A 57,671-nucleotide genomic window follows, 5' to 3' on the forward strand; every position below is an offset into this window, starting at 1 on the left:
GTCTGGAAAAGGAGCGTCTTGAGCAAGAGCGTTTAGAGAAAGAACGTCTGGAGAAGGAGCGTCTGGAGCAAGAGCGTCTGGAGCAAGAGCGTTTAGAGAAAGAACGTCTGGAGAAGGAGCGCCTTGAGCAAGAGCGTTTAGAGAACGAACGTCTGGAGAAGGAGCGCCTTGCGCAAGAGCGTTTAGAGAAAGAACGTCTGGAGAAGGAGCGCCTTGAGCAAGAGCGTTTAGAGAAAGAGCGTCTGGAGAAGGAGCGTCTTGAGCAAGAGCGTTTAGAGAAAGAGCGTCTGGAGAAGGAGCGCCTTGAGCAAGAGCGTTTAGAGAAAGAACGTCTGGAGAAGGAGCGCCTTGAGCAAGAGCGTTTAGAGAAAGAGCGTCTGGAGAAGGAGCGTCTTGAGCAAGAGCGTTTAGAGAAAGAACGTCTGGAGCAAGAGCGTTTAGAGAACGAACGTCTGGAGAAGGAGCGTCTTGCGCAAGAGCGTTTGGAGAAAGAACGTCTGGAGAAGGAGCGTCTTGAGCAAGAGCGTTTGGAAGAGCAGCATCAAATCGACCTGAAAGCTGACCAGGAGTTTTGGGCTGCGATGAAGGAAGAGGCTCGTATCGAGTTGCAAAAGCTGAAAGAGCAAGAAGCTAAAGAGCAGGAGGCTAAAGAGCAGGAAGCTAAAAAGCAGCCCAACGCCTCTCATGACGACGATGACGATGATGGCGTCGGCAATATAAACAGGCGTCGTGAAGACTCTACTGGCGATGCTCCGGAAGAAGATCCTGAATCAAAGGAGGATGATTCTTCTTCATCCCCAGAGATTCCTCCTCAGGGTGACGGCAACAATAACTTTGCCAGTCATGATGATGACGAAGAGGACCCTTCACAGGATCAGGGAGCAGACAGTGATGACGAACAGCCAGAAGAAGAGCCTGAAGCTGATTCTGAAGATGAAGAAGAGTCTGAGGATGACGGTGACGCTCAAGAAACCGAAAATGAAGATGAGCCTCAGGCGCAACCTCAGCCAGCGGCACCGGTTGTGAATGAGCCAGTCTTTGATAGTGCCCTGGTGGCGGCATTGCCTGCTACTGCTGCTGAAGTGTCAAACAATGCGGCAATGCAGATGTTCTCGGGGCATCACAGAGTTATCTCTGATTTCCGTAAAGGGCGTGCAACAAGTGCTGATTCTGCCATTGAGCGTATTGATGCCGGTGCGGTTGAAGCCTCTGTAAAGGGTGGTTTGAAAGATTCCCTGCAGCCTGGCGGTGTATACAGCTACGTGCGTGCCTACGGTAATCGCGGCACAGCCAAGATGAGTTCTGGTCTGCCTGGATACAAAAACCGTGGTTATGGTTTTGAAATGGGAGCGTTTAAAGCTCTGGATACCGAACTGCTGGTTGGTGTGATGTTCTCGGCGGAGAATAACAATACTTCTCTGAAGGGAATGAGTGGCAGCACCGATATGACCAGTCTGCGGGTTGGCCCATTCTTCTCCTGGAAGCGTGATAACTTCCATATCGACGGTGCCCTGACAGTTGGTCATCACGATGTGAAAGCGAAAGGCAAAGATAAGATCAGTGGCGATAGCTACAAGGGTAACTTCACCATGAATGACTGGGCTGCCTGGATTGGCACCGGCTATGACATCCATCTGGATGCGTTTGTACCGGGCCTGACTCTGACGCCTATTGCTGAGTTTATGTATATCGATAGCCGTCAGTCTGGTTTTGATCTGAAGAGTCAGCACAAAGATAAAGTGAAGGTAAAAGGTAGCAGCCGTCATGATCGTATAGACCGTTATGGCTTGATGATGGATTACCAGGTGCCAGGTTTCAGGTATCTGACCAGTATCCACGGTGGTGCCGGTGTTCAGATGAACCACTTCGCTGATCACAAGACGACGATGACTCATCTTGAGAGTGGTAACAGTGTAACGGAGAAGCGTAAGCAGCGTGATCGCAAGCTTCAGTGGTACAATCTGGGTGTGAACTCCCAGTTTGATGACAACAGAAGTTTGTCTTTTGACATGGAAGGAACCCGTGGTCGCAAGAGCCGCAGCTACGGTGCTTCACTGACCTTTGAGCAGAAGTTCTAATAGCTCGATAAGGTAAAAACACAAACGGGGCCGCATTATGCGGCCCCGTTTGTTTATAGGAAAAATAGCGGTTATCAGATAACCCGTGAAAACTTCTGCTGTTCCTGGGCAGCAGCCAGATACAGATCGAAGGTCATGCAGATGTTGCGAATAAGCAGACGGCCGCGGGGAAGAACCTTGATGGATTCTCCGTCCATTAGCAGCAGTTCGTCTTTCGCCATAACGGATAATGCTTCCAGTTCTGGTTTGAAATGCTTGGTGAAGTGGATACCAAACTCAGATTCCACATCATGGAAGTTCAGTTGGAAGTCACAGAGCAAACGACGAATAACATGGGAGCGCAGCTGATCTTCGGCAGAGCTTTGCAGGCCTTTATTAATAGCAAGGCGGCCCGCATTAATAGCTTCGCTATAACTCGCCATATCGGTAAAGTTCTGAGCGTAAGTGTTGCCAACCTGGCTGATGGATGAAACACCCATACCTATCAGGTCGCAGTGACCGTGAGTGGTATAGCCCTGGAAGTTACGGTGCAGAACGCCATCTTCCTGTGCTGCAGCCAGGTCATCATCTGGTAGGGCAAAGTGATCCATGCCGATGTAAACATAGCCAGCTTCAGTCAGACGCTCAGTAGTTGCTTCCATAATGCGCAGCTTTTCTTCCGGAGAGGGAAGGTCTTCGTTGCGTATTCGGCGCTGAGGCATAAATCTGTGAGGCAAGTGGGCGTAGTTAAAGACAGATAATCTCTCTGGCGCAAGCTCGATCACCCGGTCAACAGTTTTCAGAAAGCTTTCACAGTTTTGCAGTGGTAAACCATAAATCAGGTCGACATTGATAGAGTCAAAATGCATGGCGCGCGCGGCGTCTATTACGCTTTCGGTGACGGCTCTTGGCTGAATGCGGTTAACAGCTTTTTGCACAGCAGGGTCAAAGTCCTGAACGCCAAGGCTGATGCGGTTAAAACCAAGATTCCGCAATAATCCCATCATGCCCCAGTCTGCTTCACGGGGATCAATTTCAATGGAGTAATCGGAGAATTCACTGAAATCCAGATGGAAATACTTGTGAGCGGTTTCCATTAACTGGGTCAGCTGCTCCTTGCTAAGAAATGTGGGTGTTCCTCCACCCAGATGCAATTGTTCAACCGTAGCTTTGTAACCAAGATTTTTGGCGTGCATGGCCATTTCCTGGCACATCAGATCCAGATAGGGCTGAGCTTGTTCGCGGCGCTTGGTAACTATTTTGTTGCAGCCGCAGTAGTAACAGACGGTATCGCAGAAGGGGATATGAAAATACAGAGAGAGAGGCTTTCTTTGATGCCCGCTGTCCTGTTCTGCCTGAATAAAAGTGTCTGTTTCAAACTCACTGGTGAACTGAACCGCAGTTGGATATGAGGTGTAACGAGGTCCCGGACGATCGTATCGCTTTAGTAGACTGGAATCCCAGATCAGTGAGTTGTTCATCTCTGTTTCCTGCAATCGAAGAATGCATATTATTTTTTTCGCAAAATGGCAAATTAATACGATTGCCTGCACTAAATACTGATTGACAGTTTATAGTCTGATGGTTCTAGCGCCTTGATGTGTATCAATAGAGACTCAACTTCTGTTGTCAGACTACTTGGCAGGTTTACGAAAAATTGATGAGGCTGTAGAGATTGAAGCTAAAGAGCTACATTCTTCTGCAAATTTTACAGAAGAATGTAGTAAAAAGAATCGGGGTCAATGGCCCATCTTTGAGTGATCTACGGATGGAGAGTCCATATCTGAATGGTTCATTTGGGAATGATCCATATTTCCATGGTTCATGCTTTCGTGGTTCATGTTTTCATGACTCATACTGCCATGGTTCATCTGGTGAGGCTGGCCACTGAAGTCCAGTTTCATCATCACCCACATCTGGTGAGGGCCAGGAACTGTCCATAAACCAAACAGAATGACTAAGATGCCGGCCGCAGAGCGGAACAGTTTATTTTGCAACAGGTTACGCATCTGTTCTGCCAGAAGCCCGGTCAGGAGTAATACGGGAAGAGTGCCTAGCCCAAAAGCCAGCATGAGTGAGGCGGACTCAATAGCGCTATTGCTGGCAGCTGCCCAGATTAATGTGCTGTAAATCAGGCCGCAGGGCAGCCATCCCCAGAGTGCACCAACGCCAATCGCTTTTATGGGGCTGTTCACCGGTAACATGGCGGACGCTGTAGGCTGAATGCGACGCCAGAGTGTGTGACCAGCTTTTTCCAGTACGGTAATGCCTGTCCACCATCCGGCCAGATAGAGCCCCATACCAACCAGCATAATGCCGGCAAAGATACGCAAGGCGACACTGGTTTCTTTACTGAATCCACCAATAAACCAGCCCAGCCAGCCCATCAGGAAACCAATAACGGTATAGCTGAAAATGCGTCCCAGATTGTATCCCAGAAGGATATTGAAACTCTTTAGTGAGCGGGGTGGCGCGCCACTGCCAACGCTCAATGCCGACATAATGCCCCCGCACATGCCAACACAGTGTCCGCCCCCCAGCAGGCCCAGCAGAAATGCTGCTGTCAGGCTTAATTGGTCAGTCATTACTACTCCTGGATCTTGCTTTTATCTTTATTCGGTTTTGCATCAGGCTCATCGAACAAAATGCTGTGTGCAGGACCTTCCAGATCATCAAACTGGTTGTTGTCCACAGCCCAGAAGAAAATAGCGACCGCTACTGCAACAAAAACCACAGCAATGGGAATAAGTATGAAAAGACTGTCCATTAGTTATCCTCCATGTACTGCATGACTTTGTCTTTTTGTGGTTTTGAAAGTCTCAGTGCATTACCAACAACAACCAGAGAGCTTGCAGACATGCCAATGGCAGCCATCCAGGGAGCCAGCCAGCCAGATGCCGCCAAAGGCAGTACCAGCAGGTTATACCCCAAGGCCCAAACCATGTTCTGTCGGATAATCCGGCGGGTATCGCAGGCTTTGTCTATGCTGGCCGGGAGTTGGTTCAAGTCCCCTGAAAGTAGCAGAGCATCAGCGTGTGTACGAGCCAGGTCTGAAGCAGTGTTCATAGCGACAGATAAATCTGCTGCAGCCAGCACCGGAATGTCATTTACCCCATCTCCAACCATCAGAACACGATGGCCCTGTTGCTGAAGCTGTTGCACGTGATTGAGTTTGTCATCCGGGGTGGCCTGTCCATAACACTCTTCAATGCCAAGCTCCTGGCCTACACGGTTAACAACACCCTGATTGTCACCGCTCAACAATCCGACATTAAGGCCTCTGGTTTTCAGTTCATTGATGACCTGTTTTGCCTCAGGGCGCAGGGTATCATCGAGGCCAAACCAGGCCAGTGGCATTTTGTCGCAGCTCAGCAACAACCAGGTGAGGTGGTTGTCTGGAGGACTTGCTTCCATGGCCGGGCTGGCAAAGGAGGGTTTTCCTATACGCCAGGTGTGGCCAGCAATTCTGCCCAGCAGTCCCTGAGCGGTTATGTTTTCTACATCTTTTACCTCTGTGGTTGATGCGGGAAAAGCATGGGCAATAGGGTGTTCAGAATGGCTTTCCAGAGCAGCAGCTATATCCAGTAATTCACTTCTGTTATAGGTCTTGTCGCGTATTTTTACATCAGCAAGGCTGAGATCACCGCGAGTCAATGTACCGGTTTTATCGAATATCACATGAGTGATTTGCGGTAAGCCTTCTAGCACACGACTGCGGCTAACTAATAAGCCTTTTGATTGAAGATACCCAGTCACAGCGGTTAATGCTGTTGGTGTTGCCAGAGAAAGTGCACAGGGGCAGGTGGCAACAAGTACAGAAAGAACAATCCAGAAGGCATCATCCGGTTCATGCTGGAGCCAGTAGAAGTAAACACCAACAGCTGCTAACAACACTGAACAGACAAACCATCCTGCGACGCGGTCAGCCTGTCGGGCAATAGCAGGTTTGTCCCCTTGGGCTTGTTCAAGCAAACGGGCAATAGCGGACAGGCGGGTATTCTGCCCAACGTGGGTTACTTCTACCTCAATTGCATTCTCTGTATTGATAGTCCCGGCAGCGACCTGGTCACCTTTATGTTTGGCAACCGGAAGGTACTCACCAGTAAGTGCAGATTCATTCACAGAGCTTTGGCCACTGAAAATAACGCCATCAGCTGGAATGTTTTCTCCGGGGAGAATACGAATGTTGTCGCCTACCTGTAGATCGGAGGGGCTGACCCGTTCCGCTTCACCATCTTTATTAACGCGTAAACAGCTTTCCGGTAGAAGTAAGTGCAGGCTGCGGGATGTCTGGCTGGTGCGGTGGCGTGCCCGCATTTCCAGAAAGCGGCCACTCAGCAGAAACAGGGTGAACATGCTGACAGAGTCAAAATACACTTCGCCTGTTCCCTGAAAAGTTCCCCAGAGGCTGGCCAGGTAAGCACCACCAATAGCAATGGATACGGGAACATCCATGCCGGGATTGCGATTCTTGATATCCCTCCAGGCCGCAGAAAAGAATGGGCGGGCAGAATAAAGCACAACCGGTGTTGCAATCAGGGCACTGACCCAACGCATCAAGGTGTGAAACTCAGCTTCCATCCCTTGTGCTGCGCCAGCGTACATGGCAATGGCATACATCATTACCTGCATGGTGCCGATACCGGCAACGGCGAGGCGGCGGATAAACTGTTTGTGTTCTTTTTCCAACAGGGCGTCCTGCTGTTCCTGTCGCCAGGGGTGAGCGCGATAACCAACCGCAAGAACAGCGAGCATCACTTCACTGATTTTTACGGTCTCTGAATTGAAGGTGACCGTTGCCGTATGTTGGCTGAGATTTACAGTGACGGACTCAACGCCCTCTATGGACGACAGGTGATGTTCAAGAAGCCAGACGCAGGCTGAACAGGTAATGCCTTCTATTAACAGGCGGGCTTCAAGTTTTTGTGAAGCACTTTCCGGGGTGAGGCTACGGATAAAACTCTGCTGAAGATCTTCCCGGTCGTAGAGTTCATACTCTGCTTTTAAGGCCTGACTCAGGTCTGCCTGTTGGGCAGGTTCAGTGCGATAGCGGTAGTAGTTATCGAGTCCGCCGGAAACAATGGCTGTAGCAACAGCCTGACATCCGGGGCAACACATAGGGCGGTCTTCGCCATCAATGGTCGCAGTAAACTGAACAGGACCATTGATGGGCAGGTGGCAGTGAAAACAACTTTTTTCACTCATTCACTTTCACTTAATAAGAAACACATAGCAGTGGTATGGAAACAAATGGATCACTCATAAGCGGCCAGTTCAACCGGCGTGTTATCTTCAATCCAGATTTCACGGTTCAAGCGCCAACCGGTCAGGTAACCCTGTTCCGGAGTGATTTCGTCAAGGGTTTCCAACTGTACGTAGTAACGCCCGGCAGGAATACCCTGGGACTGGCCTCTATAAAGAGTGTCTTGAGCCGGCGTTTGCAGTAAGGGAATAATTTGCTTTTCTACCCCCTTGGCTGCAGGCAGAAGGCGAAGGCGCAATTGCTGGGGCCAGTTATCTGTCGAGCCGGACATAGCCACCTTCAAAGAACCTGACGCTTCATCAAAATTGATATTGGCCGCGATATTCTGCTCGTGGGCGCGACGGTCACGGCTCAAATCCTGGTTAATGGCCTTACCGACTTTGTAGTAGTCATCCACTACAACTTCGTCAGCGTTTTTAAATGACACTATGACCTGGAATGTACCCCAGGTAATAGTGACAAGGATTACACCAACAATGTACCAGGCCCATGGTTCCTGGTACCAATGTGTAAATGGCTCTTTTTCTGCGTTAGGCGTCATGGCGTTGTCCTTGGAGACAGGAAGCGGCTCTCAGCTGTCGTGGCTGGGCCATCTGCACTGTCACTGTTCGCATGGAACTCAATAGTGGTATTGGTTCCGGTTAATACTTCAGGCGGAACTGCCAATCGCACAGGAAGGCTTGTTACCGAACCCGGCTCGATAGTTACACGGGTATTGCCGCGGATAATAACATCTTTCAAGCCGGAAACGCTTATGTTCAGCGTCTGGGGTTGCTGGGACTTGTTTACCAGTTTCAGTGTGTAGATATTTTCAATCTGGCCAGCATTGTTGGTGCTGTACAAACTCTGACGATCCCGCAGAGCTTCAAACTCCAGAACTGTGCGCTGGGTAAGAGTGAACAGGAATAAACCGGTGATAATGCAAAGCGCTATGAAGTAACCAATCAGGCGTGGGCGCAGCAGATGGGGCTTGTTGCCTTCCAGCTCACTTTCGCTGCTGTAGCGAATCAGCCCTCTGTCGTAGTTCATTTTGTCCATAATGCCGTTACAGGCATCTACGCAGGCACCGCAGCTTATGCACTCGTATTGCAGACCGTCACGGATATCAATGCCGGTAGGGCAAACATGTACACACAGATTACAGTCAATGCAGTCGCCGATGCCCAGCTCTTTTGGATCAGCATTACGCTTACGTGGGCCACGGCTTTCACCGCGGGTTGCATCGTAATGAACAGTCAGGGTGTCTTTGTCATACATTACACTCTGGAAACGAGCATAGGGGCACATATAAATGCACACCTGCTCACGTAACCAGCCAGCGTTGCCGTAGGTGGCGAGTGTGAAGAAGCCAATCCAGAATACCGCCCATGCGGAGGCTTCTGCGGTAAGCAGGTTACCAATCAGTTCTCGTATTGGAGTGAAATAACCAACGAAAGTGATGCCAACAGCCAGGGATATCAGTAACCAGAGCAGGTGTTTGGCAAATTTACGGGCAAACTTTTCGGCACTCATGGGGGCTTTGTCGAGGCGCATACGCTTGTTGCGGTCACCTTCAGTGACTTTCTCAACCCACATAAATACCCAGGTGAAAACACTTTGCGGGCAGGTGTAACCGCACCATACCCGGCCGGCCAGTACAGTAATAAAGAACAGGCCGAAGGCGCAAATGATCAGCATCCAGGACAGCAGAATAAAGTCCTGAGGCAGAAAGGTTTCGCTAAAGATATGAAACTGGCGAGTGCCGAGATCCCAGAGTACAGCCTGACGGTCGCCCCATGTCAGCCAGACGGTTCCGAAATAGAGAAGAAAAAGAAGTGCGCCACCGTAGTTTCGCAGGTTGCGGTAGAAACCCTCAAAGGCGCGGGTGTAAATCTTTTCCCTTCGCTCATAGAGGTTAATCGTTTCTATTATTTCCGGTTCATTCTGCTGGTTTTCAGGCTTGATCACGGGGGACATTCCTCAACCGTTATTATTCAGGCTCTCGACGCTTTGATTTCGTTATTATTCTGGGGCTGGGGAGAGTTGTTCTTAGACTTAAAAAGATAAGCAGGCAGCTGACTAAGCTGCCTGCTGTTACGCAGTTTACTGTGTTGCTTTGTCTTTATTAGACAGGCTGTAAACATAGGCAGAAACGAGGTGAACCTTCTGAGGGCCAAGAATATCTTTCCAGGCCGGCATCACACCGTTACGACCCTTACGGATGGTGTATTCCACCTGAGTCTGGCTGCTACCAAAGAGCCAAACGTCGTCAGTCAGGTTAGGTGCACCAAACAGCTTGTTACCTTTACCATCGGCTCCGTGACACACCGCACAGGTAGTTGCATACGCAGCTTTACCCGCTGCCAGATCCTGTTCGCTGGCCTTGGTTTTCAGGCCGCTCAGGTCACGTACATACGACGCAACGTTGCGAACACCTTTCTCACCAAGAACTGGGCCCCAGGCAGGCATCTGGCCATTACGGCCATTCAGTACAGTGGCTTCAATTTCAGCAGCCGAACCACCCCATAACCAATCGTGGTCGTTCAGCTGAGGGAAACCAAAGGTACCGCCAGCATCACTGCCATGACACAGGGCGCAGTTGTTCAGGAAGATACGCTTACCCATGGACAACGCCTTAGGGTTGCTCTGCAGCTCTTCAATACTCTTGGCAGCATACTGATCAAACAGTGGCTGGTATTGACGGGCGTGCTTTTCCTGGTCAGCTTTCAGTTCGCCACGAGAGGTCCAACCCAGAATACCATCGAACTTGCCTGGCCAGATACCGGGGTATAGAACCAGATAAACAGCACTGAAAATCATGGTTCCCAGGAATAAGCCAATCCACCACATAGGCATGGGGTTGTCGTATTCGGTAATACCATCAAATTCATGGCCGACAGTTTCTTCCGTGGCCTTTTTGCGCTGCACTTTCCAGGTGGAAAACAGCACAAAACTGATGAATGCCAGGCATCCCAGGGTCAGAACCAGAACCCACGCGCTCCAGAAATCAGACATGTGGAGCCTCCTTCTTATTCTTGTGTATGCTGCCCGTCAGCCCTTCATCCTGAAAGGGCAGGTTGGCAGCTTCTTCAAAATCCTTATGCTTACGGTCGCTGTAAGCCCAGAGTACAACTGCGATAAAGGCCCCCATGCAGAACACTGTTGCCAGGCCTCGCAGGGTATTAATGTCGATATCCATTGCACTATCCCCCGCTTAACGCTTCTGGGTAATCACGGTGCCGAGGTTTTGCAGGTAAGCAACCAGAGCATCCATTTCAGTCTTACCCTGCACAGCCTCGGAAGCACCGGCGATATCTTCGTCGGTATAAGGAACACCCAGAGTTCTCAGGGCTTCCAGCTTCTTCGGTGTAACAGCACTGTCAATCAGGTTTTCATTCAGGTGTGGGTAAGCCGGCATAATGGATGCTGGCACTACGTCACGAGGGTTAACCAGGTGTGCGCGATGCCATTCATCGGAGTAACGCTCACCAACACGGGCCAGGTCAGGACCGGTGCGCTTGGAACCCCACAGGAACGGGTAGTCGTAAACAGACTCACCAGCGACAGAGTAATGACCGTAACGTTCTACCTCAGCCCGCAGTGGGCGAATCATCTGGGAGTGGCAGCCTACGCAACCCTCTTTGATGTATACGTCACGACCTTCCAGTTGGAGTGCGGTGTATGGCTTGAGGCCTTCAACGGGCTCTGTGGTTTCCTTCAGGTTGAACAGAGGAACAATTTCCACGAGGCCGCCGAAGCTGATGGCGAAGATCACGCCAATAACCATCAGGCCAATATTTTTTTCTATAATTTCGTGCTTGAGCATGTCCTTACTCCCCCTTACGCCATAGCCGCAGCGGCTTCAGACTCTTCAGGCTTGGAAGCGCGAATTGTCAGCCAGACGTTGTAAAGCATGACGAACATGCCGATCACAAAGAACCCACCACCGATCAGACGAACAACATAACCGGGCATGCTGGCTTCAACGGATTCAATAAAGCTGTACTGCAGGGTGCCGTCTACGTTAACTGCCTGCCACATCAGGCCCTGGGTAATACCGTTCACCCACAGGGCAACGATATACAGTACGGTGCCAATAGTTGCCAGCCAGAAGTGAGCATTGATCAGGCTTGTACTGTGCATGCCGTCACGACCAAACACTTTTGGAATCAGGTGATACAGGGCACCGATAGATACCATGGCAACCCAGCCAAGAGCACCGGAGTGTACGTGGCCGATAGTCCAGTCAGTGTAGTGAGACAGGGCGTTTACAGTCTTGATCGCCATCATCGGACCTTCAAAGGTCGACATGCCATAGAAAGACAGGGATACCACCAGGAAGCGCAGAATTGGATCAGTACGCAGCTTGTGCCATGCGCCGGAGAGAGTCATCACACCGTTGATCATACCACCCCAGGAAGGAGCCAGCAGGATCAGGGACATCACCATACCCAGGCTCTGTGCCCAGTCAGGCAGAGCGGTGTAGTGCAGGTGGTGAGGGCCCGCCCAGATGTAGATAGCTACCAGTGCCCAGAAGTGCACGATGGACAGGCGGTAGGAATATACCGGACGCTCAGCCTGCTTCGGTACGAAGTAGTACATGATGCCCAGGAAACCGGCGGTCAGGAAGAAGCCTACTGCGTTGTGTCCGTACCACCACTGGATGGTTGCATCCATGGCGCCGGAGTATGCGGAGTAAGACTTGAATAGGGTGACCGGCATCTCCATGTTGTTCACAATGTGCAGAACAGCCACGGTGACGATGAACGCGCCAAAGAACCAGTTAGCTACATAAATGTGCTTGGCCTTGCGCTTCATAATGGTGCCGAAGAAGACAATCGCATACACCACCCATACGATAGTGATCAGGATGTCGATCGGCCATTCCAGTTCAGCGTATTCCTTGGAGGAAGTCATACCCAGAGGCAGGGTAATGGCCGCCAGTACGATAACCAGGTTCCAGCCCCAGAAGGTGAAGGACGCCAGGGCATCGGAAATCAGGCGAGCCTGACAGGTACGCTGTACGACGTAGTAAGAGGTTGCGAACAGAGCTGATCCACCAAACGCAAAAATCACCGCATTGGTATGCAGTGGTCTGAGTCGCCCAAAGGTCAGATAAGGTTCGAAGTTAAGTTCAGGCCAAACCAGCTGCGCAGCGATAAAGAGCCCGACGGTCATGCCGACGATCCCCCATATCACCGTCATTACTGCAAACTGGCGAACCACTTTGTAATTGTAATGTGTGTCCGTTGCGTTGCTCATATCGCGATCCACGATTGCGGTTGTACGTATAAACCGAGATAAGTATGAAAAAGCTCGCTGCACTCAACAATGACATAGATCAATTGCTGGTTATTTAGCAGGCGATTTTAACCTTTTCACACAGTTCTTCAGGCTTATGGTGTAGTGGAGCGTACTACCTTATTGCTTTTTTTAGGGTGGTATGCGGTGGGCGAATGCGGAAAATGCTACGCCACCGGCTCCTTTTGGCGGCGCAATCATAACAGAATCTAGGTGTAAATACGCAAGCTCGGTTGTAATAACCGGATAAAAAATATGGTCTTTGTCTGTCGTTTAACCAATGGGCAGAACTGTGCGTCCATATTGTTCATTTATAACTTCGGCCATTGAGAGGTACATGGCCGATGCACCACAGATTATTCCCTCAAAACCGGCAAAGGTTCCGATGCTGGCGGAACCGGTAAAATCTCTGGCTGCCAGCAGAAAAAACAATAGTGCGAGAGAGGCAAAAACAAATTGCAGAACTCTGGGGCTGCGCAGGGTACCGAAAAACATAAACAGTGTGAAAATACCCCAGAGCCCGAGGTACCAGCCCATAAACGCAGGAGGTGTGGACTGGGCAACAGAAGAATCCAAACCGGGAAACAGCAGTAAAGCCACAAGACTTATCCAGAATAAACCGTAGGATGTGAAGGCCGTGGTGCCAAAGGTATTGCCTTTGCGAAATTCCAGAATGCCAGCAATAACCTGTGCTGCGCCCCCGTAACAAAGACCCATGGCGAGGATCATCCCGGTTATCGGAAAGAACCCGGCATTATGAATATTGAGCAGAACGGTGGTCATACCGAAACCCATTAGTCCGAGTGGCGCTGGGTTAGAAAAGCCGTCTGTTTGCATGGGATTGCTCCAGTTGTGAAATGGTTCATGCGGTGCCAGGCGGAGTAGGTATAGACCAAAGGCCGGGAGTGTAAGATGTGTTGTTGAGTTCTTTTAATAAAAAGGAAAGCCTCCGCAAAAGCAGAGGCTGGATGTTTGTTATCGATAAAGCTTTACGATTTTGTAAGAAGCTCCGGATAATTCTGCAAACTGTTGTAAGGTTCCTTCTGCCAGAAGGCTGATGCCACGATAGAAATCTGTCGTTGCATTCTGTTCCATGTTTTCCAGAAAACGGGGGGGCCAGGTGAGTACGTGCTCTGTTAAGAAACTACTGCAGGCATCTAACCAGGGTTGAACTTGTTCACCTTGTTCATGAGCTTCCAAAGCTTTGTTAGTGAGATGCGCCAGAAAAGCAAACATAAAGCCAATATGATCTTCTGGTTCCCGGGTAGGCGTATCAATAACAATGCCGTACTCGTGGTAAAAAGCTTTAGCCGCCATTGTTGGTGAACCGCAGTTCAGTTGTTCTTCCGTGAGGTAAACCGAAGCCCATGGTGCTGCTTTAAGAATATCCGGCCCCAGAAACAAATCCGCATAATCTTTACTTAATGTCTTGAAGTCTTCCTGGTCTGCTTTTCTTAAGAAGCACAGGCCGTTTTCTACTTTCTTGTTATTGTTGATAAGAGGCCAGCGATCAACAAGTTGTTCACCGATCAAAGTGTTAAGAAAAGCCTGTGTGGGTGGAATGTGGAAACTTTGATAAAAAAACTGGCTGGCGATGTTTAAACCGGCCATCAGTTCTAGCTGTGTGTCATTCATGGCTTTTAAGAAATCAGTGATTTAAATCAAGTGGTTAATTGCTTCGCTAATGTACTCATGTCAATAACGATTATAGAAGCCTTTGTTTCACGTAAATAAAACGTATTTTTCCTTATAAATAAACGGGTTAGCTATTGAAAATAGTGTGTAAAATGCCTGTCAGCAGAAACCCTTCTTAATGTGTGGTTATTGAGAACTGTTCGCGTTTTAAAAAGGGTAGGAATTATTTTTTCTGGTTGATTCCAGCCAGAAATCTCTCTGCAGTTTCGACTCGTTCTGAATGTTTACCTCTGGAACCATTATGAAAAACTGGCTTGATCAGATAGTTCTGCCGCCTATTAAGCGACGGAGCTTTATGAAATGGACGACTGCTATTGGTGGTGCCGCTGCTGTCACCGGTAGTGGATTGCCCCTGAAGTCCATTGCCAAAGAAACTTCTGAAACGCCAGCCAAGACTGAAACCAAATGGTCTGCCTGTATGGTGAACTGTGGTAGCCGTTGTGCGCTGCAGGTTCATACCAAGGATGGCGTGATTACCCACGTTGAATCTGATAACCGTGGTAATGACAGCGAATTTGGCAAGCACCAGATGCGCGCCTGCTTGCGTGGTCGCTCTATCCGTCGCCGTGTTTACAACCCGGATCGTCTGAAGTACCCCATGAAGCGTGTGGGTACCCGTGGTGAAGGCCGCTTTGAACGCATCAGCTGGGATGAAGCCCTGGACTTGATGGCAGACAAGATGAAATACACCATCAACGAATATGGCAACGATGCTATGTTCATGGTGTATTCCACCGGTACCCAGGGTTACAAGACAGACGGCAAGGAATCCTTCAAGCGTCTGTTTAACCAGGTGGGTGGTTTCCTGAATTACTACGGTAACTACAGCTGGGGCCAGATTCAGTTCGCCCTGCCATTCACCTACGGTTCTAACAAACCATCCGCTTACGGCAGCTTCACTTCTGAAATGAAGAATGCCGATCTGGTGGTTGAATTTGGTTACAACCCAGCTGAAACCCGTATGAGTGGTGGTGGTGAAATCTATGAATACACCACAGCTCTGCGTAAGAGTGGTGTACGCACCATCGTTATTGATCCTCGCTACACCGACACCATGCTGGGTAAAGAAGATGAGTGGATTCCCATTCGTCCAGGTACCGATGCCGCGCTGGTTGAAGGTATTGCCCACGTTCTGATTACGGAAGGTCTGGTTGATCAGCCATTCCTGGATAAGTACTGCCAGGGCTACGATGAAAAATCCCTGCCAGAAAGCGCTCCAAAGAACGGCCACTACAAAGCTCACATTCTGGGTAACGGCTCAGATGGTATTGCTAAAACTCCTGAATGGGCTGCCAGTGTTACCGGCATTCCGGCCAAGAAGATTATTCAGCTGGCCCGTGAAATTGGTAACGCCAAGCCTGCGTTTATTTCTCAGGGTACTGGTATCCAGCGTCAGGCGAACGGTGAACAAACGTCCCGTGCTATCTGCATGCTGCCAATCCTGACCGGTAATATTGGTCTGCCAGGCACCACCACTGGTGACATGCCAGGTAACTGGGGTTACAAGGTTGCCAAGCTGCCAAGTGGTACCAACCCGGTTAAAGCCAGCATTCCATTCTTTGGATGGAGTGAAGCGATTATGCGTGGCCCTGAGATGACCGACATTACTGACGGTGTTCAGGGTGTTAAGCAGCTGAAAAATCCGATCAAGTTCATCCTGAACTACGCCGGTAATATTCTGGGTAACCAGCACGCAGATATTAACAAGACTGCTGAAATCCTCCGTGATGACAGCAAGTGTGAGTTTATTGTGGTTGTTGAAAACCACATGACCCCAACCGCGCGTTTTGCTGACCTGCTGCTGCCAGACGTAACTACTCTGGAAAACACTGACATCAGTAGTGATGGCTACTCTTCCGGTTCCATGGGCGGCGTGTTCCCGCTGACTCAGACTATCAAGCCACTGTATGAGTGCCGCAGCGCCTATGAAATGTGCATTGGTCTGGCAGAGCGTTTTGGTATTAAAGATCAGTACACCGAAGGTCGTACCCACGAAGAGTGGATTCAGCACCTTTACGCTGGCCTGATGAAGAAAGATCCAAACCTGCCATCCCTGGAAGAGTTGCGTGAGACAGGCCCTTACATGGTAGAGATGCCAAAAGAAGGCCGTATTGCACTGGAAGACTTCCGTAAGGATCCTGTTAAGCATGCACTGGGAACGCCATCCGGCAAGATTGAAATCTACTCCACCAAGCTGGAAAAGATTGTTGAAGAGTGGACCCTGCCAGAAGGTGATGTGATTACTCCGCTGCCCCAGTATGTGACGACCTGGGAAAGCCATCTTGACCCACTGTCCGAAAAGTATCCTCTGCAGCTGGTCGGCTTCCATACCAAAGGCCGTACTCACTCCACTTATCACAACATTCCTCAGCTGCGTGAAGCGGTTATGGATGGTGTGTGGATGAACCCTATGGATGCTGACAAGCGTGGCATCAGCAATGGTGACACTGTACGCATCTGGAACGACCGTGGTGAAGTTCACGTGCTGGCAAAAGTGACTCCACGCATCATGCCGGGCGTAACCGCTCTGGGTGAAGGCGCATGGCGTCGACTGGACCGTAACGGAGTCGACAAAGGTGGTTGTATCAATACGTTGACCCGCCTGAAGACTACACCGCTGTCCAAGGGTAACCCTCAGCACACCAATCTGGTTGAAATCGCCAAGGTCTAAAGGAGTAAGGATTTATGACTCAATACGGATTTCATGTCGATACCAGTAAGTGTACCGGCTGTAAAACCTGTCAGCTGTCCTGTAAGGACGAGAATGACTTGCCAGTAGGCGTTACCTGGCGTCGTGTGTATGAATACGGCGGTGGCGACTGGGTGCAGCATGAAGATGGCACCTTCTCAAACGATGTGTTCGCTTACTATGTGTCTGTAAGCTGTAACCATTGCACCAAACCTGCCTGTACCAAAGCCTGCCCAACTGGCGCTATGCACAAGCGTGAAGAAGATGGTCTGGTTGTTGTGGATGGTGACGTGTGCGTTGGCTGTCGTTACTGTGAAATGGCCTGCCCTTACGGCGCACCTCAGTACAACCCAGAGAAGAAGCACATGACCAAGTGTGATGGTTGCTTCGACCGTGTTGCCGTTGGCAAAAAGCCTATCTGCATCGAGTCCTGCCCATTGCGAGCACTGGACTTCGGGCCAATTGATGAGCTGCGCGCCAAGTATGGTGACCGCGCTGATATCGCGCCTCTGCCAGATCCCAAGCTGACTGAGCCAAACCTGATTGTCAGCACTGGTCGTAACTCCCGTTTAACCGGTGACACCACCGGCCAGATTCTGAATCCAACGGAGTGGTAATCATGAGTCAGTTGTCTTTGGTGATCTTTACCGTTCTGGCGCAAAGCGCGGTCGGTATGTTCATTGCTCTGGGTATGGTCGAGCTGTTGGGCCGCCCCAGCGGTAAAGCGATGAACAAAGCTTTTATTGCCGTGTGGGGCATCATGGGTGTGGCAGCCATTGCTTCCATCACTCACCTGGGCCAGCCATTCCGCATGTTCAACGTGATTCTGGGCCTCGAGCATTTCTCTGCTCTGAGTCTGGAAATTGTTGGCCTGAGCCTGTTTGGCGGTGCCGGTGTTGCATTTACAGCTTTGAAGTTGTTTGACCTGCTGCCAGGCTTGCGCAATCTGGTGTTGTTGGCGGCGATGGTTCTGGGCGTGGTGTTTATTCTGGCTATTGCCAATGTTTACACTCTGGACACTGTTCCAACCTGGAACACTGGCTGGACTCGCTTCCAGTTCCTGATGACTGCCGCTGTTGCGGGCCCAGTTCTAGCCGCTGCCGCTCTGCGTCTGCTGTCTTCTGAGTTGGGTTTTGTTCAGTCCTTGGCTGACAAAGGTCTGGCAACCTGCAGCTGGATGGCTCTTGTTGTAGTAATGACTGGTTATGCCGGTTACCTTTTCTGGCTGGGGCAGCTGACTATCGTTGGCAATCCATTTGCTATGGCTGATTACCACCTGACTCTGGTAATGGCACGCGTTGCCCTGCTGATGACTGGTGTACTGATGACTGTTGTGTCTGCCCTGCGTGGTAATAACAGTGCTGTGGCCGTGACCTCTGTTGGCGCTCTGATGGTTGTCCTTTCTGAACTGGCCGGTCGTGTTTTCTTCTACGACATCTATATCAGTGCCAGCGCTGGCATGTAATTCGGATTTAAAACCTCTTTAAATCTGATCAAAAGCCCGGGTTTGATTGTTGCAATCAGGCCCGGGCTTTTTCTTTTGCAGAAAGTCAGCTGAAAAAAGAATATGACATGAGCTTGTGATGTGGTTGGATTGCCTCATTAATCTTCAGGGTGCACGAGTATGAGTGAATATTTGTGGAATAAAGCGAAAGGTGAGGAAAAAGCTGTTTTGGTTCTGGCTCACGGGGCTGGAGCGCCTATGGATAGCACCTTTATGGAAGATATCGCCAATCTTCTCTCTGAACAGGGCATAACCGTTGTGCGTTTTGAATTCCCTTATATGGTTGAACGACGAGTAAACGGTAAAAAGCGCCCACCTGATAGAGCTCCTAAATTACTGGACAGCTGGCGTACAACAATTGCCGATATTCACAAGCAAGTTTCAGATGTTCCTTTATATATAGGTGGCAAATCCATGGGCGGCCGGATGGCGACCCTTGTGGTGGATGAAGGTGAGGGTATTGAGGGTGTGGCTGGTGTCGTATGTTTGGGGTATCCCTTTTACGCAACAGGTAAACCAGAAAAGCCTCGCATAGATCACTTAAAGGATATTTCCTTGCCAGTGCTGGTTGCTCAGGGAGAGCGCGATGCTATGGGTAATCAGGAAACTGTGGTGGGTTATGAGTTGTCTGAACAAATAGAGATTTGCTGGCTTGCGGATGGCAATCATGATCTGAAACCGCGCAAGGCTTCTGGTTTAACCCATGAGCAGCATATGGCCACCGCGGTAGAAAAAGTTGAGTCCTGGGTTATGGAGTTGCAGGCCTCTCTTTAAGAGATGCTTCCAGTTGTTTGATTTGTGTTTCGACTTCTTTTGCTGTTTGAATCCTGCTTTCCGGAAAAATGCACATGCAGTCGTCTACCAGATCAAGGGTTTTAGTTAAAACATCTATATCGTCTTCTGATCTCGACCAGCCCAGTGAATGAATAGGCATTTGCTGGGGATAGCTATACAGTGAATGAACTTCTTTAGCCGGCCAGTTCCAATGCTGGCAGTCGTCCTGACAGGTGCCGAACCCGCAATTGGGGTTGTTTGTCCAAGCTATGTCTAAAGGTCGCCCTTCCAATAGATTAAGCAGAATAAAGCCAAGGTTAAATAAGTCGCTGCTGGGTTGGGTGTCGCTTCCGAAATACAGCTCTGGAGCCAGGTGCAGGTCTGCGAACGTGAGATCCCGCTTCATGTTTCGACCATTAAAAATAGCGCAGGGCACAAGTGGGCTATCTTCTCGAACAGGGTTAGGGGAACCTATTGGTAACGCTCTACCGAAGTCGGAAATTTGTGGTTGCTCTGTGCTATTAAGAAGGATGTTGGATGTTGATAAGTCCCTGTGCACATAGCCCTGATCGTGAAGATAAGATAAGCCACAAGCAATTTCTCGAGTAAGTGCAAGGCATTCTTGTAGTGGAATAGTGATGATTTGTTCCTCGGCTACGTTGAGCTTCGTACTAAGGGATGAATGCAGTTGAGGGAGTAGCAGGATAGCCCTTTGGGCTCTGGGTATAGTGGCGTATCCAAGGCAGGGAGTGATGGCTTTGTGCTGTAATCCAATTTGAAGCTCTGCTTCCTCAAGGGTGTTGTTATACCCGCTCTGGGTTTTATTGACCTTGAAAACCAGTTTGGCTTTTGTGTCTGTACCGGATGTGTTGGCCGTACGAACTTCACCAAAGGTACCACTCCCTAGGAGTGGGCTTTTGTCATTATTCCAAGTATATGTGACGGAGCGTTTTAAGATTTCCTGCAGCTGTACCGCTCTCAGTGTTTGGTCAACCCGACACATTATATGGGTGAGAACAAGACGTCGTTTGCAGACTCTGCCTTTAAAAGATCTGTTTGATGTATAGGGCAGAGTGGCGCGCAGATAGGCTTCTGCCTTGGATGGTGACTTCCCGCTGCTGCGCAGACCCGCTTTGTGGCTTGTAGTTGCAAGCATAACCCTTGTTCCAAATGTTCAGATTTTGCTGGCCTCCACAAGAGTTAACAGTAACGAAGAGGTTGGTGATTCTGACAAGCCGGGCATAGAATACCTGCCGTTTTCTTATCAGTAGTGTGAAAAGCCCATGTCCCGTAATCATCTTCTTTTGTATTGTCGCCCCGGGTTTGAATCGGATATGGCGGGAGAGATTCAGGACAAAGCCGCCACTGCTGGCATTTATGGTTATGTGAAAACCAAAAAAGACAGTGGTTATGTGGTGTATATTACCCAGGAGTCGGATGGTGCCTGGCAGCTAATGCGCAAGCTGCGTTTCGACGATTTGATCTTTGCCCGCCAGTGGTGTGCCGCTATTCCCATGCTGGAGGATGTTCCGCAAACTGACCGGGTGTCAGCCATTCTTGAAACTATCAATGAACATGATTTCCCGCGCTGTGGCGATATTGTTTTGGAAACTGCTGATACCAATGAAGCGAAAGAGCTTTCTGGTTTCTGTAAAAAGTTTGTTAATCCTCTGCGTCAGGCTCTAAGAAAGGAAGATAAACTTACGCCCAAACCTAATGACAGCATTCCGCGGCTACATTGCTTCTTCCTTGATTCTACTCATGTGTACGTTGGTATCACTGATACGCGCAATAGCAGCCCGTGGCCGGGTGGTATTCTTCGGCTGAAATTCCCCAAAGCTGCACCCAGTCGTTCAACGCTTAAGTTGGAAGAAGCTTTCCACTATTTTATCCCCGCAGATGATTGGGATATCCGCTTAGCACCGGGCATGAAAGGTGTTGACCTTGGCGCAGCGCCCGGTGGCTGGACCTGGCAGCTGGTGAACCGTTCCATGATGGTGATTGCCGTTGATAACGGCCCGATGCAACAGGAGCTGATGGATACTGCGCAAGTGGATCATCGGGAAGAAGATGCCTTTACTTTCCAGCCTCCTAAACAAGTTGATTGGATGGTCTGCGATATTGTTGATAAACCCGCCCGTTCTGCAGAGTTAATGGCCCGTTGGCTGGCTAACGGCTGGTGCCGTGAAACTATCTTTAATCTCAAGTTGCCAATGAAACAAAGATGGCAGGCTGTGCAGGATGCGTTGCAGATGATTGAAGAGGTTTGTGCTGAGCAAGGCGTGCAGGTGCAATTAAAGTGCAAGCAGCTGTTTCATGATCGGGAAGAGGTGACTGTGCACGGGATGAGCGTCTGATTTGTTGTTGCCAAAGTGACGTTTCTAAATGTCACTTTGGTATTTATTTGGCTGTTAAACTTGAGGTGTGTGTCACAACAGTCATAGGAAAAATAAAAGGGTGATTTTTTGGTACGATGGTTCTTGTACTATCGTTTTAATTCGTTGTTTTTTCAGTGTTTTCTGTTGAGATGCTTGAAAGGAGTGCTTTATAGTTCATTACCAAATGTTAATAAAAAAATAATAAAAAAGAGTTCTTTATGTCTTCTCTTGCAAAAAACGCGTTTAGGCATCTTTCTCTGGCAGGTGTGATTGCAGTTTCTGCTATCTCATTTTCGGTTCAGGCGCTTGAGTCTCTGGACGATAGTGAATTAGGTGAAATGACAGGCCAGGCGTTCATTAATTTAAGTACTGATAGCCGAAATACTGCAGAGGGACAGATTGATTTTACTCGAGTCAATATGGGGCTTTACACAGAAACATTCTTGGGTGTAGATAGCTTAAAGCTGGGTACATATTCCAGGGATGGCAAAACAGGAAACGATGTTGATATTGATAATCTCGCGTTAGGTTACATTGATCAAACAGGTGATAGTGATCCAAATAATGATTATCAATGGAATCAGAGCGCTAATGAGTGGCAATTAACAGATACTGATCCGACTAATGATCGTGTTGTTCCATTTAAAATCAAAGATCCTTACTTTGAATTCGCATACAAAGACGGGAAGCTTATTGGCTGGAGAACAGGATTCGGTGAATTTAAAGGGGTTCTGTCTGGGGATATCAATGCGTTGTCCGGTAGCATTGATGTTCGCATAGCTGGTAAATCTGAAGAGTTAAGGCCTCAGGCTACAGGCCTGCTTTCAGTTTTGTTTGGTCTTGGTTTGCTAAGTGGCAACGAAGATATAGAGGCTTTCGCAAAGCTTGTTGATGGCGACTCGAATTCATCGACTTATGGTGAGCAAATTGGAACAAGGTCTGGTTATGTGGGTATTCCCAATGGTCAAGGGACACAGGAAGTTGGAGGCGGTGGCCTAGTTGCTGCTGTGCCTGCTGATCAGTGTGATTTGGCTGGATTGCATGCATGTTTTCCGCTCTCTTTGTATAAAAGTATGGTTCAAGGTGACTTTTCGCAGACTGATCCGGAAGGTGACATCGCGGGTGGTGCCAGGGGAATGTTCATTTCTATGCAAAATGAGCTGATCCCATGGCCTGATCTTGTGCCGGATGCCTCGGGAAATATTGTTCCAGGCCAGTCTGTTACTCTCCAGCCTGGTGCCTCAATTAATATTCCTAAATATTACGATTCAAATGGTAATGCCAAATATCCTATAACTACATCTTTTGAACAGGCTTTTAATGGAATCGAACGACTTTTAACCTGTTATGGCGGGGGAAGTTGTTAATGTCTTATTCATGGCGGGCTGCAGCCTTTTTCTCACTTTCTGTCGTTTTTCATGCAGAAGCTGATTTAGTGTCTATTGATGACGAATCTTTAGAAGATGTATCGGGCGCAGGAGTGGGTCTTGCTCTGGATGGTTTTATCTATGAGACACGACAATCAGTTGGTAATGGAAATGGGGCATCTGTAACCATTGATGGTATTAAAAATACAGATGGTTCTGACGTTGGAATAGAAGTGACAGACTTTTATGTCATGGGGGCTGGCAGCGAGTACGGTACCAAGGGGGTTGATAGTAATGATCCCAAGACTTACTTTCTAGGCAACTTAAATAATGCTGTTGTTCTCGATGTTTACGACAGCAACGATTTTGCTTCAATACCCAATGGTCGATCTGTGCTGTCTTTGGATTTTCCAGTTTTTGAAAATGGAGATCGTAAGGATTTAATTTATGGCAATGGGTCGCTAACGGGGTTGCAGCAGTATCAACAGCAGCTTACTGGAATAACAAATACGCTATCGGGTTTGGAAGAGGACTTTTATGCCCAGAGACAAGGTTTGGTAGATGTTCAGGCGAATCCAAATATTCTGAGCGAGCTGGATGATGATATCAGGCAGTTAAACCAGGATCTTTGGGGACGTGACACTCCTCCCAGTCGCCCAAGAGATGGTAATAGTGGCAGTCTCTATGATCAGGCTGAGCAGTGGACCAAAAGTGAAAGTCAAACAGGTAATGACTATACATTTGGTTTAAGTAATGGTGAGTGGGATGATGCTGTTAACCGTGCTTGTGGTTTTCAGTTATCTGCCGACTGTGCAGAAGCTGCGGGTTCGTTTTTTAACTCAAGTTTTTATAAACAGATCTCTCAAAAGGAACAGGAACGTGACCGCCTTCAGGCTCGCAGGAATTTCCTGGCTTCGGTGAATCAAGGCTCTGTTGATGCTGCAGAAGCAGCCGTTGACGCCGAGAGGCAGAATATTGCTTCGGCTAGAGCCCCTGTGGATGCGAACATAGCAAATATACGTAACCTTCTCACAGGAGGGAATGGTGGCGCGGATACAGGAATTAGCTTTAAGTACGACGTTGTTGAGCCTGATGGTACACCAAGAACAGATTACCATAACTATCATATTACCGGGCTTTCACTTGAAGATTCCTATTTAAGGCTCTGGGGAGATGGGACTGGTTCCATGGATGGCGAGCTAGGGCTACAGCTTTATGCTAACACCTTGGAATTGACTAGCTGTCAATGGTCTACGCCTGGGTGTGGCGACAATCAGGATCTTGATGGGAATGAAATCGGAGACCGTGATCAACAAACTTTCTTCTTCACCAATGTGTTTCTGAATCTCAATCTGGGCTACGGCCTTTCTCAGCCACTGAAACTAAAAGTCGTTGATGATGGTAATGTGGAACTTGAATTGTCTCCCTTTCTGCCTTTTGTGGGTGAAAGCCTTCAGGATGTGGCAGGCATGCCAGGCAGCAGTAACCAGGCTGCTTACAACAAAATAAAAGCAACGGCCGATGACTTTTATGCCAACGCCCCTAAGTCTGATATCTATATCGGTAATTTAACGTATGGGGGAGTTCGCCCTGATGCTGTTTCTGCTCCCGTTGGAGGAATGAATCTTGGTTCATCCGAGCTGAGTGGCATTCGAATTCAATATTTGAGGGCTAACACCTATGACCTTAATTAAGTCAATTCTTGGTTGTTTTCTTCTCAGTATGGCTGTAGTGGCTAATAGTGAGATGGTGGGTCTTGATGAAGAGCAACTGTCTGATATAGGTGGGCAGGGTGGTGTTGCACTCAGCGGTAGTTTTTCTATTAACCCTGTTGATGGTCCTGAATGGTCTAAAGCTCCTAACGGTACATGTACCAGTAATGGTACAAACAGTGGCACAGTTGGTACTTGTGGTGCCCGGTTTGCAATTCAGTTTGATGACGACAGTGGTTATATCATTCTCGATGATATTCATGGGGCTATCTCTTTCGGAAGCCAGGCTGGTGGTTCTAAAGATATGGAATTGCGAGTAGGCAGTAAGACTCAAAATATTGACGGAACGGATGTTACGAAAGAGGTGATGTCTATTGGTTTCTCGGATGCTTTTAAGTACGACAATTTTGGATTCACACTGGGGGCTTCCGATAATCCTTTGCCAGGTACTGGAAATCAAACAGACATTGTATCCATCAACATTGATGGCACGGTAAAAGGAAGTGGTAGTCTGCTGATCTTTCCTGCAACGAGGGCCGGTTCCTTATGAAGAATCAGTATGAACTTTCCGCCCTCATTTTAGGAGGGATCATTGCTTCCCACTCGGTTGCTGAGCTGACAGCTCTTGAAGATGAATCTTTATCGGGGGTGAGTGCTCAGGCCGGCCTGACACTGGAAGTGGAAAATACTGCATCATTAGCCCCAGTGACTGGTACAAATGATCAATATTTACAGGCTGAGTCAATAAGGTGGTCAGCCGCAGACCAAGCCGGTGGATCAGCACTGACTATAGAGAACCTGGGTATTGGCCAGGCTGATGGTGGGCCTGTTAATCCTAAGACGACTTTAACTGTTGATGTTGATGAAGTAACGGGTATCAATCTTGGGCTTTCCCAGGATCGTAGACGACTGACAGTTAATAATGTCAGGTTAGCTTCCAACTATCAGGAAACAGACCCACAATTAATAAAGGGACTTGGCTCAATACTGCTGGATTATAGAATTGGCGGGCTGGCGTATAATGTTTCAACTTCCTCTTATGACTTCTCTGGAGATGCCAAAATCCAGATTACTCCTGTCCCTGGGAGTGGAGGTATCCGTTTAAAGGGGGGCGTGGCTTTTCACAATGCCAATTTGGTGTATCAGGATGCCCTTAGTTCTGGAAGTCATGACTTCCTTATTGAAGGTTTAAATGCAGGCCTGCTTCTTGATCAACCAGACTCCAGTCTTGATTTAGACATCAAAGAAGGCCCAAGCGGAGACTATATCCGTTTTGGTTTTACCAATGTGTTTGGCGCTTTAAGTATTGATGGGATAAAAAATGAGATTTATAACCCCTCAACTGGAGACTCATTGGGGTGGGGAGAAAGTTTTGGCAGTTTAGAAGCCGGTATAGTCTTTGATGGAACTCTTGATGTATCTGCTGCAGCGAGCAGTAGAGGAATTGTGTTAAAACCCAACCTTTCCAGTAACTGTGCAACTTCGGAATGCCTGAGTGCAGAAGATACAACCAGCGGTAGAAACTTTATTGCCTATAAGGATGATGGAGTTCGCTTGGGATTAGCTAACTATTTCGGGCAGTTGACCTCAAACAGTGGCTTCAATATTGAACTCATCAAGGGCGTAAATGGTGAAAGCGATCATATCCTGGTCGGTTTTGGTGATTTGACGACACGCTTTGGTGTTGAAGATATTTATATTGGTAATGCAGATACCAGCCTTGGCGAAATTTATGGTGAATTGAAATTTGGAAACACGCCATCATTTAAGGGGCAAACGGTTGCCAGTAATAACCTGAAAATATTTCCCGGTGGTGGTCGTGGAAGTAACGGTTTGACTGTAGACCTTTCTTTAAACCTTGAAGATGGCAGTATCCGTTATGCGGATGATGTTGCCAACAATGGTGGCTATGTTTGGTTTACAGGGTTGGGAGCGCATCTGGAGCAGGGTACGGTCTCTGTTGATGTCGTTAAAGAGCAGTCGAATTATGACGGCAATTTAAGTGATGGTATCAGACTTGGTTTTAATGACCTGAAAGGAGCATGGCGAGTCCGTGGTCTTTACGTTACGGACTCTGCAACTGATTTACCCACCAACCCTGATGGTTCCTATAAAGAATTGCAGGGTGGAGCTGAAGTACTTTATCTGCTGCGGTTATATCAGGCATTTGACTTCCAGGATTGGGATGCCAATGTTTATATTTCCGGCGGTGGTGGAGCCGGGAAAGGACAGGGTCTGACTATGAACATTGACTCTGTAATTAACAATGCGACGGGCGGTTTTCTGATCGGTTACGATGATACCTGCCCTAATGGTTGTGGTATCTGGTCTGAAGGCTTTAATCTTCAGTCTAATATTCGTGATCTTACGCTGAACGTAGAGCAAGGAGTCACTGATTTCACCTTCATGGATGGTAATGGCGTTATTACCAATCCAGCGCGTGAAGCTATTTATGTTCGCAGCAATCTTTATGGTTACAAAGACGTAAATAGAATGCACTTTGGTAATTACGATGCGCTAACTCAGAGCACCAGTATTGGTAGTCTTTCCATAAATGAGTATCAGAATATGGATATCGCGATCTCCACTGGGGGGGATACAGCCAGAGGTGCTCAAGGTCTCACTATCTATTTGAAGAATGAGTTCCTAGCCAGAGAGGCGAATGCCTATAAGGATTATTCGGGGACCCTGAATGACACCAGCGACGATGTCGATAGAGATAAGGTTAACTCACTACGCTGGACGCCTGATCGTGATGCCAATGCTGATGCCTATCTGGAAGTATCTGGCATTACTACGGATTCGGAAGGTATTCGTAATACTCTCAATATTGATGTTGCGCCTACACAGGCTAACCAGCAGGGTTTCGCTGTTAATATTCTTACTGAGGCAAACCAGATCCGTGTTGATGATGTGAATATTGGCGGCGCTACAATTATCAATGATGCTGTGCTCTATAACCTAAGAATGCAGTCTAATGTGGTTGCGACACCTATTAATTAATAACCAAACACTTATCGTTCCTGTCAGTAAAGCCCGGTAAAATCCGGGCTTTGTTTTGTCTGCTGTTTATTAATACCCAGCAGGTAAACCGCTCTTTCACTCACACATAACAGGGTGACCCTTTGTCCATACACCTGACTTCTTCCCATCGTCAGGTCTGGCAATTTGCCTGGCCGGTGATTCTCTCCAATATCACTGTATCCCTGTTGGGTTTGGTGGACTCCGCTGTACTTGGGCGACTGGATTCCCCTGTTTATCTCGGCGCTGTTGCTGTTGGTGCCAGTCTATTTAGTTTTATCTTCTGGGCTTTTGGTTTTCTGCGTATGGGGACGACTGGCGAAGTCTCCCGTGCTTATGGTCGAGAGCGTTATCAACGTCTGTATGATGTGCTGATTCAGGCGCTAACTATTGCTGGTGTTCTGGGAATTGTCATTATTGCTTTAGCAAGGCCGATTCTAGATCTGGCGTTACCATTCTTTAGCCCGAGTCAGGCTGTGACTCCGGAAGTGGGTAACTACTTCTTTATCCGGGTACTGTCTGCACCGGCGACACTGGCTAATTATGCTGTTCTGGGCTGGTTGCTGGGTCGGCAGATCGCCAAAGCATCTCTGATTCTTCTGGTATTTCAGAACCTTCTAAATATTGTTCTGAACCTGTTCTTTGTTCTTGGTTTGGGAATGGCAGTAAAAGGTGTGGCACTGGCAACGGTGATTGCAGAATACGCCAGCCTTGGTTTGGGTCTTTACCTGTGTTTGCGTTATCTCAGTGGAGTAAGTGGGCACTTCCGTTTGCGTGAAGCGTTGCACTTGTCTGAATTAAAAGCGTTGATGGTTGTTAACAGGCAGCTGTTCGTTCGCACGCTTTGTCTGCTTTTAACTATGTCATTGTTTACCGCATGGGGCGCACGGCAGGGGGACGATATCCTTGCCGCTAATGCTTTGCTGATTAACCTGCTTATGCTGGTAATTTATGCGCTGGATGGTTTTGCTTTTGCAGCGGAAGCTCTAATTGGAAAAGCGACAGGGGAAGGTTGTGTTCGCCTTATTAAAAAGCTTCTGGCATCTACTTTGCTGTGCTCTGTATTGATGGCGGCGGCATTCAGTATTTTCTTTGTTGTATTTGGTCAGTCGTTACTGTCGTTTTTAACAGATATAGAAGGCTTGGCCGAACAGGCTGGAAGTTATCTGCCGTGGCTGATTGCTATGCCGCTTCTTGGTGTGATTTGTTTCTGGCTGGATGGCGTTTATATAGGTATTGGTCGAACAGGGTTGATGCAGAACATTATGGTGCTTTCAACGTTTCTTGTTTTTATCCCTGTGCTGTATCTTACCCGTTCTGCCGGGAACCACGGTTTATGGTTTGCGTTTGCCTTGTTCACCGCCGCGCGAAGCAGTGGCATGCTGATGTCTTTCCTGCCCATTTACCGCAAAATTCGCAAAGGGCAGAGTCTTAGTTTTTAACAGTCAGCTTTTGTGGCTCAGTGAGTCAGAACTGTTATCTCTTCTTCATGATCCAGCAAAGGGTCAATCTTGTTATGAAGCAGGCGGCGGTTCTCGGAGTGCAGCCACTGGCTCCAGCACTGGATATTATCCCAAAGACTGACGGTGACCCTGTGGCAGGAGTTCTCGATATCCCGCAGGGTTTCACTGCCTAGAAAGCCTTTGGCATTCTGAATCAGGGGAACGGTATCCCGCAGGCAGTGGTCGTAGTGTTGTTCCAGTCCTTCGGCTATGGTGCGGTCTATGATCACCTTGATCATGGGGTATGTCCTTATCAAAGTCTTTTCTGGATCGGATTAGGCTATTAAGATAATTTCGTCCGTTTCGAATAATTTTCAAGTGTAAGCGTATTTTTGTAATGACCTATACCATCTCTCGAACCCTCGATACCTGCGGCCTCAATTGTCCCGAGCCGGTCATGATGCTGCATAAAACTGTCCGGGAAATGGCTGCTGGTGATATTGTAGAAGTGATTGCAACCGACCCTTCCACCAGCCGGGATATCCCTAAATTCTGTAATTTCCTCGAGCATGAGCTGCTGGTACAGGAAGAGCGGGAAAACCGCTTTTATTACCATATTCGCAAGAAAGAAGCGGCTTAATCCTTTAATCCCGGTTATTGATCCAATAACCGGGAAAAGGCCGCCATGGCTTCGGGGTCGCCAGCCTTTATCTTGTTGGCGATCACGTGGTGGAAGAAATATTTGAAGTCACTGCTTTCCTGAACCGGATGCAGGCAACTGTCACCGGGCAGCACCGGCGTGTTATCGATCTTGTCAGTGTCCGCAATCATTGCCTGAATATTGCCATCATCCATCAAGCGCCAACTGGTGATCTGGGTGAGGGTGATTGTGTGGAAGGAGTTGCCGGTTAATACTGCGTGAGTGCCGATATTGTCAGGGATTTCCTGAATAACCTCAGCCTCCTTATTCTCTTCTTCTCCCACCTTCTCCATTCGCTCTTCCAGGCTTTGGAAGTAAGTCACAGCCCCTTCCAGCTCAACAACTTTGTGAACAGGTGGTTCGTAGAACAGTCGCTCAAGCTTGTTGTCGTAATAGCCTTCCCAATGACCGTTCAGAGGGTCTTTCAAATCCTGTGCCGGAACCAGCCTGCTTAGCCAAGGCACCATGGCATCAACCTGTCCATCCTGTCGCAACGCCCAGCACAGTATTTTCATGCTGAACATTTTGTCTTTGTTGGCATCGTTGCTGTAAAGCATTTCCAGGCCATCCAGCTCCGGTGCCATACGAACAATGCGATTGGTGTTGTTATCAATCACCTTTTTCCGGGTGAAGATATCAACCACATTGTCGGGTTCTGAACCTGAGTTGATAGAGACTGGAGTATTTTCTTTACCGTTTTTATTGTTACGGCTTTTATCGCTAAATCGATCAGACATGCCACATCCTTGTGAACAACGCTGTAAAAGCAGGAAATCCTTTTCCTGATCTTTTAAATCTAGTCGTTAACTTAAGCGGCTGCTTTATAACTTGAAGACATTAATGTTGCAGAGTGCTGCTCTGTTCGCTTAATCACAATCAAAAGACGGGCACCAAGGAAAATAGCTGCAGCTGTTAAACCGCTGACAAGACCGATCCAGAACCCTGCTGAACCCATAGGTTCAGTAATGATGCTGGTTAATCCTAAGGTATAGCCAATTGGCAAACCAATCAGCCAGTAGGCAATACTCACCAGGATCATCGGCATCTTGGTGTCTTTAAAACCACGCAGTGCACCATTGGCAGAAGCCTGCAGAGAATCAGAAATCTGGTAAATAGCAGCATAAATAAGCAGAAGGGCCGCGCCTTGGGCAACAACCGGATCGGTCGTGTAAACACGAATAATGGCTTCCGGGAATAGCAAAATACACACGGCGGCAAAGGTTGCGAACAGCATCCCGAGAATGGTTCCACTCAAGGTTCTCAGTTTGGCTTCACTCAAATTGTTTGCTCCGACGGCATGGCCTACACGAATAGTGATTCCAAAAGAAATGCTGAGCGGCACCATAAAGGTCAGGCCTGAAAAATTCAGGGCAATCTGGTGAGCAGCAACTGCCGTTGCGCCAAGCTGGCCAATTAACAGAGCGATAATGGCGAAAATACTACCTTCAATGAAGATTGTGATGCCGATAGGAATACCCAGTTTTAACTGCTCACTAATTTGGTGGCCAACCAATTTCAACTGGTTGCTTTTAGGCAACAATCTGCTGTAGCGGTGATGGCTTTTAATGTAGAAGATCATCAGGAGTGACATCACCCAATACACCAGGCTAGTTGCCCATCCACAACCAACAGCGCCTAATTCAGGTAACCCCAGTTTTCCGTAAATCAGTATGTAGTTCACGGGAACGTTCACTAACAAGCCAGCGATGGCCACTACCATTGGAGCGCGGGTATTGCCCATGCCTTCACATAAACTGTTAAGGGCGAAATAGAGAGCGATACCCGGGACACCGAATGACAGCGCATGCAGGTAGCCGGTGGCAATAGGGATTATCGCCGGATCAACATCCATAAATGTAAGAATGTGGCCTGCGAAATTCAGGTAAATAATAAGAATGATGCTGGAAACAAGGGCTATCCAAAGAGTCTGACTCAGATCTACAGGGATTCTATCCTCTGTGCCGGCACCACGGTGGTGAGCCACAGTGGGAGTGAGAGCCATCAGAGTTCCACGCATTAGCAGGTTAACTGGCATCCAAAGGCTTGCGGCCACAGCAATTGCAGCAAGATCTCTGGCGCTGGCCTGCCCGGCCATAGAGGTATCGACAAAGCCCATTCCCTGAATAGCAAGCTGGGAAATGATGATCGGCATAGAGAGAGCAAGAAGGGCTCTGGCCTCTGTAAAAAAACGAGGCAAATAGGGTTGAGCTGTTTTCATATTGTAAGAGTTGTATCTGCACGGTTTGCCGGGGTTAGGGCGATATGGCGAAGATAGGCAGCCGTGGGATAGACCTTTTCTGGTCGCGGTCATTTTATCCTGACAAGAGCACGAAGTCTTTTGTATTTGTTCTGTATCTTTGAACCCGTAGTTATGGATACCGAGAGGAGGACGATATGTCTCTATAAGAGAATAGCGGGATACCCTTGTGAGCTTAAACCCGGAACAACAGGCTGCTTCAGAGCCGTCAGAAGAGAAAAACCATCAACTCTGGCGGGTTGGCTTTGTCGCTGGCTGGCTCCTGCTGCTAATTCCTCTGTTTGTTGATGCCCCGGAAGGCATGACTGAAATGGCCTGGCGCTGTTCTGGTCTGGCTTTGATGATGGCGGTCTGGTGGTCTCTGGAAATTATGCCCATTGCCATCACTGCACTTCTTCCTCTGGTCATGGGGCCACTATTGGGGCTTGGTAAGCTGGACACGGTAGCCGCGCCCTATGCCCATCCGGTTATATTTCTCTATCTCGGAGGGTTTATGCTGGGGCTGGCGATGGAGCGCTGGGGGCTGCATCGGCGCATAGCCATTCACATCATGCTTAAAGTGGGAACCGGCGAACAACGGCTGGTAATAGGCTTTATGTTGGCTACCGCCCTGCTCAGTATGTGGGTCAGTAATACGGCAACGGCAGTGATGATGTTGCCTATCGGCGTGTCTGTTATTCACATGTTGCGGGAAGAAGGACAGGGTAAAGCTGGATTCTCTAATGCTCTGCTTCTCGCCATTGCTTATGGCGCTTCTATTGGCGGTATGGCCACATTAATAGGAACTCCTCCAAATGCTCTGATGGCGGCATTTTTGGAAGAGCAGTACGGCTTAAAGATTGGTTTCGCTCAATGGCTGATGATTGGTCTGCCTATCTCTGTATTAATGTTGATCTTCACCGGCTGGTGGTTAAGTAAAGGCGGTTATCAGCTGGAATCTGTCAGTAGTGACAAGGTTCATCAGGAACTGACCAAAGAATTGAGCGGTCTTGGTGGCTTAAGCCGAGGCGAGAAAATGGTGGCTTCAGTCTTCTCTATGGCTGCCATTTGTTGGCTGTTTCGGCCATTGCTGGTGGATATGCTGCCCTGGCTACCGATCTCCGACACCCTTATCGCTGTGATGGCCGGGATTACTCTGTTCTTACTGCCAGTCAATCTTCGAAAGTTGGAATTTGTGATGAACTGGGGAGCTATGAAAAAGCTGCCCTGGGATATTCTGCTGCTGTTTGGCGGTGGCTTGAGTATTGCGGCAATGATTCAGAAGAGTGGCCTGGCAGGCTGGACCGCCAGCCAGTTTTCTTCAATTCCCGGTGGCACAGAGTTGCTGGCCGTTATTCTGGTTGTGACGGTGATTATCTTCCTAACCGAGATTACCAGTAATGCCGCAACCACGGCGGCATTCCTTCCACCTTTGGGAGCACTGGCGCTGTCTTTGGGGATTCCTCCAGCCATGCTGGCTATTCCGGCAACATTGGCCGCCAGTTGTGCCTTTATGTTGCCAGTGGCAACTCCACCCAATGCCATAGTGTTTGGTTCAGGGATGATTACCATCCGGCAGATGCTGCGCAGTGGTTTGATTCTGAACCTGATGGGTATATTAATTATTGGTCTGCTGGCCTACTGGCTTGCAGGATTTTCTCTGGCCTAGTTCCGTTAAAGGGAGCTTGCGTTAAGCTCGCTGGTGGCTGGTAACGCTCCATTCTGAAAATGCCGGGACAGTGCCTTAGCGAAATGCTGAGGCCGCTCCGGCAAGCCATTCTCCAGATAATCTATCGCTTTGTTATAAACATTCCTTTTGAATGATTTGCTGGCTCCCATAGCGCTGTTGAGATTATCTGCACTGATACGGAAAGGCGCGTTGCAGCACAGGGAGAAAATCCACTCCAGAGCCTGGGGTTCAACTTCCACAGATTCAAATAAAGCCTGCTGTTCTTCTGTACGGCCATCTGGCTCGTACCAATAGCCGTAATCCTCCAGGGTACGCCGCTGTTTACCGGCAATGCACCAGTGGGCAATCTCATGGAGGGCGCTGGCGAAATAATCCCGGGTAAAGTGAATTCTGGCTGGCTGATCTGGTGTGGCCGGTGTATACAGAGGCTCCTCGGCATAAGCGGACAAAACTGTGTTGTAATCACTGTAAAAACACTGATTAAACAGAGTGATCAGATCTTTATGGTTATAAACACTGTTATCAGGTGTAGTGAGCATGGATAGGGTGTCATGTTTCCGAATTGCTGGTATAACGCTTGGCATTATAACATTCCGTTCTCAACCGTATTGAGTGGAGTAACCACTGACGCTGATGAAAATCGTTGCTGATGAAAATATTCCCCTGCTGACCAGCTTCTTTGGTGGTTTTGGCGATATTGTGTCCTGCCACGGACGCACCATGACTGCTGATGATGTGAGAGACGCTGACCTTCTTCTTGTTCGTTCCGTTACAAAAGTAAATGAACAACTGCTCTCTGGAAGCTCGGTTAAGTTTGTTGCCACAGCCACCAGTGGCACAGATCATGTGGATAAAGACTGGCTTCGGGACAATAACATCGGCTTTTCGTCAGCGGCTGGGTGCAATGCCGAGGCCGTGGTGGATTATGTGATGGCGGCACTGGATACCCTGATCGAAGAGCAGGGTTTTCATCTTCAAGACAAAACCGTTGGCATTGTTGGTTATGGGCAGGTTGGAAGCCGGTTGTATCAGCGCCTGACAGCTCTGGGCGTTAACTGCCTCAACTGCGACCCGTTTAAGGATGCTCCCAATAATACCGAGATTGATGAGCTGATTGAGATGGTTGATATTCTTTCCCTCCACACGCCTTATACCCGAAACTGCCAACACTCTACCTTTCACCTGCTAAATGATCAGCGTCTTCGCCAGTTTGCCGAGAGTGCAGGCAATGGTATTTTGATTAATGCCGGGCGTGGAGAGGTTGTAGACAACGCAGCGCTGAAATCCCTTTTAAAAGAGATTAACTCTTTAACTGCAGTGTTGGATGTTTGGGAGAACGAACCCGCGATTGATTCAGAACTGTTGGACTTGGTTACGATCGGAACCCCTCATATTGCCGGTTACAGTGTGGATGGCAAAGTACGTGGCACGGCAATGATTTATCAGGCAGCCTGCGAGTTCCTGAATCGTCGGGAAGATGTGAAATACGATGAAGTGAATCCGGCACCGTTGCTGCAATCCCTGACTATTGCCAGTGATAATCATCAGGAGGCGTCCGCGGCCACTATTCGCATGGTTTACGATATCCGCCGGGATGATATGCGTTTGCGCAGGGCAGTGGCTCGTCACCCTGAGAATATTGCCAGGGAATTTGATCTGCTACGTCGCCATTACCCTCGTCGGAGAGAGTTCAGCACTTTGTGCCTTGAACTGGAAGACTGCTCGGCAGAGGTTCGTGAATATCTGGCCGGCTACGGTTTCTCTATCAACGACAACTCTTACAATAACAATTCTTCCAAAAGTAGTGCAGGCAACCGATGACGCAGTTAACCATTGGACTGATTATTAATCCTCTCGCCGGTATCGGTGGTTCCGTTGGTTTGAAGGGCAGTGACGGGGAAGACACTGTTACTAAAGCTCTGGCTATGGGAGCTGTTCCTAAAGCGGAAAAGCGCGCCCAAACGGCATTAGAGAAATTGTTGCCTTATAAAAACCAGATTGAGTTTTTAGTCTGGTCAGGCCCAATGGGAGAAAACCTGCTCAAGGAGATGGGATTCTCTTTTCAGGTTGTTGGCAATGTTGAAAGTGAACGCAGTTCTGCAGAGGACACCATCGCTGCTGTTCATTGTTTGTCTGAACAGAAGGTTGATCTGATTCTGTTTGCTGGTGGTGATGGTACTGCCAGAAATATTTGCGACAACGTGCCCGAGGGGCAACCAGTTCTCGGTATTCCTGCTGGAGTGAAGATTCATTCGGCTGTTTATGCTGTGACCCCTTCTGCTGCTGGTGAAGTTCTGAAAGGTTTAATGACCGGTGCAATGACTGATATCCGCAGCCGTGATGTGCGGGATATTGATGAACAGGCGTTCCGGGAAGGTCGTGTTCGTGCTCGTCATTATGGTGAAATGCTGGTACCGGAAGCCGGTCAGTTTCTGCAGAATGTGAAGCAGGGCGGTCGGGAAGTTGAAGAGCTGGTACTGCAGGATGTTGCCGATGATCTGCGTGAGCAATTAGACGATGGTACATTGATTATTGCTGGGCCAGGTTCAACCACTTGTGGAGTGATGGAATGTCTGGGACATGACAGCACGTTGCTGGGTGTTGATCTGTTCCGGGATGATGAGTGCCTGGCGGATGATGTTCGTGAAGAAGGTATTCTGGAAATCTTGCGTCATCACGATGGGCCGGTACGGATTATGGTGACAGCAATTGGTGGACAGGGCCATGTGCTCGGGCGCGGTAATCAGCAGTTAAGCCCGAAAGTTATTCGCGCTGTTCTGGAGCGGGAAGGACGTGATGGTTTGCTGGTCATTGCTACCAAAACCAAGATCAAAGCTCTGGAAGGGCGGCCATTGTTGCTGGATTCTGGTGACCCTGAGCTGGATGCAGAATTATCCGGAACTCTGAAGGTTATGACTGGCTACCGTGATGCGGTGCTTTATCCGGTCAGTGCACTGTAAATATCTGCTCAGAGGGGGCTAACCCCTCTGTTATCCACATTAACCGAACCCCTCCTGAATGCATGCACTCTAAGTGGTTTATTGAGCAATAAACCACTGGAATTATGTGTATACGCTATCAAACAAAATCAGGCCCTCTTCTTGTTTATGATAAGAAAGTATTAGGGCAGGGTGAGGAATCTGATGTTCTTGCCGGAACCTTTGCCGGTAAAAGTGTTGCTGTAAAAAAATATAAGCCTTCCGTTCACAAGAGTACGGTTGTGAATGAACTGGCTGTTATGGAGACGATTCGTAAAGCTCCTAACGAGAGAATTATTCAGACTTTTACCCATGTACAACATGGAGATCAGTATTTTCTGGTTATGGAAATACTGGAAAAATCTCTAACAGACAGTCTGTTTAATCATGATCCTGTTGCTGTAGAAAAACGCCTTAACCAGGCAGCTGAATTTCTCACGGGCGTGAATTATCTTCATTCGTGCAAGGTTCTTGCTATTGACCTAAAGCCTTCAAACGTAATGTTGACAACGGATGGACATGCCAAACTGACCGACTTTACCCGTGCAACTCCGTTAACGGCAGCAACAGGTTTTCGGTATGAGGAGCCTGTTTACTACCAAGCTCCAGAGTATTCTGGCTGTTTTGTAAAAAGCCCAGAGAGTAAAGAATGTGTTGCTAAACAACCGGGGCCGTTTAGAGAAGCCAGTGATGTATTTGGTGCCGGTTATGTCATTGAAACCATTGTTCATGAAGACCCGGCTATTCAACAGGCTTGGCGCGTGCAGGGTGGAGAGTTGTTGAACCGTTACCAGCAGCCTTCAAAGTCCGGTGCGGGAAAGTCACTGCCTGGTTGCAGTGCAAAAACTGTTTTTAATGATCCGGAATTATTTCGCTTGATGCGGGATAGGTTGATTATGCCAGCCATGGAGGTGTGCATTGCAAAGCGGCCAACGATTCCAGAGCTACTGCAATCAGTTAAAAGCATTCAGGGAAAGGTAAGAGTTTGGGAGCAATCGACAACGGTTTAAAAACAAACATGGCTTCGGGAGTCTCCCGAAGCCATGATATTAGAAATTACAGGCTTTGCAGGTGAGCGATACGCTTTTCCAATGGCGGATGGCTCAGGAACATTTCAGAAACGGTACGCTTGCCATTGATACCGAAAGCCATCATCGAACCTTCCAATTGTGGCTCGTAGCTTTGCTGCAAACGACGCAGGGCAGCGACCATCTTTTCACGACCCGCTAACTGTGCTCCGCCTTCATCGGCACGGAATTCCCGCTGGCGGGAGAACCACATAACAATAATGCTGGCACCAATGCCGAGAATGGCTTCGAGAACAAAGACCACGCCCATATAGGCAAACATGCCCAGACCGCCTTCTTCATCGTCTCCCTTCAGGAAGTTATCAATGACCATGGCAATAGCCCGGGCAATGAAAATAACAAAGGTATTCACTACACCCTGAATCAGGGTCAGAGTCACCATATCACCGTTGGCAATATGAGAGATTTCGTGGCCCAGAACAGCTTCCGCTTCGTCCTGGCTCATATTGCGAATCAATCCTGAACTTACCGCAACCAGAGCATTGTTTTTGCTGGCACCGGTGGCAAAGGCGTTGATATCTGGTGAGTCATACATGGCAACCTGTGGCATGCCAATACCGGCCGCCTGAGCCTGACGGGCAACGGTGTCCAACAACCACTGCTGGGTGCTGTTGCGAGGTTGTTCGATAACTTCGGCGCCAGTGGTTTTCAGTGCCATCCACTTGGAAATAGCCAGAGAAATAAAAGAACCACCAAAACCAAAGATCAGAGCAAAGACCAGAAGGCCTCCCATTCCTCGGGTGTTCAGCCCTAACAGAGGCAAAACAATACTGGTGACAATGCCCAGAACCAGCACCACGGCCAGATTCGTTGCTAGAAATAACGCTATTCGCTTCATCAGGAATAATTCTCCACTGCTTCCCATTCCATTACCCCATTTATGTGGGTTTCCGAAGCGGATTCAAGGGGGAAAGTGTACCGAATTGTCACACCTTAGATTTTCTCGTTATATAGATATTCATTGGTGAGACATGGAGTTCATCTTTCCAGGGAATGCCGTCTTCTTGTTTTCCTAAGGGCTGATGGGTTTCCAGAAGCTCGAGGTCGGCAGACTGGAAGGCATTTTTGTAGTCGCTGTCAGTCCAGTAATAGTCATTGAAAACAATATCGGTTCCCACAAGTTGGCATCGCACACGGCTGCCACTGCACAATGGGGGGAGGTCGGGAAAGTCGGTTTTTATATGAAGCCACTGGTTGCTTGGTGTGTAGCGAGCCTTATTCCCAGTAATCGCGATAAGAATACCGCCAGGTTTTAAAACTCGGTGAATGTCTTTTAACACCTCAATTATTTCTGTGATGGTGCTGATTTCAACCAGTACAAAACTTAATACAGCGAGATCATAGCTATTGTCTGCTTTGGGAATAGCGGCAGAGCTGATATGGAAGAAAGCTGTATTCTTCACATTGGTCAGAGCCTGGGTGAGCATATTCGGCTCAATATCCATACCATCCACCTGATACCCTGCACTTTGTAATAACGGAATGAAGGTGCCGGTGCCACAGCCATAATCAAGAGCTTTTCGTCCAGTAGTAACGTGGCGGGTGATTAAAGCCGGTATATCTCTTGTAAGAAGGGTGGTGATTTCTGTGGTTATTAGCTGTCGGTATTGTTGGCTTAGTTCTTGGGAGTATTCCACTATTTAAGGTTCCTTGATTGAAGGAACCTTAAGATAGCAGCGGGAATTTCATAGAGATTAATATTTAGCCAGGCATGGAAACGATTTGGTGTTTTCTTTTTAGCCGGTCAAGAAAGCGGGCAAATTTTTCCATGGCTTCTTCCAGTACATCAACCCGTGGAAGGGTGACAATGCGAACATGGTCATGGCTGGGCCAGTTAAACCCGGAGCCCTGTACCAGCAGTACTTTCTCCTGACGAAGAAACTCCAGAACCATTTGCTCATCATCTTCTATCGGATAGATTTTCGGATCGAGTTTTGGGAACAGGTAGAGTGCGCCCTTTGGCTTTACACAGCTGACACCTGGAATAGAGGTAATCATTTCCCAGGCTTTGTCCCGCTGTTCTTTCAGGCGCCCACCGGGGAGTACCAGGTCATTAATACTTTGGTAACCGCCTAACGCCGTTTGAATGGCATGCTGTGAGGGAACGTTGGAACACAAGCGCATAGAGGCCAGCATCTGCAAACCGTCATGATAATCCTTAGCCAGATGCATGGCTCCACTCAGAATCATCCAACCGGTACGAAAACCTGCAGCTCGCCAGGATTTTGAAAGACCATTGAAAGTTACACAGAGAACATCCTGAGCCAGTGAACCCATGGGAATATGTTCGGCTTCGTCATAGAGAATTTTGTCGTATATCTCGTCAGCAAAAATAATCAGGTTATGTTCGCGAGCCAGCTCAACAATGCCTTCTAGTATTTCTCTAGGATAAACGGCTCCGGTCGGATTGTTGGGGTTGATAACAACAATGCCCCGGGTTTTGCTGGTGATTTTACTTCGAATGTCATCTAAGTCCGGGCACCAGTCCGACTGCTCATCTTTGATGTAATGCACCGGGCTGCCACCAGCAAGGGTAACGGCCGCTGTCCAGAGTGGATAATCAGGAGCCGGAACCAGCATCTCATCTCCATTGTTCAGCAATCCCTGCATGGCCATAACAATCAGCTCACTGACACCGTTGCCAATATAAACATCATCAATGGTGACGTTCTCTATCTGGCGCTGCTGGCAATACTGCATGACGGCTTTACGGGCAGAGAAAAGGCCTTTGGCATCACAGTATCCCTGAGAATGGGGAATATTCAGAATCATGTCCTGAATAATTTCCTCAGGGGCATCAAAGCCAAAAGGAGCGGGGTTACCGATATTAAGCTTGAGAATACGCTGGCCTTCTTCTTCCAGTCGGCGGGCTTCATGGAGAATGGGGCCGCGAATTTCGTAACAGACGTTCTGTAGCTTGCCTGACTTCTGTATATCCTGCATGGTGCTGGTTGTTATTGTCTGATGAATAATAATCAGTGCATAGTATCAGAGATGATGCAGCTTCACGTGTGAAAGTTCAGGAGTGAGTGATGGATAAGAAAAAAATAGCCAGAACCGAAACAGAATGGCGTGAACAGCTGACCCCTGAACAATTCAGAGTATGCAGGGAAAAGGGAACGGAGCGTCCATTCAGTGGCGAGTACCTGAATCATAGCGATATTGGGACTTATATCTGCACAGCATGTTCTTCACCATTGTTTCGTTCTGATGCCAAGTTTGAGAGTGGTTGCGGATGGCCCAGTTACTGGGCGCCGGTGTCAAAAGAGGCGATTCTTTACCACGAAGATAATTCTCTGGGAATGACACGAACGGAGATTCTTTGTGCTCACTGTGAATCCCACCTGGGGCATGTATTCCCTGATGGCCCAAAGCCGACAGGGTTACGATATTGTGTAAATTCTGTTTCTCTTGGCTTTGAAGAATCTGAAAGTTAGAAAGATAAGTTAACCGGCTTTAAGACGCATTTTTGATCCACTGCTTTAGCTTGGCTTTCAGGATTTTTCTGTCCAGCGGTTTACTCATATAGTCCTGCATGCCGTTTTGGAGACAACGGTCTTTATCATGTTCAAGGGCATTGGCAGTCAGGGCAATAATGGGAACGTCTTTCTGGTTATCGTCTTTACGAAGGTTACGACTGGCATCGTAACCATTCATAACGGGCATATTGCAGTCCATCAAAATCAAGTCAAACAGAACATTTTTGCAGATATCCAGACACTGTTGACCATTGCGGGCTGTCTTCACCTGAAAGCCCATCTGTTCGAGCATACCTTCGGTCACCATAAGATTGGTTGGGTTGTCTTCAACCACAAGAATGGTGCTTTTAGAGGGGGGCGTGTTATCTGCGATGACTTCAATCTCATTAGCTGGACTTTGTCCGCTCAATAAAGATTCAAGCTCCTCTCTTAAAGTTGTCAGTGTGCTCTTTCTCACCGGGGCAATGATCTGTATCTGAGTCGGTGTGCCGGGCAGGGCCTGCCCTTGTTGGTAGATAGGAATATAAATTGGGGGAGATTTCAGAAGCTGGCGCACGGGCACGCTTGTGACCAGAACCTTGCTCAGAGCGTTATCAATTTCATCAGGGTACCAGGGGCCATACCAGCTCATTACAGAAGGTTTAAGCCCCGGAGTTTCCAGTGCGTATTTATAGAGAACTTCTGCGAGCAAGGGTTGGGCAAGAATGGTGATGTCGATTGATGAGTTTTGGAACTTTTGGACAGTGTTAGTTTGTTCAGCAGATTGGTAAGGCAGCTGTAGCTCGAATCGGCTTCCCCCTGCCGGATTATTTTTTGCCTGCAGTTTTCCACCCAGGGCTTCTGCCATATTTCTGGACAATGCCAACCCAAGGCCGGAGCCGCCAAATAAACGACTTGTTTCTGCCGATGCCTGGGCGAAAGGCTGGAAAATAGTTTCCAACCGGTCTTCAGGAATTCCAATACCGGTATCAGAAACAGCAATATTAATCCGTGTTGAGGGTGAACTTCCCGGTTGGGCTTTAACAAAAACGGCAACATAACCTGCCGTGGTAAATTTGATGGCGTTACTGACCAGGTTGGTAATGATTTGCTGTAGACGAGTGGGGTCACCTTTTACCATTTGGGGAACGGATGAATCAATAACGCTTTGTAGAACAATATTCTTTTGAGCCGCCTGTTGAGAGAACTGCTCAACTGTTATTTCAATTTTTTCGTGCAGGTTAAAGTCCAGTGACTCGAAGACCAGCTTTCCTGATTCAAAACGAGAAAAGTCGAGAATATCATTCAACAGTTGCAGGAGTTGTTTTCCTGACTCATGGGCCAGAGCTAACCTTTGTTGCTGGCCATAATCGGTAGCGTTTTCTTTCGCCAGATCAACAAGTCCAAGCAGGCTGCCCAGAGGTGTTCGTATTTCATGGCTCATGCTCGCCAACAGGGTTGCCCTTGCCTGTGCCATTTGCAGTGCTCTCTGGCGTGCTTCTTCTAGTTCCTGGTTTGAATCTATTAACTGCCGGTTGCGTGCGTTGAGTTCTGCAGTGCGGCTGACAATACCACTTTCAAGAGTGGCAAGATGATCTCTTAACTGGCGCTCTGCCCGATAGCGGCGTTTGGTATTACTGCTGATGGAATAGAGTAGATTGTTTACTTCTTCTACGAGGAGACCTATCTCATCATTTTTGTGCCCTTCCGGACAGCTGAGATGGGATGAGGAGGGTTCATGGGTTCGCAGTTTACTCAATGATTTTGTCAGCGACATCAAGGGGCTGGTCAGCATACGATAGAACAGCAGCAGAAGTATGAGTGCCATCATTAACCCTTTCACTAACCCTGTGAAAAAGGTTGTCAGTGCGCGCTGTAGAAATGAACTGCCGTAATTAAAGGTATCAACTTCGAGCTGGATAAAACCCAGCGGCTCATCCGGATCGTAATCCACCTTGAGAACCTGACGATAAATACGGCTGCGACCGAATAGGGAATCACTTATCCAGCGAGCCTGATCCTGGCGACTGTCCCGGCGAACATAGCCCAGTCTTTGGTCAGTATCGTCCCGAATTTCTGCACTGATAATAGATGGCGAACGGATCAAGCCATTTAATAGTTCCTGTGCCAGTTCTGAGTCAATGTTGTAGGCAATACGGGAAGCGGGAGCGCTGCTGATTTCAAGAAGGGCTGTTATTTCATCGTCAATGGCTTGGTTCTGGTGGCGATAGTCCAGTGCAATTTGCAAAAAACTGAAAACCAGCCCGGTAATAAATGCGACGACAAGGGTATATTGAGTCTGGCGAAAGGAAAGCCTTTTGCTGAAATGTGTGGTTTTCTCCACGACTGTTGCGCCTTCCTGATTATTGTTGTTTTTCTCCTTTTGGCATTCTATCGCTGTTAGGAGGGGATGACTATCTCTCGCTTTGTTGCTGTCGTCTTTATGAATTCAGCCTTCAATAAGTATAAGAAGTTATGAAATCGTTATTCAAAGCCGGGATCGTCTGATTCCATATCCAGATTTTCCTGATCACCCTGCCAATCGGAATCAATGTCATTGGATGTGTCGTCATACTCACTTTCTTCAAGATCACTTTCTTCGGTATAAGTGCTTTCATCATTGAAATCAGAATCGAAGGCAAAGCTGCTTTTCAGAGAAAAGAGGGTGCTGATCAAACACAGGGAAAAGAGAAGGAAGGTCGTGCGAAGAAGGCTAAGGATGTGGTTAAGGGCATTCTGCATAAACATTGGTTTCAATAGCTGGTGTTGCTGAAAGAACCCAGCCTCCCGTAGCTTAACTACGGGAGGCTGGCATAAGGGTTAAATTGAATCCTGCTTAGAAACAGGCGCCTTATTGTTGATCATCTTCAGACTCTGGTTCTGACACGCGAACGGATGCAGGGTCAAAGCCTTCTTTTATTTCAGCACGCTCCCTGAGCTCTATTGCAAAGCGCTTGGCCTCTTTGACTGCCTCATTGAGCTCTTGCTGTGTTTTCCTTTGTGTAACGAGCTTCTCTTCAAGTGCGCTTAGTTCATCGGATGCAGACTTGTGACTTGTGCGTAGACGTTCCATTTCAGAGTTTTCTTGGTCGAACTTAGACTGTAGATCTGCGGTCTTGGCTTTAGCCGCAACCAGATCCTGCAGTGCTTTCAGTTCGTCTTCTGCCGTTTTCAGCTCGCCGTTTACTTTGTCAAAGTCTGAAGTAGCAGTGTCCCGCTCGCCTTTCAGCTTAGCAACTTGCGCTTCAAGATCAGTTAGGCCTTTCTCCATTGTTCCAGCTGCTGTGGCTGCACTCACTTTGCCTTGCAAGTTAACTTGATTCGCTGTTGCTTCATCAAGCTGGCGGCCCAGATCCTGAACACTGCTCCTGACTGTGATTTCCTCAATACCCAAAGTTGTTACTTGACGTTGTGTAGTGCGAGCCTGTTCACCAAGATCGTTTGCGTTGCGTTCCGCTGCTCTGAGTTCGGTTGTGAGATTATTTACCTTAGCCTCCCACTCAGGTATCGAGTCTTTAGTCAGAGTTGCTCTGGTCGCTTCGAGTTCATCAGTAAGCTCCCGAGAGCTGGTCTCTGAACCTCTTAGAAGATCTTGCAGGTTCGCCAGTTTCTCTTCGGCTTCTGCTCTCTGTTTTAGCAGGCTTTCAGATGCAGCCTCTCTGTCTGCAATCTTCTGTCTTGCCGCTTCAGCCGCTTGTTCGGCGCTCTGGGACTCAACCTTTGTACTATCTACCAAAGAGCTTACTTTTTGATGACGTCCCTCAACTTCAGTGATACGACCCAATGCCTGCTGTCTCTCTTCTTGCATGCCTTCTATTCGTCCTTGAACACGTTTCAGCTCTTCACTGGAAGCAGTCATTTTACCTTCTAGCTCTTCATGCTTGGTAATTGACTCGTTAGCTGCACCATGAGCCTTGTCAGCATCAGTGTTTGCAGCGTCCAGCTTAGCTACAACGTCGCGAGTTACTGCTTGGGCACGATCCAGCTCAGTTTTAAAGCCAGTTTCTTTATCCTGGGCAGTTGTTAATGCACTCTGTAGCGTTTTCGTTCTTTCTGGATGTGCTGCCAACTTGGAATGAATGTCATTCAGCTCCGCATCAACTGCTGTGACAGTTTGAGCATGTCCTTCAGGCTTTTCTCCTTCTGGTATATTGGTGAGTCGAGTAATTTCCTGACTCAACTCATTATCGCGCGCTTTAAGTGATGCAATCTCTTTCTCATAGGCTTCTAGCTCATCGCGAGCAGTCAGCACCTCTTGTTCTGTTTCACGAACGTGAGTCTGAAGTTCATTCTCTTTCTGGGTCGCACTCTCCCGTTCTGCCGTTACCGCTGTCACATGATCGGTAGCGGTTGTCAGAGCTTCCCGTCGCTCAGCTATCAGGGTCGTTTCTTGTTCTATCTGTTTCAGCAGTTCGTTAACTTCATCGGTAATTTCCTGCCGATGTTTTTGGATACCCTCTAGCTGGACATCAAGGTCTTTGACCTGTTCTTCCTCAGCTTGGCGAACCCGAATAAGCTCTTGCTCAAGATCGTGTAGTCGCGCCTGTTCTTCCTCAAACTTCGCCTTCAACTCACCAGCAGAACCTTCCAATTCATCCTTAGTCTCAACCAGCTTGCCTGTTGCTTCCTCATCATCTGCCACTTTTTTGCCGAGGTCATTATTTGCTGCTTCAGCAGTCGATACTTTCTCTTTAAGCTCTTCGATATCTCCTGCCACTTTCTCAATATCAGATGTAAGAGATGTCATTCTCCCTGTGGCTGCGTTATAGGCTGTCTTAGCCTTAGTGAACTTATCTCGTTCTACCTTCTCTTGGGCTTCAAGAGTTTCCAGTTTGTCTTTGGCGGCCGCAAGATCAGCCTTGAATCGCTCAGCATCTGCTTTAGCTTGTGTACTCTTTGTGCCCAGGTCTTTTTCTTTATCTTGAGCTTTTCCTAGTTGGGACTTCAGATCAGTAACGGTTCTGTTTGCTTCTTCAAGCTGAGGTTCAAGCTCAGCTGCAAGGTTTACAACCGATTCTTTATCTTTGGCAGCGTCGCCTAATTGATCTTTAACGCTATCCAGATCTTTCTGGATTTGATCTCTCGCAGATTCGGCGTCTTTATGTTTATCTGTCAGCTCAGTAACTAGACTCTGCGTTTCCAGTTGTTTCTTCCCTATTTCTGCCACCTTATCGTTGGCTGTAGTGTGTTTAGTTTCTAGCTCATCAGTTTCCTGTTTCGTTTGTTCAAATGTTTGTTTTGTTGCTTTGAACTGCTTCTCACGTTCTTCTACTTCTTTGGCCAGTTTTTCTTGGGCTTCTTTAACTTTTGCAAGCTCGGTGCCAGTCCGTTCTGCTTCCGCTTTAGCAGTTTCGTAGTCTTTTCTTAGCTGCTTAGGCTTTTCAATATCGCTCTTAAGCTTGGCTTGTTGCTCTTCGAGGGCTTTCTGGTGTTTAGTTATGGCTCCTTCCAGTTCTACCCGTTTCGTTTCAGCTGTTTCCAGTTCCTTCTCGAGTTTGCTGATGTGTTCGTTGGCAGCTGTTAGAGCTGCTTCCTCAGTGATACCAGTTAGTTCTTTCTTCTTGGCGCTTAGCTCTGTGGAGAGCTTTCCGATATCTTCTTTCTTCTGCTTCAGTTCACTTTCGGCACTGTCAAAGGCTTGTTTCTTGTCTTCCAGAGCTTTTTGTTCAGCTTCAACCCTGGCTTGATGCTGCCTCTCTGTGCGTTGTCTCAGTGCTTCATCAGCGGCGTCTTTAGCTTCCTGAGCCCGCTTCGCCATTGTTTCTTTATGGCGTTTCAGTTCTGCTTCTGGTCCAAAGTGAGAACCAATAACAGGAATGGAGCTGACGAGGTTCTTGAACAGGGATTTAGCTTCATACCAAGGGCCGCCAGGTAGCGTCCATCGGCTCTTGCCCGCTTTGCGCAGGTCATCGAACATGCCTTTAAGGGCATCATCGCTGGAACCGTCCTTAACGCTCTCGCCCAACCTGTTCAATTTGTCCAGAACGGTATGAAGAGCAAGATTTTCATGCTTGGCTATATGATCATCTATCGCAGTTTCTTTTGCGGCAATATCACTCTTAGCTCCAGTAAGTTTGTCGCTGAGAGTGGTTTTATCCTTGGTTGCTTTAGTTAATTTTTGTCGATCTTTGAAATCTCTTTCAAGCAAAGACCTTACAGCCCCTGGTGACTTAAGTTTGAGCTCTGTTAAATAGTCAGAGAGGTTTTTTCTGGCTGTGTCGAGGCCCTCATCGGCTCCTCTTTTCTTTTCTATTTCATCCTGAAATCCCCGGAGTCTCTTCAGACTTTGGTCTGTCAGGCTGTGTTTTGTTGACAGGTCTTTATAGACTTGGTCGACTTTCTTCTGGGCAGCGGTAACTGCTTCTTCGGCAATTTTTAGCTGCTGTTCTGTAGGGACACCATCTTTCAGATCTTTAAGGTCTTTCTCAAGTTTGAGGAGATCTTTGTACTCATCCGAGTCTTCAATTTCAGCCAGAGATGCTGCCAATGCTTCTTTAGGATCCCGTCCTTGCGTTGTTTCATCATCCAGCTTGTTAATGGTCGCATGTTCGGTGGCCGTGAAAAGATCCGACCTGCCTTTTAGATAACGCGAACTGGCCAGCTCCTTAGCAGCTTTAAACTGTTTGGAGCGAGACATCATTAGTCTCTGCACCAGCACACTGTAAGCTTTGCTTTTCGCAAGGGAGAAAGCAATTTTGTAACTACCACGGTACTGGAGCCATGGCATGTGTTTTTCCAGTTGCAGTAAATCGGCAAGTTTGACGTCGTCATAGCCACTGCGGGTTATCATCACCATGATGGGCAGTTCTGCCCCCTGGCTGAAATGTCCATCCATAAACAGGACTGCTTTTTTCTTGCCGGCTTTTATTACAGTGAGATTCATTGACTGCTTGGGCTTGCCGGGTAAGCCAAGATTCAGGTCGTCTTCGATATCAACAACATCAGGCTCTGCGGCAGTATGCTTCTGTTGCTCAAGATTAAAACCATAATCGTTGGCAATGGGCTCGTTAGATGCCCACTCGATTAATGCAGGCAGTTTTTCAAGAATGCCGTCAGACAAAGGTGTAATAACGCTGCTTTTGTAGTCCATCAGGCTATTGAGGTACTTCACGATGGAGTACTGATCGTCGTTATATACGCGTTCAAGGATCCCGCGATCCATCGCGTCAGTCCACCAGATGCGGGTACTGCTCGAGCCAAAACGTGCAGGTACGCGTATCAGTGGCCCTGGTTGGTGATTAAAGTAAGGACGTATAAACAGCGCCAGTTCACCATCTTTTCTTTGGTCACCCATAATTGATGGGTAGAAGCGAACTCGGGTAACGTTGTGTGCACGACTGGTTTTGTCGAGTGCTACAAGAGCCTCTTCGAACCCGCCCCTGGGGTCATCAAAGGGTTTTTGTTGATTAACAAAATCCAGGTCGAGGTAAGCGCTATCTGGCCTGCCGGGATCGTCGGCAGTGCTGGAGCTGATAAATGTCAGTGCAAAGTGTTCATTAAGCTCGGCTGTTTCAAATGGGATGCCGACAAATCCTACAGAATTCACAACATGTTGACGCATTGCGTCCGGAATGTTGCTCCCGATCATATAGCTATAAGCCAAACCACGCTTTAGCAGACGCCATGCCATAACTCCATTCGGGCTATTGGCGAAATCTGGTGATTTGAAAAAATCTGCGTTGGTGGCAAACAGTCGCCACATCAGTTCGGTTACAGTGTCGGTAGATGCAAGGTCACCAATGGCCTCGCCAAAACGCCAGGCGTAGTCAGCTACTTTTTCAGGGTTCGCCCGCCAGAGCTGGTGGAACTGTAAGCCTGCAGTGGTTGAAAGGGTATGAAGTGCAGCAATAGTGAGCAGTGGCATTATTTCGCCAGAAAGAGCTTCATACGCACGATCTGTAAAGGTGTAAGGGTGTTTGGAAAGACCCTCTATTTTATACGCGGGCAGCCATCCCCATTCAGGGTGATTACGGAGAGTATCCTGAAGTTGTGGTGATGAAGCAAACCCGTTGCTTCCAGCAAGAGCTCCCCCCAGAACCCTGAAGTTATCCACATCTGTAGAAGCCATAGCTTGTGTGGAAACAGCAATACTGGCAGTTAGCAATAGACGACTGGAATCGATCTTAGGGCTCTGAATACCTGGCATAGTCCTTCCTCTGCACACTCCGGCAGAATGAGCGTTAAACGCGTGATTGAAATGGATAGGGGGTATATCTAGCAGGGGTTTACGGTCTTGCAAGGAAGGGGGTATAAAAAACCGAAATAATAGTGCCTGATTTATCTAATGTTATATGGGCTAATACAGGTATGTATTTTGGTTATAAAAACAGCGGTGTAATAGAAGATAACTGTCGGGTAATTTGCTTTTTGAGGGGGCGTCAGAAGGGAAACAGGCGGGGAGGTATCCCCGCCCGTGCCTGATCAGGCTTCAGCAGCGTCTTTCTTTTCGTAGAAAGAGATGCCTTCAACTTCGTTGGTGATCCAGGTGCCTGCCTGGCCTTCAACGATTTTTTCAACGTCGTACAGGCTGCCGATAGCGGCGAAGCGGCCACCTTTCTCTACGAAGTTAGCGCAGGAGTCGATTTTTGGACCCATGGAACCGGCTGGGAAGTCCAGCTCGCCAATGCCCTGGGTAGAAGCTTTGTGGATTTCTTTCTGGTCTGGCTGGCCGAAGTTTACGCAAACGGCGGAAACATCAGTCATGATTACCAGAGCGTCAGCACCCATTTGCTCAGCCATCAGGGCTGCGGTCAGATCTTTGTCTACTACCGCTTCAACGCCAGACAACTTGCCTTCTTCATCCTTGCGAACTGGTACGCCACCACCGCCGGAGCAGATAACCAGAGCGCCCATTTCAGACAGTTTCTTAACCATCTCAACTTCTACAATGCTTTGAGGCAGAGGAGAAGGTACTACTCGACGGAAGTATTCGCCGTCAGCTTTGATATCCCAGCCTTTTTCTGCGGCCAGAGCTTCAGCTTCTTCCTTGCTGTATACAGGGCCAACAAATTTGGTTGGGTTCTGGAATGCAGGATCGTTGTTATCAACCAGAGTCTGGGTAACCAGTGTGGCCACCTGTGCACCTGGCATCTGGTTGTACAGTTCCTGCTCCATCATGTAACCGATCATGCCGGCAGTTTCTGCGCCCAGAACGTCCAGTGGGTAAGGGGACACTTTGTCGTAAGCGGCGTTTTGCAGAGCCAGCAGGCCAACCTGTGGGCCGTTGCCGTGAGTCAGAATAACTTCATGCTTCTGGGCTACGCGGGCAATAACTTCTGCAGCTTTACGAATGTTTTCACGTTGAATGCTTGCTTCCAGAGGTTGACCGCGCTGAAGCATGGCGTTGCCGCCAAGTGCGATAACAATACGCATCTTGTTTTCCTTGAATCCAGTATGTGTTCGGACGCATAAGAAAGAGGGGGTAGCTCTAGATTACAAGCGTCCAGTCAGTGGTGGAGATACTCTCCAGTAGGTAATTGACATCATATTCCTCTTGTATTCAGAGGAAATAAGTAGATGTTCTTAATACCCATTAATTCTGCTAATATTCGGTAGCATCCTGAAAATCTTCAGTCAGGCCTAACATCGCAGTTGCCAGTATTGTCATTCCTTCCCTGCTTTCTGCCGTTTTTGAGTGAAAAGAGTCCAAGCTCTGTCACCAATATCCGGGGAGGAAGAAATGCATACATCTCGCTATTTAAAATTCGTTATTGCCGGGCTTGCTCTGGCCGCCCAGGCCAGCTTTTCAGACGGTTTGAATCCCTATGCCGCAGTGAAGAACGGCCAGCCGGGAAATTTCAGCTATTACCTGCTGGCACAAAGCTGGGTTCCACAATTCTGCGCTACACACTCAGATGAGAAGAACTGCTCTTCACCCGCAGTCATCAATATGACAACACTGGGCCTTCATGGGTTCTGGCCTCAATATCTGGATACCTCCAAATACCCCAGTGATTGTTCTTACAGTCCGGGTTGTAACTACAGCAAGGACATCTGTGGGTTGAACTGGACCAATATCACCAGCGAAACCAAGAAGTTTCTCGAAACTGTGATTCCGGTTGGCATGAAGGATCTGTTAAACCACGAATGGGAGAAGCACGGCACCTGCTCCAACCTTACCCAGGAGGTTTACTTTGACGATGTTGAGTCAGTATTTCTTGAAGTCCCTACCGCGAAAGTGATCTCTCAGAACGTAGGCGGTTACGTGACTTATCCTGAGTTGCAGGATGCTTATGACTATCGTGCTCTATTCCAATGCCAGCGAGACAACAAAGATGGTCGTTATTATTTAAGTGGTGTTTACACGTGCTGGGGGCATGACGCCAAAACACAGCTCACCTGTGATACTTACGAAATGCAAAGCGACCTTAACAGTTGCAGAGAAGTCTCAGGGAATATCTATATAAGACAGCTGAAAGGCTTTTGATAACAGGGCATGGAGATGGGAGAAGTTTCCATGTTTTTGTGCTTAAGGCTTTTTGCTCTCTAAAAGACTGTCAGGCATAAAAAAACCGGCGAATAACTCGCCGGTTTTTTTGTTTAACAGCTAAAGGAGTTAGCTGATTATGCCGCTTCTGCAGAAGACTTGAACTCGCCCAGCAGTTCTTCGATCTTAGCAACGTACTCTTTGTACTCGCTGGATTCGAAGTGTGCGTAGTTCAGGTTCTTGAACAGACCAGTCAGCTTCACGAAGAAGTCACGGGCTTCTTTCTTGTCGCTGAATTGCAGTTGGTTGCGGGCAATGTCTACGATCAGGCCGAAGCAGAACTGCTGACGTGCCATTGGGCAGGCCGCGTCGATCTTGTCGAAAGCGTCCTGCTGCAGGAAGACCATGTCCAGGAACAGTGCTTTCTGGTAGGTCACGTAGTCAGCCAGAGTGACACCTTCTTCACCGGTTACCTGCATCATCTGGTTGATGCTTTCACCAGTTACGATCAGGCTCTGCATTTCCTTAACGTCGCTAACCCAGGTTTCGGAGATGTTTTCTTTGTACCAGGGAGCCAGCTGTTCCAGGTAGCGGGACCAGGAGATCAGTGGATCTACAGCCGGGAAGAAACGTTTGTAGGCACGGTCGTAAGACAGACCCAGGAAGCACTTCACGGTCGCCAGAGTGGACTGGGTCACAGGCTCTTCGAAGTTACCACCAGCAGGAGATACGGTACCGATCATGGTCATGGAGCCACTTTCGCCGTCTTCGTTGGTGATAACGCCAGCACGTTCGTACAGACCCTTGATAGCGGAGTCGATGTAAGCCGGGAAGCCTTCTTCACCTGGAATCTCTTCCAAACGGTTGGAGGTTTCACGCATCGCCTGTGCCCAGCGGGAAGTGGAGTCGGCCAGCAGCAGAACGTTGTAACCCATCTGACGGTAGTACTCACCCAGAGTCATGCCGGTGTAGATGGAAGCCTCACGTGCCGCAACCGGCATGGAGGAGGTGTTACAGATGATGGTGGTACGATCCATCAGGGTGCCGGATCCAGTTGGGTCAGACAGCTGAGGGAATTCAGTGATGGTTTCTACAACCTCACCGGCACGTTCACCACAGGCGATAACGATTACGATATCAACGGAAGCGTACTTGGACAGAGTGTGCTGCAGCACAGTCTTACCAGCTCCGAATGGGCCAGGGATACAGCCGGTGCCACCACGGGCGATTGGCAGGAAAGTGTCGATCAGACGCTGCTGAGTAATCAGAGGCTCGGAAGGGAACTGGCGAGCTGTCTTACCGCTGCGGCCCAGAGTTTCAGCAATAGATTGCTTCACCGGCCAGCGCTGAATCATGTTCAGCTCGATCTCTTTGCCCTGTTCGTTAGCAACGCGGGCAACAACGGTATCAACGTTGAAAGTACCTTCCTGAATCCACTGAACAGTCACGGTGCCACGCTGGTTGAAAGGAACCATGACCTTGTGAGTGAAACGGCCTTCCTGAACGGTACCCAGAGTTTCACCAGCACGCAGTTTGTCGCCAACGCGGGCAGTGGCTACGAAAGACCACTCTTTGGAACGATCCAGAGCTTCAACCTGAACACCACGTTTCAGGAAAGTGCCGTGCAGCTGGGCCAGACGTTCCAGTGGGTTTTGCAGACCATCAAAGATCTGGCTCAGACAACCAGGGCCGAGTTCTACAGACAGTAGCTCGCCAGACTGATAAACCGCGTCACCAACACCTACGCCGCTGGTGTCTTCGAAAACCTGGATATCTGCGCTGCGGCCGTTTACACGCAGAACTTCAGACATCAGTTTTTCGTCGAGGTCTTCGTTTTCTTTGCGGCTGGGAGCCACGTAGACCACTTCGTTCTTGACCAGACGAGTTTCATCGCTGGCCGCTTCAATGGTGAGAATGTCACCATTTACCGCAACCACTCGGGCTGTGGCAGTTGTCTCACCTTTGCTTTTAAAATCAGTGCTCATAATCTTCTGTAATCCTCGCCCAATTCGTTTACGAAAAGCACACTTCAGAGTGGCTACGAAAGGCTCGCTTAAGTACGGTCACTTGCAGGCAGCTGATCTTTAAAGTCACCAAGACTGTTCTCGATCAGGGTGCGGAAGCGAACCCGGGCTTTGTCAGTGTCGTAGGCTGTCCACCGAGCCACCAGATTCCAGCGCAGTACGTAGATAACGACGGCTTCAAAATCGTGGCGGTGCTTCATGGCCAAATGGTTCAAGTGTTCCCAAACGGCCTGAAGCAGAATCTTTTCCAGAGTGACGCATTCACCGTTGCGCAGACACTCGTTCACCTTTGGGATCCATGGGAACGCACTTCCCAGACCAAGAGTGGGTGAATTCCAGTGGCTGCGGATGTATTCGTAGCGAGTACCATAGCTCCACTTGGGAACGGTTGGCGCCTGCTGACCTGCGTGTTTTCTGCGCAGGGCCGCAATAATAGTGCGCATGTCCAGGCGCCAGTCGATCAGGTCATTCAGAGCCTGACTTCCAAGAGTTGCCCGGGCGCGCTCGGCCTGACGAATCAAGGCGGTTTCGTCAACATCGTCGCCCAGATGATCCCAGTGCAGCAGGTTTTCGATCGCTACCAGACGTTGCTGGTCCGCGGTGTTCAGCATGGACAAACGTTTGTCGAGCTGAAAGCGGGAGATCGGAGTGATCTTGCTGCTGAACAAGGAGTCAATATGAGGCAGCGAAGTCAGTAAGGTGTAATAGGCATTTTCTGCCATGACTTGCTCCGTTGCGTTTGTTCAAAGACTGCTTTACAGAGACTGTTCGGGAGGCAGGATCGCTGCTCCCGAACAGAATGCAACCTTACCTAGCGGATGGTTACTTGATAGTACCTTCCAGCAGCGCACGGAAGCGGGGCTGCAGATGCTTCAGCAGCATTTCGCTCACTGCTGCATCATCCAGTTCCACCTCAATGTTTTTGTCGTTCAAGCGGAAAGTCACGCCGGACTTCTGCTCTTCGCTGACTTCAAAGGTTACGCCGTCTTTCAGCATTTCCATGCCGTTGCGGGCTACAAAGTAACCCAGAGTGCCTTCTTTCAGCTCTTCTGGGTTAGCGCGCAGGGCGTCAACACCTACTACCTTGCTTGGCAGGATAGCTGCGATGTTGTTTTCAGCTTTCAGAGAGCTGCGACCGGCAACTTCCAGAATCATGTTCTGAAGAATGCCCTGGTCTTGCATTTCACTGGAAACAGCTTCGCCAATACGGTTGGAGAATTTCTCCATCAGGTAGGCTTTCAGTTCCAGTACCGCGTTGCGGCCAGCCAGTTCCAGAGACTCTTCACCGGATTTTACGGTGAACTCAGCTTCTTTCCTGGCCTTGGAAGTGATGGACTCAGCTTCCTTCTTTGCTTCAGCAACGATGCGTGCAGCTTCTTCGCGAGCCTGTTCGATCAGGCGCTCGCCTTCTGTGCGGCCGGAGCTAACGCCTTGGCTGCGCAGTTTTTCGATCAGCTGCTGTACGCCTACTGAGATTTGTTCGTTAGTAACGCTCATCAGTATCCCTCTTAATTCTTAATGGCTGGGATCAGGCGATTGCCTGACCCAGAACCAGTGCGAATACGAAGGCGAATACCGCGAAGCCTTCTACGATAGCAGCAGGAGCGATAGACAGACCGAAGACTTCAGGCTTGTTCTTGGAAGCATTGATACATGCAGCAACTGCCTGACCCTGGTAGATGGCGGAGTACATCAGGGCAATACCAGTGAGCAGGCCAATACCGAACAGGCCAGCTGAAGTGGCCATGGTTACACCCAGGCCAGACAGGGTGAACATGATTACGATACCGTAGATAACCTGGGAAGAAGGCATCGCGGAAACACCCACGAACTTACCGTAACCGGATTCAACGTCCAGCATAGCGCCACAGGCAGCCTGACCAGCGACAGAACAGCCGATAGCAGAACCAACAGCACCCAGTGCAACCGGTGCGAATACGCCGACCCAGCCCAGAGCAATAATCAGTTGTTCCATTTTCAATCCTCTTGTTTACGAAACGCTTTAAATGGGTAGCCTTCGTCAGACATACCCCAGTTAACAAATTCAATAACGTTGAGACGCATACCGTGTACCACGCCACTCATGATGCAGAGTGCGAAGTTCAGTACGTGACCAAGCAGTAAGATCAAACCAGCGAACAGAACACCGGTTACCGGGCTGCTGTTCAGGGCATCTGTTGCCAGATTATTGAAGGTCATGGCCAAAGAAGCACCGGACAGACCCAAAGCAAACAAACGCATGTAGCTCAAAACATCACCAAAAGCACTGGTGACGTTATAGACACCTTTCAGGCCATCGAGTATGCGCAGCAGAAGACTTGCGATACCGGTGATTTTCCGTTCACTGGTGAACAGGAAGATCAGAACCGCACCAAGAATCATCAGTGCAGGACCTGCTGTGTCGGCAAAGAACACTGGCAGGTAGTTGCTCTTGGCAAGATAAAGACCAAGACCACCACCCATCAGCAGTGCCCAACCCAGAGGGGCCAGAGCTGTACTTCGCTGACGATTCACCCAGGCACTCATGCAGTTGGCAATCACCAGGTGAGCAACACCGATGGCGATAGACAGTGACATCATCGCGCCGTAGTCATTCAGATCGATAAATGCGATCTTGCCGAGCAGGGAGGTTTCGTCAGGAGAAACACCAAAGTAACTGCCGATCAGAACACCCCAGACCACACCCAACAGAGACATGAAGTAACCCATGTTCTTCAGGCGGATACCACCAGTGCTAGCGTTGAGCTTGCCGCGGTTCATAAAGATAATGCCGGCGAAAATCGCACAGTAAGCGGCATCACTCATGATCATGGCAAAGAACAAGGCAAAGGAGTAAAACACCATGTTGCCCGGATCCCATGCCCGGTAGCTTGGAACCTGGAAGAAGCTGAAGGCTTCGCTGCCACCACCGGTAGACTCCTGGCTTTCCAGAAGAGTGGGGGGCACGTCGTCTTCAGTTGGCTCTTCAATAGTTACCGCTGCAGGCTGAGCATCAACAAACTTGCGTACATCTTCTTCCCGGTCGGCTGGCATCCAGCCAGACAGCAGGAAGAACTGGTCTTCGTCCAGAACACTGTTGCTGACATCTGCCAGAACTTTTTCATCTTCAAAGCGGGCAACCGCCTGGCCGATGATGTAGATCCAGCGAGTCAGACTTTCGCGTTCACCCTGGACGTCTTCCAGACGCATTTCTGCTGCTTCCAGCATCTCTTCCAGTTCAGAGAGAGAGTGCTCACCTACGTGAGAGCGCTTAACCGGCAGGATTTCTGCGTCAGGTTCTTCTTCAGAAAGAACCACAACGTAGCAATCCTTGTTATCCCGGTGAACAACTTCACAGGGCAGCTCTAAAGCGTTAACAGCTTCCATGTCTTTCTGTGGTACGACATAGAACCACAGGCGGACATTGGCCATGTCACTCAGGTCTGGGAAGGAGAATTCACCCCAGGGGCGAACTTCCTGAATCCGCTTAACCAGTGCGTCACGTTCATCAGAGGCATGGCGATGCTGGAGTTTGTTATCCAGAACGCTGGCCACAATAGAGTCAGCTGTTTGCTCACCAGCAGTTTTGGCTTCGCGGCGCTTGGTTGGGCAGCTGGTCAGCCAGTTCAGTGCGTCTTTGGCAGACTGAGGTTCGGTCAGTTCGCCTTCACCACTCTGAGCTTCTGTCAGTGGTATCAGGTGCATGCAGCCCAGACTTTGCAGCCCGCGCAGCAGAGCATCTTTTTCACTGGCCAGCCCGTAGAGGGTGATTTTTTTGAGCGCTTTAATACTCATACACGTCCTCTCCTTTAGCTGGCCGCGGCGGCTTTGGCAGCTGCGCGCTCTTTCAACATGAGCGCTTCCGCGGCATCCATTTTGCCTTTCGAGATCTTGGCGTTTACAACACCAG

Annotated in this window: 48 protein-coding genes (1 of these 48 running past the window's edge); 18 read left to right on the forward strand and 30 right to left on the reverse strand. The window is 48.7% G+C overall.

Translation table 11 applies throughout. The annotated features are described in order from the left end of the window. On the forward strand, positions 1-2,078 hold a 2,078-nt coding region (locus ACY2RR_RS18010; protein ID WP_490109565.1), incomplete at its 5' end, for an autotransporter outer membrane beta-barrel domain-containing protein. 74 nt (positions 2,079-2,152) lie between these two features. On the opposite strand, the gene hemN is transcribed toward ACY2RR_RS18010, so the two are convergent. From hemN to ACY2RR_RS18070, 12 genes are all read right to left on the reverse strand, one after another. Then, positions 2,153-3,538, reverse strand: coding sequence for an oxygen-independent coproporphyrinogen III oxidase (hemN, locus tag ACY2RR_RS18015; RefSeq protein ID WP_490109566.1), 1,386 nt, complete (start codon positions 3,536-3,538; stop codon positions 2,153-2,155). A gap of 258 nt (positions 3,539-3,796) precedes the next feature. Continuing rightward, complete coding sequence (locus ACY2RR_RS18020; protein WP_490109567.1) at positions 3,797-4,642, reverse strand: sulfite exporter TauE/SafE family protein; 846 nt, start codon at positions 4,640-4,642, stop codon at positions 3,797-3,799. A 2-nt stretch (positions 4,643-4,644) separates the two neighbouring features. After that, positions 4,645-4,824: a cbb3-type cytochrome oxidase assembly protein CcoS gene (gene ccoS, locus ACY2RR_RS18025; protein WP_490109568.1), complete on the reverse strand. Its 180-nt coding sequence runs from the start codon at positions 4,822-4,824 to the stop codon at positions 4,645-4,647. Beyond that, complete coding sequence (locus tag ACY2RR_RS18030) at positions 4,824-7,262, reverse strand: heavy metal translocating P-type ATPase (RefSeq protein WP_490109569.1); 2,439 nt, start codon at positions 7,260-7,262, stop codon at positions 4,824-4,826. The genes ccoS and ACY2RR_RS18030 overlap by 1 nt, the downstream gene beginning before the upstream one ends. A 50-nt stretch (positions 7,263-7,312) precedes the next feature. Continuing rightward, complete coding sequence (locus ACY2RR_RS18035; RefSeq protein ID WP_490109570.1) at positions 7,313-7,861, reverse strand: FixH family protein; 549 nt, start codon at positions 7,859-7,861, stop codon at positions 7,313-7,315. Next, positions 7,858-9,276, reverse strand: a complete 1,419-nt coding sequence (ccoG, locus tag ACY2RR_RS18040) for a cytochrome c oxidase accessory protein CcoG (protein ID WP_490109571.1) — start codon at positions 9,274-9,276, stop codon at positions 7,858-7,860. The genes ACY2RR_RS18035 and ccoG overlap by 4 nt, the downstream gene beginning before the upstream one ends. A gap of 126 nt (positions 9,277-9,402) precedes the next feature. After that, positions 9,403-10,314, reverse strand: a complete 912-nt coding sequence (ccoP, locus tag ACY2RR_RS18045) for a cytochrome-c oxidase, cbb3-type subunit III (protein ID WP_490109572.1) — start codon at positions 10,312-10,314, stop codon at positions 9,403-9,405. After that, positions 10,307-10,498 carry a cbb3-type cytochrome oxidase subunit 3 gene (locus tag ACY2RR_RS18050; protein ID WP_490109573.1) on the reverse strand — a complete coding sequence of 64 codons (192 nt, stop codon included), beginning with the start codon at positions 10,496-10,498 and terminating at the stop codon, positions 10,307-10,309. The genes ccoP and ACY2RR_RS18050 overlap by 8 nt, the downstream gene beginning before the upstream one ends. A 15-nt stretch (positions 10,499-10,513) precedes the next feature. Further along, positions 10,514-11,125 carry a cytochrome-c oxidase, cbb3-type subunit II gene (gene ccoO, locus ACY2RR_RS18055; protein WP_490109574.1) on the reverse strand — a complete coding sequence of 204 codons (612 nt, stop codon included), beginning with the start codon at positions 11,123-11,125 and terminating at the stop codon, positions 10,514-10,516. 14 nt (positions 11,126-11,139) lie between these two features. After that, positions 11,140-12,561, reverse strand: a complete 1,422-nt coding sequence (ccoN, locus tag ACY2RR_RS18060) for a cytochrome-c oxidase, cbb3-type subunit I (RefSeq protein WP_490109575.1) — start codon at positions 12,559-12,561, stop codon at positions 11,140-11,142. Between the two features lie 312 nt (positions 12,562-12,873). Next, the gene (locus tag ACY2RR_RS18065; RefSeq protein WP_490109576.1) at positions 12,874-13,437 is read right to left on the reverse strand and encodes an acetate uptake transporter; all 564 of its coding nucleotides are present in this window, start codon (positions 13,435-13,437) and stop codon (positions 12,874-12,876) included. Between the two features lie 138 nt (positions 13,438-13,575). Further along, complete coding sequence (locus tag ACY2RR_RS18070; RefSeq protein WP_490109577.1) at positions 13,576-14,235, reverse strand: TorD/DmsD family molecular chaperone; 660 nt, start codon at positions 14,233-14,235, stop codon at positions 13,576-13,578. A gap of 301 nt (positions 14,236-14,536) precedes the next feature. Here ACY2RR_RS18070 and ACY2RR_RS18075 point away from each other — a divergent pair, with 301 nt between their 5' ends. The 4 genes from ACY2RR_RS18075 (at position 14,537) to ACY2RR_RS18090 (ending at position 19,262) form a co-directional block, all read left to right on the forward strand. Continuing rightward, positions 14,537-16,966, forward strand: coding sequence for a DMSO/selenate family reductase complex A subunit (locus tag ACY2RR_RS18075; protein ID WP_490109578.1), 2,430 nt, complete (start codon positions 14,537-14,539; stop codon positions 16,964-16,966). Positions 16,967-16,980: 14 nt separating this feature from the next. Next, positions 16,981-17,601, forward strand: a complete 621-nt coding sequence (locus ACY2RR_RS18080) for a DMSO/selenate family reductase complex B subunit (protein WP_490109579.1) — start codon at positions 16,981-16,983, stop codon at positions 17,599-17,601. A gap of 2 nt (positions 17,602-17,603) precedes the next feature. After that, entirely contained in the window at positions 17,604-18,449 is an 846-nt protein-coding gene (locus tag ACY2RR_RS18085) for a dimethyl sulfoxide reductase anchor subunit family protein (protein ID WP_490109580.1), read from the forward strand. Positions 18,450-18,608: 159 nt separating this feature from the next. Then, entirely contained in the window at positions 18,609-19,262 is a 654-nt protein-coding gene (locus ACY2RR_RS18090; RefSeq protein ID WP_490109581.1) for an alpha/beta family hydrolase, read from the forward strand. Here ACY2RR_RS18090 and ACY2RR_RS18095 read toward each other — a convergent pair. After that, positions 19,237-20,418, reverse strand: coding sequence for a protein kinase family protein (locus ACY2RR_RS18095; RefSeq protein ID WP_490109582.1), 1,182 nt, complete (start codon positions 20,416-20,418; stop codon positions 19,237-19,239). The genes ACY2RR_RS18090 and ACY2RR_RS18095 overlap by 26 nt on opposite strands. Before the next feature lie 127 nt (positions 20,419-20,545). On the opposite strand from ACY2RR_RS18095, the gene rlmM reads away from it, so the two are divergent. The 6 genes from rlmM (at position 20,546) to ACY2RR_RS18125 (ending at position 29,182) form a co-directional block, all read left to right on the forward strand. Continuing rightward, the gene (gene rlmM / locus ACY2RR_RS18100; protein ID WP_490109583.1) at positions 20,546-21,619 is read left to right on the forward strand and encodes a 23S rRNA (cytidine(2498)-2'-O)-methyltransferase RlmM; all 1,074 of its coding nucleotides are present in this window, start codon (positions 20,546-20,548) and stop codon (positions 21,617-21,619) included. A 239-nt stretch (positions 21,620-21,858) separates the two neighbouring features. Next, positions 21,859-23,007: a DUF6160 family protein gene (locus tag ACY2RR_RS18105; protein WP_490109584.1), complete on the forward strand. Its 1,149-nt coding sequence runs from the start codon at positions 21,859-21,861 to the stop codon at positions 23,005-23,007. After that, the gene (locus tag ACY2RR_RS18110; RefSeq protein ID WP_490109585.1) at positions 23,007-24,701 is read left to right on the forward strand and encodes a hypothetical protein; all 1,695 of its coding nucleotides are present in this window, start codon (positions 23,007-23,009) and stop codon (positions 24,699-24,701) included. Before ACY2RR_RS18105 ends, ACY2RR_RS18110 begins: the two co-directional genes overlap by 1 nt. Further along, complete coding sequence (locus ACY2RR_RS18115; RefSeq protein WP_490109586.1) at positions 24,688-25,269, forward strand: hypothetical protein; 582 nt, start codon at positions 24,688-24,690, stop codon at positions 25,267-25,269. The genes ACY2RR_RS18110 and ACY2RR_RS18115 overlap by 14 nt, the downstream gene beginning before the upstream one ends. Next, the gene (locus tag ACY2RR_RS18120) at positions 25,266-27,722 is read left to right on the forward strand and encodes a DUF6160 family protein (protein WP_490109587.1); all 2,457 of its coding nucleotides are present in this window, start codon (positions 25,266-25,268) and stop codon (positions 27,720-27,722) included. The genes ACY2RR_RS18115 and ACY2RR_RS18120 overlap by 4 nt, the downstream gene beginning before the upstream one ends. A 122-nt stretch (positions 27,723-27,844) precedes the next feature. Then, positions 27,845-29,182, forward strand: a complete 1,338-nt coding sequence (locus tag ACY2RR_RS18125; RefSeq protein ID WP_490109588.1) for an MATE family efflux transporter — start codon at positions 27,845-27,847, stop codon at positions 29,180-29,182. A gap of 17 nt (positions 29,183-29,199) precedes the next feature. Here the strand turns inward: ACY2RR_RS18125 and ACY2RR_RS18130 are convergent, their stop codons facing one another. Continuing rightward, entirely contained in the window at positions 29,200-29,481 is a 282-nt protein-coding gene (locus ACY2RR_RS18130) for an antibiotic biosynthesis monooxygenase family protein (protein WP_490109589.1), read from the reverse strand. Between the two features lie 98 nt (positions 29,482-29,579). On the opposite strand from ACY2RR_RS18130, the gene tusA reads away from it, so the two are divergent. Further along, positions 29,580-29,822 (forward strand): sulfurtransferase TusA, encoded by a 243-nt coding sequence (tusA, locus tag ACY2RR_RS18135; RefSeq protein WP_490109590.1) that lies wholly within the window; start codon positions 29,580-29,582, stop codon positions 29,820-29,822. Between the two features lie 14 nt (positions 29,823-29,836). Here tusA and ACY2RR_RS18140 read toward each other — a convergent pair whose 3' ends face one another. Beyond that, on the reverse strand, positions 29,837-30,619 hold the full coding sequence (locus tag ACY2RR_RS18140; RefSeq protein ID WP_490109591.1) for a hypothetical protein: 783 nt from the start codon (positions 30,617-30,619) through the stop codon (positions 29,837-29,839). Between the two features lie 71 nt (positions 30,620-30,690). After that, positions 30,691-32,100, reverse strand: a complete 1,410-nt coding sequence (locus ACY2RR_RS18145) for an MATE family efflux transporter (RefSeq protein WP_490109592.1) — start codon at positions 32,098-32,100, stop codon at positions 30,691-30,693. Positions 32,101-32,308: 208 nt separating this feature from the next. Here ACY2RR_RS18145 and ACY2RR_RS18150 point away from each other — a divergent pair, with 208 nt between their 5' ends. Continuing rightward, complete coding sequence (locus tag ACY2RR_RS18150; RefSeq protein WP_490109593.1) at positions 32,309-33,787, forward strand: SLC13 family permease; 1,479 nt, start codon at positions 32,309-32,311, stop codon at positions 33,785-33,787. Positions 33,788-33,792: 5 nt separating this feature from the next. Here ACY2RR_RS18150 and ACY2RR_RS18155 read toward each other — a convergent pair whose 3' ends face one another. After that, positions 33,793-34,392 (reverse strand): elongation factor P hydroxylase, encoded by a 600-nt coding sequence (locus ACY2RR_RS18155; RefSeq protein ID WP_490109594.1) that lies wholly within the window; start codon positions 34,390-34,392, stop codon positions 33,793-33,795. 49 nt (positions 34,393-34,441) lie between these two features. Here ACY2RR_RS18155 and pdxB point away from each other — a divergent pair, with 49 nt between their 5' ends. The 3 genes from pdxB (at position 34,442) to ACY2RR_RS18170 (ending at position 37,796) form a co-directional block, all read left to right on the forward strand. After that, complete coding sequence (gene pdxB, locus ACY2RR_RS18160; RefSeq protein ID WP_490109595.1) at positions 34,442-35,629, forward strand: 4-phosphoerythronate dehydrogenase PdxB; 1,188 nt, start codon at positions 34,442-34,444, stop codon at positions 35,627-35,629. Next, on the forward strand, positions 35,626-36,768 hold the full coding sequence (locus ACY2RR_RS18165) for an ATP-NAD kinase family protein (RefSeq protein ID WP_490109596.1): 1,143 nt from the start codon (positions 35,626-35,628) through the stop codon (positions 36,766-36,768). The genes pdxB and ACY2RR_RS18165 overlap by 4 nt, the downstream gene beginning before the upstream one ends. A 104-nt stretch (positions 36,769-36,872) precedes the next feature. Beyond that, positions 36,873-37,796: a protein kinase domain-containing protein gene (locus tag ACY2RR_RS18170; RefSeq protein WP_490109597.1), complete on the forward strand. Its 924-nt coding sequence runs from the start codon at positions 36,873-36,875 to the stop codon at positions 37,794-37,796. Between the two features lie 46 nt (positions 37,797-37,842). Here ACY2RR_RS18170 and htpX read toward each other — a convergent pair whose 3' ends face one another. The 3 genes from htpX to ACY2RR_RS18185 all read right to left on the reverse strand — a co-directional run bounded on the left by htpX (position 37,843) and on the right by ACY2RR_RS18185 (position 40,817). After that, positions 37,843-38,712 (reverse strand): protease HtpX, encoded by an 870-nt coding sequence (gene htpX / locus ACY2RR_RS18175; RefSeq protein WP_490109747.1) that lies wholly within the window; start codon positions 38,710-38,712, stop codon positions 37,843-37,845. Positions 38,713-38,800: 88 nt separating this feature from the next. Further along, a complete protein-coding gene (locus ACY2RR_RS18180; RefSeq protein ID WP_490109598.1) occupies positions 38,801-39,511 on the reverse strand; it encodes a class I SAM-dependent methyltransferase in 711 nt (236 codons plus the stop codon). Positions 39,512-39,575: 64 nt separating this feature from the next. Further along, on the reverse strand, positions 39,576-40,817 hold the full coding sequence (locus tag ACY2RR_RS18185) for a pyridoxal phosphate-dependent aminotransferase (RefSeq protein WP_490109599.1): 1,242 nt from the start codon (positions 40,815-40,817) through the stop codon (positions 39,576-39,578). An 89-nt stretch (positions 40,818-40,906) separates the two neighbouring features. Between ACY2RR_RS18185 and msrB the strand changes: the two genes are divergently transcribed. Then, positions 40,907-41,311 carry a peptide-methionine (R)-S-oxide reductase MsrB gene (msrB, locus tag ACY2RR_RS18190; RefSeq protein ID WP_490109600.1) on the forward strand — a complete coding sequence of 135 codons (405 nt, stop codon included), beginning with the start codon at positions 40,907-40,909 and terminating at the stop codon, positions 41,309-41,311. A 19-nt stretch (positions 41,312-41,330) separates the two neighbouring features. On the opposite strand, the gene ACY2RR_RS18195 is transcribed toward msrB, so the two are convergent. The 4 genes from ACY2RR_RS18195 to arcC form a co-directional block, all read right to left on the reverse strand. Continuing rightward, entirely contained in the window at positions 41,331-43,676 is a 2,346-nt protein-coding gene (locus ACY2RR_RS18195; protein WP_490109601.1) for a hybrid sensor histidine kinase/response regulator, read from the reverse strand. Positions 43,677-43,816: 140 nt separating this feature from the next. Further along, positions 43,817-44,080, reverse strand: coding sequence for a hypothetical protein (locus tag ACY2RR_RS18200; RefSeq protein ID WP_490109602.1), 264 nt, complete (start codon positions 44,078-44,080; stop codon positions 43,817-43,819). A 103-nt stretch (positions 44,081-44,183) separates the two neighbouring features. Further along, positions 44,184-49,478: a hypothetical protein gene (locus tag ACY2RR_RS18205; protein WP_490109603.1), complete on the reverse strand. Its 5,295-nt coding sequence runs from the start codon at positions 49,476-49,478 to the stop codon at positions 44,184-44,186. 275 nt (positions 49,479-49,753) lie between these two features. Continuing rightward, complete coding sequence (gene arcC / locus ACY2RR_RS18210) at positions 49,754-50,704, reverse strand: carbamate kinase (protein WP_490109604.1); 951 nt, start codon at positions 50,702-50,704, stop codon at positions 49,754-49,756. Between the two features lie 307 nt (positions 50,705-51,011). On the opposite strand from arcC, the gene ACY2RR_RS18215 reads away from it, so the two are divergent. Further along, positions 51,012-51,758 carry a ribonuclease T2 family protein gene (locus ACY2RR_RS18215; protein ID WP_490109605.1) on the forward strand — a complete coding sequence of 249 codons (747 nt, stop codon included), beginning with the start codon at positions 51,012-51,014 and terminating at the stop codon, positions 51,756-51,758. A 137-nt stretch (positions 51,759-51,895) separates the two neighbouring features. Here the strand turns inward: ACY2RR_RS18215 and ACY2RR_RS18220 are convergent, their stop codons facing one another. From ACY2RR_RS18220 to ACY2RR_RS18245, 6 genes are all read right to left on the reverse strand, one after another. After that, positions 51,896-53,743, reverse strand: a complete 1,848-nt coding sequence (locus tag ACY2RR_RS18220; RefSeq protein WP_490109606.1) for a V-type ATP synthase subunit A — start codon at positions 53,741-53,743, stop codon at positions 51,896-51,898. A 68-nt stretch (positions 53,744-53,811) separates the two neighbouring features. Then, positions 53,812-54,504 carry a DUF2764 family protein gene (locus tag ACY2RR_RS18225; protein WP_490109607.1) on the reverse strand — a complete coding sequence of 231 codons (693 nt, stop codon included), beginning with the start codon at positions 54,502-54,504 and terminating at the stop codon, positions 53,812-53,814. Between the two features lie 100 nt (positions 54,505-54,604). Beyond that, entirely contained in the window at positions 54,605-55,279 is a 675-nt protein-coding gene (locus ACY2RR_RS18230) for a hypothetical protein (protein ID WP_490109608.1), read from the reverse strand. 31 nt (positions 55,280-55,310) lie between these two features. Then, entirely contained in the window at positions 55,311-55,757 is a 447-nt protein-coding gene (locus ACY2RR_RS18235; protein WP_490109609.1) for an ATP synthase subunit C, read from the reverse strand. A gap of 2 nt (positions 55,758-55,759) precedes the next feature. Next, on the reverse strand, positions 55,760-57,556 hold the full coding sequence (locus ACY2RR_RS18240; protein WP_490109610.1) for a V-type ATP synthase subunit I: 1,797 nt from the start codon (positions 57,554-57,556) through the stop codon (positions 55,760-55,762). Positions 57,557-57,570: 14 nt separating this feature from the next. Next, positions 57,571-57,671, reverse strand: partial view of a V-type ATP synthase subunit D gene (locus tag ACY2RR_RS18245; RefSeq protein ID WP_490109611.1) — the final stretch only. The gene runs 550 nt beyond the window's last position; 101 of the gene's 651 nt are visible here — the last part of the coding sequence; its start codon lies off the right edge, out of view — the gene reads right to left on this strand; the stop codon is at positions 57,571-57,573.

This window comes from Parendozoicomonas sp. 2304DJ65-17, from assembly GCF_058148445.1.

What these genes read in the sequence shown, in the direction of transcription:
- ACY2RR_RS18090 (WP_490109581.1), top strand. Translation starts at nt 18,609, where the DNA reads ATGAGTGAATATTTGTGGAATAAAGCGAAAGGTGAGGAAAAAGCTGTT.
- ACY2RR_RS18230 (WP_490109608.1), bottom strand. Translation starts at nt 55,279, where the DNA reads ATGAGCGTTACTAACGAACAAATCTCAGTAGGCGTACAGCAGCTGATC.
- ACY2RR_RS18020 (WP_490109567.1), bottom strand. Translation starts at nt 4,642, where the DNA reads ATGACTGACCAATTAAGCCTGACAGCAGCATTTCTGCTGGGCCTGCTG.
- ACY2RR_RS18115 (WP_490109586.1), top strand. Translation starts at nt 24,688, where the DNA reads ATGACCTTAATTAAGTCAATTCTTGGTTGTTTTCTTCTCAGTATGGCT.
- pdxB (WP_490109595.1), top strand. Translation starts at nt 34,442, where the DNA reads ATGAAAATCGTTGCTGATGAAAATATTCCCCTGCTGACCAGCTTCTTT.
- hemN (WP_490109566.1), bottom strand. Translation starts at nt 3,538, where the DNA reads ATGAACAACTCACTGATCTGGGATTCCAGTCTACTAAAGCGATACGAT.
- ACY2RR_RS18165 (WP_490109596.1), top strand. Translation starts at nt 35,626, where the DNA reads ATGACGCAGTTAACCATTGGACTGATTATTAATCCTCTCGCCGGTATC.
- ccoN (WP_490109575.1), bottom strand. Translation starts at nt 12,561, where the DNA reads ATGAGCAACGCAACGGACACACATTACAATTACAAAGTGGTTCGCCAG.
- ACY2RR_RS18095 (WP_490109582.1), bottom strand. Translation starts at nt 20,418, where the DNA reads ATGCTTGCAACTACAAGCCACAAAGCGGGTCTGCGCAGCAGCGGGAAG.
- ACY2RR_RS18220 (WP_490109606.1), bottom strand. Translation starts at nt 53,743, where the DNA reads ATGAGCACTGATTTTAAAAGCAAAGGTGAGACAACTGCCACAGCCCGA.
- ACY2RR_RS18075 (WP_490109578.1), top strand. Translation starts at nt 14,537, where the DNA reads ATGAAAAACTGGCTTGATCAGATAGTTCTGCCGCCTATTAAGCGACGG.
- ACY2RR_RS18185 (WP_490109599.1), bottom strand. Translation starts at nt 40,817, where the DNA reads ATGCAGGATATACAGAAGTCAGGCAAGCTACAGAACGTCTGTTACGAA.
- ACY2RR_RS18065 (WP_490109576.1), bottom strand. Translation starts at nt 13,437, where the DNA reads ATGCAAACAGACGGCTTTTCTAACCCAGCGCCACTCGGACTAATGGGT.
- ACY2RR_RS18240 (WP_490109610.1), bottom strand. Translation starts at nt 57,556, where the DNA reads ATGAGTATTAAAGCGCTCAAAAAAATCACCCTCTACGGGCTGGCCAGT.
- ACY2RR_RS18120 (WP_490109587.1), top strand. Translation starts at nt 25,266, where the DNA reads ATGAAGAATCAGTATGAACTTTCCGCCCTCATTTTAGGAGGGATCATT.
- tusA (WP_490109590.1), top strand. Translation starts at nt 29,580, where the DNA reads ATGACCTATACCATCTCTCGAACCCTCGATACCTGCGGCCTCAATTGT.
- htpX (WP_490109747.1), bottom strand. Translation starts at nt 38,712, where the DNA reads ATGAAGCGAATAGCGTTATTTCTAGCAACGAATCTGGCCGTGGTGCTG.
- ACY2RR_RS18215 (WP_490109605.1), top strand. Translation starts at nt 51,012, where the DNA reads ATGCATACATCTCGCTATTTAAAATTCGTTATTGCCGGGCTTGCTCTG.
- ACY2RR_RS18070 (WP_490109577.1), bottom strand. Translation starts at nt 14,235, where the DNA reads ATGAATGACACACAGCTAGAACTGATGGCCGGTTTAAACATCGCCAGC.
- ACY2RR_RS18235 (WP_490109609.1), bottom strand. Translation starts at nt 55,757, where the DNA reads ATGGAACAACTGATTATTGCTCTGGGCTGGGTCGGCGTATTCGCACCG.
- ACY2RR_RS18205 (WP_490109603.1), bottom strand. Translation starts at nt 49,478, where the DNA reads ATGCCAGGTATTCAGAGCCCTAAGATCGATTCCAGTCGTCTATTGCTA.
- ACY2RR_RS18145 (WP_490109592.1), bottom strand. Translation starts at nt 32,100, where the DNA reads ATGAAAACAGCTCAACCCTATTTGCCTCGTTTTTTTACAGAGGCCAGA.
- rlmM (WP_490109583.1), top strand. Translation starts at nt 20,546, where the DNA reads ATGTCCCGTAATCATCTTCTTTTGTATTGTCGCCCCGGGTTTGAATCG.
- ACY2RR_RS18050 (WP_490109573.1), bottom strand. Translation starts at nt 10,498, where the DNA reads ATGGATATCGACATTAATACCCTGCGAGGCCTGGCAACAGTGTTCTGC.
- msrB (WP_490109600.1), top strand. Translation starts at nt 40,907, where the DNA reads ATGGATAAGAAAAAAATAGCCAGAACCGAAACAGAATGGCGTGAACAG.
- ACY2RR_RS18225 (WP_490109607.1), bottom strand. Translation starts at nt 54,504, where the DNA reads ATGGCAGAAAATGCCTATTACACCTTACTGACTTCGCTGCCTCATATT.
- ccoP (WP_490109572.1), bottom strand. Translation starts at nt 10,314, where the DNA reads ATGTCTGATTTCTGGAGCGCGTGGGTTCTGGTTCTGACCCTGGGATGC.
- ccoG (WP_490109571.1), bottom strand. Translation starts at nt 9,276, where the DNA reads ATGTCCCCCGTGATCAAGCCTGAAAACCAGCAGAATGAACCGGAAATA.
- ccoO (WP_490109574.1), bottom strand. Translation starts at nt 11,125, where the DNA reads ATGCTCAAGCACGAAATTATAGAAAAAAATATTGGCCTGATGGTTATT.
- ACY2RR_RS18105 (WP_490109584.1), top strand. Translation starts at nt 21,859, where the DNA reads ATGTCTTCTCTTGCAAAAAACGCGTTTAGGCATCTTTCTCTGGCAGGT.
- ACY2RR_RS18200 (WP_490109602.1), bottom strand. Translation starts at nt 44,080, where the DNA reads ATGTTTATGCAGAATGCCCTTAACCACATCCTTAGCCTTCTTCGCACG.
- ACY2RR_RS18130 (WP_490109589.1), bottom strand. Translation starts at nt 29,481, where the DNA reads ATGATCAAGGTGATCATAGACCGCACCATAGCCGAAGGACTGGAACAA.
- ACY2RR_RS18035 (WP_490109570.1), bottom strand. Translation starts at nt 7,861, where the DNA reads ATGACGCCTAACGCAGAAAAAGAGCCATTTACACATTGGTACCAGGAA.
- ccoS (WP_490109568.1), bottom strand. Translation starts at nt 4,824, where the DNA reads ATGGACAGTCTTTTCATACTTATTCCCATTGCTGTGGTTTTTGTTGCA.
- ACY2RR_RS18140 (WP_490109591.1), bottom strand. Translation starts at nt 30,619, where the DNA reads ATGTCTGATCGATTTAGCGATAAAAGCCGTAACAATAAAAACGGTAAA.
- ACY2RR_RS18170 (WP_490109597.1), top strand. Translation starts at nt 36,873, where the DNA reads ATGTGTATACGCTATCAAACAAAATCAGGCCCTCTTCTTGTTTATGAT.
- arcC (WP_490109604.1), bottom strand. Translation starts at nt 50,704, where the DNA reads ATGCGTATTGTTATCGCACTTGGCGGCAACGCCATGCTTCAGCGCGGT.
- ACY2RR_RS18155 (WP_490109594.1), bottom strand. Translation starts at nt 34,392, where the DNA reads ATGCCAAGCGTTATACCAGCAATTCGGAAACATGACACCCTATCCATG.
- ACY2RR_RS18080 (WP_490109579.1), top strand. Translation starts at nt 16,981, where the DNA reads ATGACTCAATACGGATTTCATGTCGATACCAGTAAGTGTACCGGCTGT.
- ACY2RR_RS18030 (WP_490109569.1), bottom strand. Translation starts at nt 7,262, where the DNA reads ATGAGTGAAAAAAGTTGTTTTCACTGCCACCTGCCCATCAATGGTCCT.
- ACY2RR_RS18085 (WP_490109580.1), top strand. Translation starts at nt 17,604, where the DNA reads ATGAGTCAGTTGTCTTTGGTGATCTTTACCGTTCTGGCGCAAAGCGCG.
- ACY2RR_RS18110 (WP_490109585.1), top strand. Translation starts at nt 23,007, where the DNA reads ATGTCTTATTCATGGCGGGCTGCAGCCTTTTTCTCACTTTCTGTCGTT.